At 73.8% G+C, this 55,972-nt stretch carries 50 protein-coding genes (2 of these 50 running past the window's edge); 24 read left to right on the top strand and 26 right to left on the bottom strand.

The annotated features are described in order from the left end of the window. The 3 genes from ACFVU3_RS25060 to ACFVU3_RS25050 form a co-directional block, all read right to left on the bottom strand. Window positions 1–673 carry the 5' portion of a transporter gene (locus tag ACFVU3_RS25060; RefSeq protein ID WP_390069465.1) on the bottom strand. The gene continues 953 nt to the left of window position 1, outside the view, so only the first 673 of its 1,626 coding nucleotides appear in the window; its start codon is at window positions 671–673; its stop codon lies off the left edge, out of view. Further along, window positions 670–1,521, bottom strand: coding sequence for an ABC transporter ATP-binding protein (locus tag ACFVU3_RS25055; protein ID WP_390069463.1), 852 nt, complete (start codon window positions 1,519–1,521; stop codon window positions 670–672). Before ACFVU3_RS25055 ends, ACFVU3_RS25060 begins: the two co-directional genes overlap by 4 nt. Before the next feature lie 85 nt (window positions 1,522–1,606). Continuing rightward, window positions 1,607–2,287 carry a bifunctional DNA primase/polymerase gene (locus tag ACFVU3_RS25050; protein ID WP_390069461.1) on the bottom strand — a complete coding sequence of 227 codons (681 nt, stop codon included), beginning with the start codon at window positions 2,285–2,287 and terminating at the stop codon, window positions 1,607–1,609. Between the two features lie 292 nt (window positions 2,288–2,579). On the opposite strand from ACFVU3_RS25050, the gene ACFVU3_RS25045 reads away from it, so the two are divergent. Together ACFVU3_RS25045 and ACFVU3_RS25040 are read left to right on the top strand one after the other, a co-directional pair. Continuing rightward, window positions 2,580–3,962 (top strand): transcriptional regulator, encoded by a 1,383-nt coding sequence (locus tag ACFVU3_RS25045; protein ID WP_390069459.1) that lies wholly within the window; start codon window positions 2,580–2,582, stop codon window positions 3,960–3,962. Between the two features lie 139 nt (window positions 3,963–4,101). Continuing rightward, entirely contained in the window at window positions 4,102–5,568 is a 1,467-nt protein-coding gene (locus ACFVU3_RS25040) for a hypothetical protein (protein WP_390069457.1), read from the top strand. Between the two features lie 18 nt (window positions 5,569–5,586). On the opposite strand, the gene ACFVU3_RS25035 is transcribed toward ACFVU3_RS25040, so the two are convergent. Next, window positions 5,587–6,870 (bottom strand): ABC transporter substrate-binding protein, encoded by a 1,284-nt coding sequence (locus ACFVU3_RS25035; RefSeq protein ID WP_390069455.1) that lies wholly within the window; start codon window positions 6,868–6,870, stop codon window positions 5,587–5,589. A gap of 143 nt (window positions 6,871–7,013) precedes the next feature. Here ACFVU3_RS25035 and ACFVU3_RS25030 point away from each other — a divergent pair, with 143 nt between their 5' ends. Both ACFVU3_RS25030 and purU read left to right on the top strand, forming a co-directional pair. After that, the gene (locus tag ACFVU3_RS25030) at window positions 7,014–7,517 is read left to right on the top strand and encodes a hypothetical protein (RefSeq protein ID WP_390069454.1); all 504 of its coding nucleotides are present in this window, start codon (window positions 7,014–7,016) and stop codon (window positions 7,515–7,517) included. 73 nt (window positions 7,518–7,590) lie between these two features. Beyond that, window positions 7,591–8,442, top strand: coding sequence for a formyltetrahydrofolate deformylase (gene purU / locus ACFVU3_RS25025; RefSeq protein ID WP_390069452.1), 852 nt, complete (start codon window positions 7,591–7,593; stop codon window positions 8,440–8,442). 113 nt (window positions 8,443–8,555) lie between these two features. Here purU and ACFVU3_RS25020 read toward each other — a convergent pair whose 3' ends face one another. Both ACFVU3_RS25020 and ACFVU3_RS25015 read right to left on the bottom strand, forming a co-directional pair. After that, entirely contained in the window at window positions 8,556–9,776 is a 1,221-nt protein-coding gene (locus tag ACFVU3_RS25020; protein WP_390069450.1) for a maleylpyruvate isomerase N-terminal domain-containing protein, read from the bottom strand. Then, complete coding sequence (locus ACFVU3_RS25015; protein ID WP_390069449.1) at window positions 9,773–10,351, bottom strand: sigma-70 family RNA polymerase sigma factor; 579 nt, start codon at window positions 10,349–10,351, stop codon at window positions 9,773–9,775. The genes ACFVU3_RS25020 and ACFVU3_RS25015 overlap by 4 nt, the downstream gene beginning before the upstream one ends. 204 nt (window positions 10,352–10,555) lie before the next feature. On the opposite strand from ACFVU3_RS25015, the gene ACFVU3_RS25010 reads away from it, so the two are divergent. Then, the gene (locus ACFVU3_RS25010) at window positions 10,556–11,005 is read left to right on the top strand and encodes an STAS domain-containing protein (protein WP_390069447.1); all 450 of its coding nucleotides are present in this window, start codon (window positions 10,556–10,558) and stop codon (window positions 11,003–11,005) included. Here the strand turns inward: ACFVU3_RS25010 and ACFVU3_RS25005 are convergent. Further along, window positions 10,944–12,503, bottom strand: coding sequence for a class I adenylate-forming enzyme family protein (locus tag ACFVU3_RS25005; protein ID WP_390069445.1), 1,560 nt, complete (start codon window positions 12,501–12,503; stop codon window positions 10,944–10,946). The two genes, ACFVU3_RS25010 and ACFVU3_RS25005, sit on opposite strands and share 62 nt — an antisense overlap. 131 nt (window positions 12,504–12,634) lie before the next feature. Between ACFVU3_RS25005 and ACFVU3_RS25000 the strand changes: the two genes are divergently transcribed. The 4 genes from ACFVU3_RS25000 to ACFVU3_RS24985 all read left to right on the top strand — a co-directional run bounded on the left by ACFVU3_RS25000 (window position 12,635) and on the right by ACFVU3_RS24985 (window position 16,663). Continuing rightward, the gene (locus ACFVU3_RS25000) at window positions 12,635–13,825 is read left to right on the top strand and encodes an amidohydrolase family protein (RefSeq protein ID WP_390069444.1); all 1,191 of its coding nucleotides are present in this window, start codon (window positions 12,635–12,637) and stop codon (window positions 13,823–13,825) included. Continuing rightward, on the top strand, window positions 13,825–14,958 hold the full coding sequence (locus ACFVU3_RS24995) for an acyl-CoA dehydrogenase family protein (RefSeq protein WP_390069442.1): 1,134 nt from the start codon (window positions 13,825–13,827) through the stop codon (window positions 14,956–14,958). Before ACFVU3_RS25000 ends, ACFVU3_RS24995 begins: the two co-directional genes overlap by 1 nt. 8 nt (window positions 14,959–14,966) lie before the next feature. After that, window positions 14,967–15,833 (top strand): acyl-CoA dehydrogenase family protein, encoded by an 867-nt coding sequence (locus tag ACFVU3_RS24990; protein ID WP_390069440.1) that lies wholly within the window; start codon window positions 14,967–14,969, stop codon window positions 15,831–15,833. Window positions 15,834–16,207: 374 nt separating this feature from the next. Further along, window positions 16,208–16,663 (top strand): ATP-binding protein, encoded by a 456-nt coding sequence (locus tag ACFVU3_RS24985; RefSeq protein ID WP_390069439.1) that lies wholly within the window; start codon window positions 16,208–16,210, stop codon window positions 16,661–16,663. A 203-nt stretch (window positions 16,664–16,866) separates the two neighbouring features. On the opposite strand, the gene ACFVU3_RS24980 is transcribed toward ACFVU3_RS24985, so the two are convergent. Beyond that, window positions 16,867–17,793 carry a cyclase family protein gene (locus tag ACFVU3_RS24980; RefSeq protein ID WP_390069529.1) on the bottom strand — a complete coding sequence of 309 codons (927 nt, stop codon included), beginning with the start codon at window positions 17,791–17,793 and terminating at the stop codon, window positions 16,867–16,869. Window positions 17,794–17,877: 84 nt separating this feature from the next. Here ACFVU3_RS24980 and ACFVU3_RS24975 point away from each other — a divergent pair, with 84 nt between their 5' ends. Genes ACFVU3_RS24975 through ACFVU3_RS24965 form a run of 3 tightly spaced genes read left to right on the top strand, consistent with a single transcriptional unit; the run spans window position 17,878 to window position 21,143 of the window. Continuing rightward, window positions 17,878–18,792, top strand: a complete 915-nt coding sequence (locus tag ACFVU3_RS24975; protein ID WP_390069437.1) for an SDR family oxidoreductase — start codon at window positions 17,878–17,880, stop codon at window positions 18,790–18,792. 32 nt (window positions 18,793–18,824) lie between these two features. Then, window positions 18,825–19,874, top strand: coding sequence for a Zn-dependent alcohol dehydrogenase (locus tag ACFVU3_RS24970; RefSeq protein WP_390069436.1), 1,050 nt, complete (start codon window positions 18,825–18,827; stop codon window positions 19,872–19,874). 57 nt (window positions 19,875–19,931) lie between these two features. After that, a complete protein-coding gene (locus ACFVU3_RS24965; RefSeq protein ID WP_390069434.1) occupies window positions 19,932–21,143 on the top strand; it encodes an MFS transporter in 1,212 nt (403 codons plus the stop codon). Here ACFVU3_RS24965 and ACFVU3_RS24960 read toward each other — a convergent pair. Next, window positions 21,104–22,093, bottom strand: coding sequence for a GlxA family transcriptional regulator (locus ACFVU3_RS24960; RefSeq protein ID WP_390069527.1), 990 nt, complete (start codon window positions 22,091–22,093; stop codon window positions 21,104–21,106). The two genes, ACFVU3_RS24965 and ACFVU3_RS24960, sit on opposite strands and share 40 nt — an antisense overlap. Before the next feature lie 61 nt (window positions 22,094–22,154). On the opposite strand from ACFVU3_RS24960, the gene ACFVU3_RS24955 reads away from it, so the two are divergent. The 3 genes from ACFVU3_RS24955 to ACFVU3_RS24945 all read left to right on the top strand — a co-directional run bounded on the left by ACFVU3_RS24955 (window position 22,155) and on the right by ACFVU3_RS24945 (window position 25,285). After that, window positions 22,155–23,411 carry an MFS transporter gene (locus ACFVU3_RS24955; RefSeq protein ID WP_390069526.1) on the top strand — a complete coding sequence of 419 codons (1,257 nt, stop codon included), beginning with the start codon at window positions 22,155–22,157 and terminating at the stop codon, window positions 23,409–23,411. A gap of 142 nt (window positions 23,412–23,553) precedes the next feature. Next, window positions 23,554–24,846, top strand: coding sequence for an MFS transporter (locus ACFVU3_RS24950; protein WP_390069432.1), 1,293 nt, complete (start codon window positions 23,554–23,556; stop codon window positions 24,844–24,846). Further along, entirely contained in the window at window positions 24,839–25,285 is a 447-nt protein-coding gene (locus ACFVU3_RS24945; RefSeq protein WP_390069430.1) for a hypothetical protein, read from the top strand. Before ACFVU3_RS24950 ends, ACFVU3_RS24945 begins: the two co-directional genes overlap by 8 nt. On the opposite strand, the gene ACFVU3_RS24940 is transcribed toward ACFVU3_RS24945, so the two are convergent. The 5 genes from ACFVU3_RS24940 to ACFVU3_RS24920 form a co-directional block, all read right to left on the bottom strand. Continuing rightward, window positions 25,272–25,877, bottom strand: coding sequence for a flavin reductase family protein (locus ACFVU3_RS24940; protein WP_390069429.1), 606 nt, complete (start codon window positions 25,875–25,877; stop codon window positions 25,272–25,274). The two genes, ACFVU3_RS24945 and ACFVU3_RS24940, sit on opposite strands and share 14 nt — an antisense overlap. 121 nt (window positions 25,878–25,998) lie before the next feature. After that, the gene (locus ACFVU3_RS24935) at window positions 25,999–29,370 is read right to left on the bottom strand and encodes a hypothetical protein (protein WP_390069427.1); all 3,372 of its coding nucleotides are present in this window, start codon (window positions 29,368–29,370) and stop codon (window positions 25,999–26,001) included. Window positions 29,371–29,460: 90 nt separating this feature from the next. Further along, entirely contained in the window at window positions 29,461–30,246 is a 786-nt protein-coding gene (locus ACFVU3_RS24930; RefSeq protein ID WP_390069426.1) for an enoyl-CoA hydratase/isomerase family protein, read from the bottom strand. A gap of 9 nt (window positions 30,247–30,255) precedes the next feature. Beyond that, window positions 30,256–32,478, bottom strand: coding sequence for an acetate--CoA ligase family protein (locus ACFVU3_RS24925; protein WP_390069425.1), 2,223 nt, complete (start codon window positions 32,476–32,478; stop codon window positions 30,256–30,258). A 190-nt stretch (window positions 32,479–32,668) separates the two neighbouring features. Further along, window positions 32,669–33,865 (bottom strand): flavin-containing monooxygenase, encoded by a 1,197-nt coding sequence (locus tag ACFVU3_RS24920; RefSeq protein ID WP_390069423.1) that lies wholly within the window; start codon window positions 33,863–33,865, stop codon window positions 32,669–32,671. Between the two features lie 157 nt (window positions 33,866–34,022). On the opposite strand from ACFVU3_RS24920, the gene ACFVU3_RS24915 reads away from it, so the two are divergent. Together ACFVU3_RS24915 and ACFVU3_RS24910 are read left to right on the top strand one after the other, a co-directional pair. Further along, window positions 34,023–34,472, top strand: a complete 450-nt coding sequence (locus ACFVU3_RS24915) for a DoxX family membrane protein (protein ID WP_390069421.1) — start codon at window positions 34,023–34,025, stop codon at window positions 34,470–34,472. Beyond that, window positions 34,472–34,897, top strand: a complete 426-nt coding sequence (locus ACFVU3_RS24910) for a Zn-ribbon domain-containing OB-fold protein (protein ID WP_390069419.1) — start codon at window positions 34,472–34,474, stop codon at window positions 34,895–34,897. Before ACFVU3_RS24915 ends, ACFVU3_RS24910 begins: the two co-directional genes overlap by 1 nt. Window positions 34,898–34,957: 60 nt before the next feature. Here the strand turns inward: ACFVU3_RS24910 and ACFVU3_RS24905 are convergent, their stop codons facing one another. Continuing rightward, window positions 34,958–36,994: a protein kinase gene (locus tag ACFVU3_RS24905; RefSeq protein WP_390069417.1), complete on the bottom strand. Its 2,037-nt coding sequence runs from the start codon at window positions 36,992–36,994 to the stop codon at window positions 34,958–34,960. A 143-nt stretch (window positions 36,995–37,137) separates the two neighbouring features. Here ACFVU3_RS24905 and ACFVU3_RS24900 point away from each other — a divergent pair, with 143 nt between their 5' ends. After that, a complete protein-coding gene (locus tag ACFVU3_RS24900) occupies window positions 37,138–37,488 on the top strand; it encodes a hypothetical protein (protein WP_390069415.1) in 351 nt (116 codons plus the stop codon). Here the strand turns inward: ACFVU3_RS24900 and ACFVU3_RS24895 are convergent. Both ACFVU3_RS24895 and ACFVU3_RS24890 read right to left on the bottom strand, forming a co-directional pair. Further along, the gene (locus tag ACFVU3_RS24895; protein ID WP_390069413.1) at window positions 37,485–37,670 is read right to left on the bottom strand and encodes a DUF397 domain-containing protein; all 186 of its coding nucleotides are present in this window, start codon (window positions 37,668–37,670) and stop codon (window positions 37,485–37,487) included. The two genes, ACFVU3_RS24900 and ACFVU3_RS24895, sit on opposite strands and share 4 nt — an antisense overlap. Beyond that, entirely contained in the window at window positions 37,667–38,530 is an 864-nt protein-coding gene (locus ACFVU3_RS24890; RefSeq protein ID WP_390069411.1) for a Scr1 family TA system antitoxin-like transcriptional regulator, read from the bottom strand. Before ACFVU3_RS24890 ends, ACFVU3_RS24895 begins: the two co-directional genes overlap by 4 nt. A 103-nt stretch (window positions 38,531–38,633) precedes the next feature. Between ACFVU3_RS24890 and ACFVU3_RS24885 the strand changes: the two genes are divergently transcribed. Next, the gene (locus tag ACFVU3_RS24885) at window positions 38,634–39,056 is read left to right on the top strand and encodes an ATP-binding protein (protein ID WP_390069410.1); all 423 of its coding nucleotides are present in this window, start codon (window positions 38,634–38,636) and stop codon (window positions 39,054–39,056) included. Here ACFVU3_RS24885 and ACFVU3_RS24880 read toward each other — a convergent pair. The 6 genes from ACFVU3_RS24880 to ACFVU3_RS24855 form a co-directional block, all read right to left on the bottom strand. Next, the gene (locus tag ACFVU3_RS24880; RefSeq protein ID WP_390069408.1) at window positions 39,050–41,275 is read right to left on the bottom strand and encodes an FG-GAP repeat domain-containing protein; all 2,226 of its coding nucleotides are present in this window, start codon (window positions 41,273–41,275) and stop codon (window positions 39,050–39,052) included. The two genes, ACFVU3_RS24885 and ACFVU3_RS24880, sit on opposite strands and share 7 nt — an antisense overlap. A gap of 22 nt (window positions 41,276–41,297) precedes the next feature. Then, window positions 41,298–43,532 carry an FG-GAP repeat domain-containing protein gene (locus tag ACFVU3_RS24875; protein WP_390069407.1) on the bottom strand — a complete coding sequence of 745 codons (2,235 nt, stop codon included), beginning with the start codon at window positions 43,530–43,532 and terminating at the stop codon, window positions 41,298–41,300. A gap of 119 nt (window positions 43,533–43,651) precedes the next feature. Next, window positions 43,652–45,907 (bottom strand): hypothetical protein, encoded by a 2,256-nt coding sequence (locus ACFVU3_RS24870; RefSeq protein ID WP_390069405.1) that lies wholly within the window; start codon window positions 45,905–45,907, stop codon window positions 43,652–43,654. Window positions 45,908–46,007: 100 nt separating this feature from the next. After that, the gene (locus tag ACFVU3_RS24865; protein WP_390069404.1) at window positions 46,008–48,239 is read right to left on the bottom strand and encodes an FG-GAP repeat domain-containing protein; all 2,232 of its coding nucleotides are present in this window, start codon (window positions 48,237–48,239) and stop codon (window positions 46,008–46,010) included. 185 nt (window positions 48,240–48,424) lie between these two features. Continuing rightward, window positions 48,425–48,934: a DUF664 domain-containing protein gene (locus tag ACFVU3_RS24860; RefSeq protein WP_390069403.1), complete on the bottom strand. Its 510-nt coding sequence runs from the start codon at window positions 48,932–48,934 to the stop codon at window positions 48,425–48,427. Continuing rightward, window positions 48,934–49,344 carry a DUF1992 domain-containing protein gene (locus tag ACFVU3_RS24855; protein WP_390069401.1) on the bottom strand — a complete coding sequence of 137 codons (411 nt, stop codon included), beginning with the start codon at window positions 49,342–49,344 and terminating at the stop codon, window positions 48,934–48,936. The genes ACFVU3_RS24860 and ACFVU3_RS24855 overlap by 1 nt, the downstream gene beginning before the upstream one ends. 139 nt (window positions 49,345–49,483) lie before the next feature. Here ACFVU3_RS24855 and ACFVU3_RS24850 point away from each other — a divergent pair, with 139 nt between their 5' ends. After that, entirely contained in the window at window positions 49,484–50,356 is an 873-nt protein-coding gene (locus ACFVU3_RS24850) for a M23 family metallopeptidase (RefSeq protein ID WP_390069399.1), read from the top strand. A gap of 102 nt (window positions 50,357–50,458) precedes the next feature. On the opposite strand, the gene ACFVU3_RS24845 is transcribed toward ACFVU3_RS24850, so the two are convergent. Beyond that, the gene (locus tag ACFVU3_RS24845) at window positions 50,459–50,662 is read right to left on the bottom strand and encodes a cold-shock protein (RefSeq protein WP_043442843.1); all 204 of its coding nucleotides are present in this window, start codon (window positions 50,660–50,662) and stop codon (window positions 50,459–50,461) included. A 283-nt stretch (window positions 50,663–50,945) separates the two neighbouring features. Here ACFVU3_RS24845 and ACFVU3_RS24840 point away from each other — a divergent pair, with 283 nt between their 5' ends. The 3 genes from ACFVU3_RS24840 to ACFVU3_RS24830 all read left to right on the top strand — a co-directional run bounded on the left by ACFVU3_RS24840 (window position 50,946) and on the right by ACFVU3_RS24830 (window position 53,888). Next, on the top strand, window positions 50,946–51,812 hold the full coding sequence (locus tag ACFVU3_RS24840; protein WP_390069397.1) for a menaquinone biosynthetic enzyme MqnA/MqnD family protein: 867 nt from the start codon (window positions 50,946–50,948) through the stop codon (window positions 51,810–51,812). A gap of 254 nt (window positions 51,813–52,066) precedes the next feature. Next, entirely contained in the window at window positions 52,067–53,281 is a 1,215-nt protein-coding gene (gene mqnC, locus ACFVU3_RS24835; protein ID WP_390069396.1) for a cyclic dehypoxanthinyl futalosine synthase, read from the top strand. Window positions 53,282–53,288: 7 nt separating this feature from the next. Beyond that, window positions 53,289–53,888 carry a hypothetical protein gene (locus ACFVU3_RS24830; protein WP_390069394.1) on the top strand — a complete coding sequence of 200 codons (600 nt, stop codon included), beginning with the start codon at window positions 53,289–53,291 and terminating at the stop codon, window positions 53,886–53,888. A 13-nt stretch (window positions 53,889–53,901) separates the two neighbouring features. Here ACFVU3_RS24830 and ACFVU3_RS24825 read toward each other — a convergent pair whose 3' ends face one another. Both ACFVU3_RS24825 and ACFVU3_RS24820 read right to left on the bottom strand, forming a co-directional pair. Next, window positions 53,902–54,732, bottom strand: coding sequence for a hypothetical protein (locus tag ACFVU3_RS24825; protein WP_390069393.1), 831 nt, complete (start codon window positions 54,730–54,732; stop codon window positions 53,902–53,904). 8 nt (window positions 54,733–54,740) lie between these two features. After that, a complete protein-coding gene (locus ACFVU3_RS24820) occupies window positions 54,741–55,250 on the bottom strand; it encodes a SigE family RNA polymerase sigma factor (protein ID WP_390069391.1) in 510 nt (169 codons plus the stop codon). A gap of 170 nt (window positions 55,251–55,420) precedes the next feature. Between ACFVU3_RS24820 and ACFVU3_RS24815 the strand changes: the two genes are divergently transcribed. Next, window positions 55,421–55,972, top strand: the 5' portion of a protein-coding gene (locus ACFVU3_RS24815; RefSeq protein WP_390069389.1) for a demethylmenaquinone methyltransferase. It continues 144 nt past the right edge of the window; the window shows 552 of its 696 coding nt (coding positions 1–552); it begins with the start codon at window positions 55,421–55,423; its stop codon lies off the right edge, out of view.

Here is a 55,972-nt window from a genome sequence, read left to right as displayed (position 1 = left end):
GCCAGCCCACCACCGACGCGACCGTGTCGAGCACCGAGAGGTCCTTCGCGCGGCCCAGCGCCTGGGCGCCGAAGTTGACGGCCTGGATGCCCAGGGCGATCACCAGACCGCTCAGCAGCGCCATGTCCCGCCCCTTGCGGGAGGACAGCAGCCGCACGTTCGCCGTCGCGATGGCCCGCGACAGCGCCACGCACACCAGCAGCACCAGCGGCACCGCCACCACCGCGGACACCCACGCCGCGGTGCCGTGCGCCACGGCGACGACGGCCCCGACCGCCAGACAGAGCGTGAAGAGCGGGCCGATGCCCACGAGGGAGGCCACGAGCAGCGCCCGCACCAGCGGCTGCGGCCGCAGCGGCAGCATCACCAGGCGCGAGGGGTCCAGCGTCTCGTCCCCGCTCGGCAGGAACAGCGGCATCACCGCCCAGCCGAGCGCGAAGATCCCGACCGTGATCACCGAGACCGCCCCGGCCGCCGCGTTCCCCCGCAGCAGCAGGAATCCCAGCACCATGAAGGCGGCGATCGCCAGCACCACCACCAGGGACGCCACGAACGCGGCCGTGCGCCCGCCCGACTGCCGCAGCCCGTTCCGCATCAGCGACAGCTTCAGCCGTACGAAGATCGGGGTGAGCGGCACCGGAGCCGCGGCGGCCCCCGCCGTCCGCGCCGTCATCGCGTCTCGCCCTTGCCGCCCAGCCAGTCCAGCGAATCGCCCGCGGCGGCCCGGCCGTTCGCGCCGACCAGCTCCAGGAACGCCTCCTGGAGGGTGGCCGCGGAGCCCTTCACCTCCGCCAGCGGCCCCTGCGCCCGGATCCGGCCCCCGGCCATCACCGCGACCCAGTCGCACAGCGACTCCACCAGTTCCATCACGTGGCTGGAGAAGACGACGGTGGCGCCGGAGGCCGTGTACCGCTCCAGGACGCCCCGGATGGTCTGCGCCGACACCGGGTCGACGCCCTCGAAGGGCTCGTCGAGGAAGAGCACGTCGGGGTTGTGCAGCAGCGCCGCCGCCAGACCGATCTTCTTCCGCATGCCGGTCGAGTAGTCGACGACCAGCTTGTGCTGCGAACCGGCCAGGTCGAGCACGTCGAGGAGCTGGGTGGCGCGCTTGTCGACCTCCGCACCGGGCAGCCCCCGCAGCCGCCCGCTGTAGGCCAGGAGTTCACGGCCCGAGAGCCGCTCGAAGAGACGCAGCCCCTCCGGCAGGATCCCGATCCGCTCCTTCACGCGGGCCACCGACTCGGGGTCCTGCCACACGTCGTGGCCGGCCACCCGGATCCGGCCGGAGTCCGGCCGCAGCAGGCCGGTGATCATGGAGAGGGTGGTGGTCTTGCCCGCCCCGTTGGGCCCGACCAGTCCGATGAACTTCCCCGCCGGCAGCACCAGATCGATCCCGCTCACCGCGATCTGCTGCCCGAACCGCTTCCACACCCCCTCCACCTGCACCGCGGGCGCCGCCCCGGAAGAATCCGGTGCGGCGCCCGTCGGTTCGAACGCTCCGTCAAATGCCTGGTCAGGCATGGTCCGTCAACCCTTCGGTCGTCCCCGTACGGCGCTGCGCGCGCCGTCCGGCCACCCTACGGGGCGGCCCGCGGGAACGACCGGGTCAGGGACGGCGGGCCCGTGATTCGGCCGCCTCGCGCCCGCACGCGTACGCGAGCGCGCTGATCAGCTCCTCCGCGTCCGGGAGCCAGCGGTTGGCCGGCGTGGGCCGCCGGGCCCACTGCACCGCGCCCCGGCCGCCGATCCGGGTGGGCGGGGCCGCCACGTAATGGCCCTCCCCGCGTGTGGTGAGGTCGAGCGAGGCCGGGGCCCAGCCGAGCTTGCGGATCAGGTCGGGGACCTTGGCGGAGGCGCCGGGCAGCACGAAGAAGAACATCCGGCGGTCCGGGGTGCAGGTCACCGGCCCCAGCGTCAGCTCCATGCGCTCCATGCGGGCGAGCGCGAGGAAACCGGCCGCCTCGGGGACCTCGATCGCGTCGAAGGTGCGGCCGGTGGGGAGGAGGATCGACGACTTCGGCTGCTTCGACCACATGCGCCGGGCGCCGACCGCGCTCCCGGTCGCCAGCGTCGCCCAGTCGGGCTTCACGGCGTGGCCGCCCGGCAGCGGGCAGTCGGCGGTGCCGCAGGAGCAGCGCTCCCGGCCGTCGACGGCTTCCAGCCAGGTCCCCGGGAACACGTCCCAGTGCCGCTCTTCCGCATACCGCACGGCGCTGTCGAGCAGCTGCTCGCCTCGCTGCTGGGGGATCTGTGCGGCTTCCGTCGTGACTCCGATGGTCTCATCCACGGTGAAGACAACTGCGCCCGTCACCTGGGGTTACGGGCGGGGCGGCGCCGGGAGTGAGGCATCGATCCTGCATGCGGGGCGCATGGGTGCACGCGCGGGGGCGCGCGGGGGACCGGGGAGCGGGGGAGGGGTACGGAAAGGGCGGGACGGACGCGGGCCGGGGGGTGGGGCAGGGTGCCGCACACCGTCGGCCGACGTGTCCGGTTTCGCGTGTTCACATCGGCATTGACCGGATATTCGCAGGGCAGTGATCATTCCGTGTCCGTACCTGTCCCGTCTGGGGGTTCCACTCATGGCAGCCAGGCCACTCGTGCCGCGACAGCCCAACGAACGGCTCCAGGCGCTCATCCAGGAGGCCGCGTGTTCCAACGCCGGTCTCGCCCGCAGGGTCAACATGGTCGGCGCGGAGCGCGGCCTCGACCTGCGGTACGACAAGACCTCGGTGGCGCGCTGGCTGCGAGGGCAGCAGCCGCGCGGCCGGGCGCCCGGCGTCATCGCCGAGGCCATCGGCCGCAAGCTGGGGCGCACGGTGACGATCGACGAGGTGGGGATGGCCAACGGCCGGAACCTCGCGGCGGGCGTCGGCCTCCAGTTCGCGCCGACGGTGCTCGGCGCGATCGAGCAGGTCTGCGAGCTGTACCGGAGCGACGTGGGCCGCCGGGACTTCCTGACCGGTTCCGCGGTCGCCGCCTCGGCGCTCGTGGAACCGAGCCGGGACTGGCTGATCACCGGCGCGGACGCGCAGGTGGCGCGCGCGGCCGGCGCCCGGGTCGGCCGCTCGGACGTGGCGGCGGTACGGGAGATGACGGCGGCGCTCGTCGACCTGGACCGGCGCTTCGGCAGCGGGCACGTCCGCCCGGTGGTGGTCCACTACCTCGACAGCGTGGTCGCCGGGATGCTGTCGGGCTCGTACCGGGAGGCGGTCGGCCGGGAGCTGTTCGGCGCGGTGGCCCGACTGACCGAGCTGGCCGGGTACATGGCCGTGGACACGGGCGAACCGGGCCTGGCCCAGCGGTACTACATCCAGGCGCTGCGGCTCGCGCAGGCGGCCGGGGACCGGGCGTACGGCGGCTACGTGCTGGCCGCGTCGATGAGCCACCTGGCGGCGGAGCTCGGGAACCCCCGGGAGATCGCCCAGTTGGCGCGGGCCGCCCAGGAGGGGACCCGGGGCGGGGTGCCGCCGCGGGCCGAGGCGATGTTCCTGGCGGCGGAGGCACGCGGGCACGCGCTGATGGGCGACGTCCGGGCCTTCGAGTCGACGGCGGGGCGCGCCGTGCGCGCGCTGGAGCTGGCCGATCCGGAGTCCGGTGACGACCCGGTGTGGATCGCCCACTTCGACCGGTCGTACCTCGCGGACGAACTGGCGCACTGCCACCGGGACCTGGGGCGCGCCGAGGCGGCGGTCCGGTCGGCGGAGGAGGCGCTGGCCGGGCACCCGGAGGGGCGGGCGCGGCGGCGGGCGATCGGGCTCGCGCTGCTGGCGTCCGCGCGGGTGCAGCAGCGGGAGATCGAGGAGGCGTGCCGCGCGGGCACGCGCGCGCTCGAACTGCTCGGCACCCTGCGGTCGTCGCGCGGCGCCGAGTACCTGGAGGATCTGAGGGACCGCCTGGAGCCGTTCGCGGGCGAGGCGGTGGTCCGGGAGTTCGAGGCCCGTCTGGAGGTGCACGCGGCGTAGCTCCTCCCCGGGCGGACGGTCCGCGGGCCGGACCCGTTCCGTACGAAGGGTGTTACCGGGCTCACACGTGTGTGCGGAGCCATGGGCGCACCCGGTAGCGTGACCCGACGATTCCGTAGGTCCATCAGTAGGAGTCCCGGTGACGCAGAACGGACAGGGTCCGGAGCAGGGGGGCGCGCAGGCGTGGGGCGGTGCCTGGGGGCCCGCGGGCGCCCAGCCCCAGCCGGGCGGGCAGCCGCTGCCTCCGGCGCAGCCACTGCCCCCCGAGGCGCCGGCCGCCGGTGATCTCCAGGCCACCCAGTACATAGCCCCGGTGCCGCCGCAGCCGCAGGGCGCCCCCGGGGGGATGCCGCCGGCCGGTCCGCCGGCCGGGTACGGCTACCCGCCGCCGGTCGCCGCGCACGGCGACCTGCAGGCGACCCAGCACATCGCGCCCGTGCCGGGCGGTGTGCCGCCGGTGGGTCCGCCCGCCGGGTACGGCTACCCGCCGCCGGCCGCGGCTCCGGCCGCCGACCTGCAGGCCACCCAGCACATCGCGCCCGTGCCGCCGCAGGCCGGTCCCGGGGGCGGGGCGCAGACGCAGTTCCTGGGGACCGGCAGGCTGCCGCAGCCGCCCGCCCCGGCCGGTGCCTCCGACGCGACCCAGTACATGGCGCCCGTGCCGGGTGGTCCCGTGCCGGGTGGTCCCGTGCCGGGTGGTCCCGTGCCGGGTGGTCCCGTGCCCGGGGGCCCCGGTCCGTCGCAGCCGCCCGCGGAGTTCGACAGCCTCTTCCGGGACGCGGCGCCGGCGCAGCCCGCGCCTCCGGCGTACCAGCAGCCCGCCCCGGCCCCGTACCAGCAGCATCCGCCGCAGCACCAGGCGCCGCCGCAGCAGCAGTACGGCTACCAGGGCGGTGGCGGCTACCAGGCGCCCGGCGGCCACCAGGAGGCGTACTACTACGACGACGAGCCGGAGCCCTCGCGGCGGAAGTCGCCGGTCGCGCTGATCGCGGCCGTGGTGGTGGGCTGCGCGGTCGTCGGCCTCGGTGTGGGCGCGCTGCTCAGCGGCGGCGACGAGAAGGAGCCCACGACGGGGCAGAGCGCCGCCCCGAGCTCGCAGGCCCCGGCGACGGGCGACGGTGCCTCCGAGGCGCCGGAGAAGAAGGACGACCCGGCCGAGCCGCAGGCGAAGGAGCTGGACAAGCTCCTCGCGACGAGCAACGACAGCCGGGACACGGTGATCAGCTCGGTCGAGGCGATCAAGCAGTGCAAGAACCTCGACAAGGCCGCCGCCGACCTGCGCGGCGCGGCCGAGCAGCGCCGGAGCCTGGTGACCAAGCTCCAGACGATCGGCGTGGACAAGCTGCCCGACAACCAGGCGCTGACGGCGGCGCTCACGCGCGCGTGGCAGGCGTCGGCCGCGGCCGACGACCACTACGCGGGCTGGGCGGACCAGATGAAGGCCAAGAACGCCTGCAAGGGCGGCAAGGCCAAGAACACCAACCGGCTCAAGGCGGCCAGCGACAAGAGCGCCGAGGCGACCAAGGCCAAGAAGGAGGCGGCCGGGCTGTGGAACCCGACCGCCGAGAAGTACGGACTGTCGAAGCGGTCCGCCACCCAGCTGTAGGCGGCGGACCGGGGCGGGTCAGCCGCGGTTGGTGACGGTCGGGCCGACGTCGACGAAGCCGGGCTTCTGGGCGACGAGCCGGCCCTTCCGCACCACCTGGAACGTGACCTCGTGGTTGACGATCCGGGGGAAGTCCGGGGCGCCGAGCAGGTCCTCGTACATCCAGCGCAGCTTCGGGGTGAGGCCGCCGGTGTCCACCTGGGCGCCGCGGTCGAGGGCCTCGGTGATGCGGGAGGCGGTGATCGTGTCCCTGTCGAGGGACTCGACGACCTCCTTGAGGACGGTGTAGGCGATCCAGGTCGTCTGGACGCCGGTGTCGGTCGGGTCGACGCGGTTGTCGGCGAAGGCGTGCTCCTTGATGACCTTCCGCATCGGCTCCCAGCTCCTGTCCTCCGCCTCCGGGTACCAGCCGGTGACGTAGGCGCCCTCGAAGGGGCTGCGGGCGCCGCCGGTGCGGTCGATGACGGGCTGGCCGACGCTGCCGAGGACGGAGGAGATCCGGACGGATCCCCTGTCGTCGTCGGAGGTCTCCTGGGCGCCCCCCGCCCCCCGCGGCAGGCGGCGGAAGGAGTCGAAGAAGGTCTGGGTCCGCTCGCCGAGCACGGCGGCGACACAGCCGTCCTCCGTGCCCGCCTTGTCCCGGGCGCGGGTGGCCTGGGCGGTGTACTCGGTGGCGTCCTCGACGGCCGGGATGTCGACGGCGCCGCGCTTGCTCGCCTTCTTCAGCCCGGCGTCGAGGAGCCGGGGCAGCCGGTCGCCGGCGAGGGTGTCGGGGCGGACCAGGGAGACCTGGTCGCAGGACTCGGCCAGCTGCATGCCGTGCCCGGCGACGAGCGCGGCGAGACCGCCGTTGACGGGGTACGACAGGTGGCTGGTGAACTCGTCCTCGGTGAGGCCGTAGCCGCCGATGTACGGGATGCCGGCCGCTTCGAGGGGGGCCATGAAGGCGCGCCCGTTCTGGCTGTACGAGCCCACGACGGCGACCGCGTTCTCACGGACCGCGCGGCGGGCGCACGCGGCGGCGCCGGCCGGGGTGTTCTGTTCGTTGCAGGTGAGGACGCGCAGTTCGTGCCCGTCGATGCCGCCCTGGGAGTTCACCCAGCGCGCGTACGTCTGGGCCATGGCGGGCATGCCGGGCATGTTGGTCGCACGGGTCTGGTCGGGTGCCCAGGTCATCACCGTGACGGGCTCCCTGGAGCCCCCCGTGGCACCAGGGAGCACGCCACACCCGGTGAGGAGCGACGCGCCGGCCGCCGCGGCGGTGACGGACGCGAGAAGTGAGGACAGTCGCCTACCGGTCATGGGCATGCACCATTCCGGCTCACGGGTAACGCGGGAGTGTGCACCGTTCAACGGTGGGTGACATGGAGGTGAATTACGGGGGTCGGGGCCCCTAAGAGGAGGGTGTGAGTCCGGTTGTCGGTGGCGAACCGTACGATCGAGCGATGTCCAGTTCCGTCCCCGGTCCGGTTAACTCTTCCCGTCGCGGCCGTCGCTCCTCCACCATGGGCGGCATGCCGCTCAACGACATGCCGTGGTGGCGCTGGCGCACCAATGTGCGCTCGGCGCTGCACATGCTCTCCGACCCCGGGTTCCACCGGTCCGTCTGGCTCGCGGGCCAGGACGGGTACGGGGACGTCACCGACGCCGTCTACCGGCTCGTCGAGGACACCTGGCTCGACAGCTGGTCCGCCGAGCGCTACGTCGGCGCGATCTTCCGGGACTCCGCCGAGGCCCAGCTCGTCGACGTCGCCGTCCTGCGGGTCCTGCGGATCCTCCACCAGGTCGGCCCCGACGCGCCCTTCTCCGCCTACCAGGAGCACCCCGGCTGGCCCGAGGCCGTCCAGGCGGCCCGCGAGGCCCACGTACGGCTCGCGACCGCCGACGGGGACGACCCGGACGCGCCGCCGCGCTCCCTGGACGTCCTGCGGATCCTCACCCGCGCCTGAGACCGGGCGGGGGGCGGGTCCGGTGGACGGACGGAGGTACGGACCGGGCGGCGCGTTGTGGCACGCTGTCCGGATGACCGACCAGTACGTCCTCACCATCTCGTGCCCGGACAAGCAGGGCATCGTGCACGCCGTGTCGAGCTACCTCTTCATCACCGGATGCAACATCGAGGACAGTCAGCAGTTCGGAGACCGCGACACGGGTCTCTTCTTCATGCGGGTCCACTTCTCGGCCGAGCAGCCGGTGACCGTGGAGAAACTGCGGGCGAGCTTCGCGGCGGTGGGCGACTCCTTCCAGATGGACTGGCAGATCCACCTCGCCGACGAGCGCATGCGGGTCGTGCTCATGGTCTCGAAGTTCGGCCACTGCCTGAACGACCTGCTCTTCCGGTCCTCGATCGGGGCGCTGCCCGTCGAGATCGTCGCCGTCGTCTCCAACCACACCGACTTCGCCGAACTGGTCGCCTCCTACGACCTGCCGTTCCGGCACATCCCCGTCACGAAGGACACCAAGCCGGCCGCCGAGGCCGAGCTGCTGGCCCTCGTCGAGGAGGAGAACGTCGAGCTCGTCGTCCTCGCCCGCTACATGCAGGTGCTCTCCGACGACCTCTGCAAGCGGCTCTCCGGGCGGATCATCAACATCCACCACTCCTTCCTGCCGAGCTTCAAGGGCGCCAAGCCGTACCACCAGGCGCACGCGCGCGGCGTGAAGCTCATCGGGGCGACGGCGCACTACGTCACGGCGGACCTCGACGAGGGGCCGATCATCGAGCAGGAGGTCGAGCGCGTCGGGCACGAGGTCACGCCCGACCAGCTCGTCGCGGTGGGGCGGGACGTGGAGTGCCAGGCGCTGGCGCGGGCCGTCAAGTGGCACGCCGAGCGCCGCATCCTCCTCAACGGCCGCCGCACCGTCATCTTCGCCTGACCCCCGCCCCGCGGCCCGCGCCGCGCGGCTCCGCCGCATCGTTGTGGAGGCGCGGCGGAGGGCGCCGCCCCGCACCCCCGCGGCCCGCGCCGCCGCGGCCCGTGGGGTGGGGCCTACAGGCGGCTCAGGGAGGCGGCGGCGGAGAGGACGTCCTGGATGGCCTCCCGGTCGCCGTCCTGGCCGGCGGCCGCCTCCTGGGGCGAGATGTGGCCCGCCACGAGCTGGCAGAACTCGACGCCGTCCATGGCGACCTGCGCGACCGTGTGGTCGGGGGAGCCGAGCGCGGCGGGCGAGTCCAGCGCGATGTACCAGTGGCCGCCGCCCGCGCCCTCGACCTCCAGGTGGAGCGAGCGGCCGGGCGCGCCGGCGGCGACGAGGTGGCGGGGCGGCGCCGCGAGGCCGGTGCGGCGGCGGTGGGCCACCGCGGCCGGCAGGAGCCGCGCGGCCAGGTCGATCATGCCGTGCAGGTGCGCGCCGCTCGGCGGGTCGTAGGGGTAGGCCACCGCGTTGGCGATGTCGTCGGCGTGGACCCAGCACTCGAAGGCCCGCTCCAGGAGCGCGTCCTTCAGGGGGAGCGCGAAGTCGCCGTAGGTGACCGTCAGGTCGGACACCCCGCGGCCCGCGAAGGACACGGTCCGGACGAGCGCGTGGCTCTGGTCCCGCCAGGGCGCCCGCAGCGCCCGGTTCGGCGGCCGGTCCAGCGCCTCCCAGAAGGCTTCCGTCCGCTCGGTCGGCGACAGTTCGGGCACGTCGGGGCCGAGCGGGTCGTCCAGGCCGAGCGCGCCGGACACCAGGCCGTCCACGGCGAGGAGGTGGCCGATGACCCCGGCGACGGTCGACTTCCGCCGCACCAGCCGGTCGTCCTCGTACCACTTGAGCCGGACCGGCGCGTGCCACTCCGACTCGCCGATGTCCCGCAGCAGGGCGTCCAGCCGGGCGGTCTCGGCGTCGTAGGGGGTGGCCCAGGAGGGCACAGGGATGCGGGCCGGGCGGCGGCCCAGGCAGTTCTCCAGGACGCGGGACCGCAGCAGCGGGTCGAGGTCCAGGTCCCGGTCCTCGTGCAGCAGCGTCACCGCGTCCCGCAGCCGCAGGGCCTCGTCCGCGCACGGCGCGCACGCGGTGAGGTGGTCCTCCACGGCGCGGGTCTCCGCGGCCGAACACGCCGACAGCGCCCAGGCCCCGAGCAGGGACTTGAGCACCGTGTGGGAGAGCTCCAGGGGCGCCGCCGGGTCGGGCGGCTCCGTCAGGTCCGCGTGGTCGTCGGCGGACTGCCGCGGGCCCGGTATCCAGGGGGCGCGTGCGAGGCCGTCGTCCTCGCCGTTCGCCCCGGTCACAGCGCCCGTCCGTAGCCGCCCGGCGGTCCGTCGAGCGGGCGGGTGTTGGCCGTGGAGAGGAGCTGGAGGCCGAGCCGGAGCCGGCGCCGGGCCTCCTCGTGGCTGATGGAGAGGTCGGCGGCGGTCTGGCGGTAGTCCCGCCGCTGGAAGTACGCCAGTTCGAGCGCCTTGCGGAGCGGGGCCGGCATGGAGGTGACGATGTAGTCGGCGCGGGCCGCGACCGAGGCCCTGCGGACCTTGGCCTCCAGCTCCTCGGCGGAGCCGACGCCGGTCTCCGCGTACGCCGTCGCCTCGGTCTGCCGGAGCCGGTGCACGGCCTGGCGCTGGGTGAGCCGGGCGACCCAGGAGCGCAGGTTGCCCTGCCGGGGGTCGTACGCGTCGGGGTTCTCCCAGATGTAGCCGAAGACCTCGCGGGTGACCTGGTCGGCCGCCTGGTCGTCGTCGAGGACCCGGTGGGCGAGGCTGTGGACGAGGGAGGCGAAGCGGTCGTACAGCTCGCCGAGGGCGGCGGCCTCGCCGCGTGCGAGCCGCTGCTGCATCCTGCGGTCCCAGCGCGGTGGTGTGTCGTTCGCCATCCGAGCCCTCCACCTTCCGCTTCGTGTCCGTGCCTCGCCCGCCGTCGGTCCCTGTCCTGTCCGTCACCCCAAACTAGTGCGACCGGCCGACGACGCACGCCTGTTTGCCGCAAGTGCGGCCTTCACGCAGGAGCGGATGGTAAGGAAAGCGTCATACCCGGCTCCGAGGGTTTCGGCCAGGCCCCCCGGGGCAGGCGCCCGTCCGTGACGACGATCGAGGCCGACCAGGACGACCGCGGTGGATGGACGGTGCTGCGCCTGCGCGGCGAGCTGGACCTGATGACCTCTCCCCGGATACGGCGGAGGGTGCACGACGCCGTCGCCGCGGGGCGGCACGACCTCGTCGTCGACCTGTCCGGAGTGGTGTTCTGCGACTCCAGCGGCATCGGCGTGCTGGTGGCGGCCCGCCGGCTGCTGCGCTCCTGCGGCGGGCGGCTGCGGCTGGTCCTCCCCGAGGCGGAGGCCGGGCAGGGCCATGTGACCCGGGTCTTCTCCGCGCTGGGCGTGACGCGCCTCTTCGAGGTGTACGAGGACCTGCCGGCGGCGCTGGCGGGCGAGGCGCCCGCCAGCGTGCGGATCCCGGAGCCGCGGTTCAGGCCGGCGCCGCTGCCTCCGCTTCCCCCGCCGGCCCCGCTGCCCCGAACCGCTCCCTGAGCTTGTACTTGAGGACCTTCCGCAGCGTCTCGTTGCGCGGCAGGGCGTCGACCACCTCCAGCTGTTCCGGCAGCTTGTGGACGGAGAGCCCGGCCGCGCGCAGGAAGGCGGTGAGGTCCGGCAGGGTCAGCGGAGGGGCGCCCTCGGGCTGCTCGACGACGGCGCAGACGCGTTCGCCGCGTTCGGCGTCGGGGAGACCGATGACGGCGACGTCGCCGACGGCCGGGTGCTCGTGGAGGAGGTCCTCGATCTCCTTGGCCGAGATGTTCTCGCCCTTGCGGATGATGATGTCCTTCACCCGGCCGGTGAGGACGAGGTGGCCGCCGGGGGTGAGGTGGCCGACGTCGCCGGTGATGAGGAAGCCGTCCTCGTCGAAGGCGGCGGCGGTCTGCGCGGGGTCGAGGTAGCCGCGGCAGACGGCCTCGCCGCGGAGCCGTATCTCGCCGGCGGGGGTGATCCGGATCTCCATGGCGGCGGGCGGCCGGCCCTCGGTGGTGGCGAGGTTCTCGGTGGTGTCCTCGGGGTCGCCCATGGTGATCATGGGGACCTCGGTCATGCCGTAGCCGTGGGTGAGCTGGCAGCCCAGTTCCTTGCGGACCGCGTGGTAGACCTCGGGCGGCTTGGGGGCGCCGCCGCCGGCGAGCAGCCGCAGGGTGGGGATGACGGGTTCGCCGGGGTTCTTGCGCTGTTCGGCGAGGAACATCGAGTAGAAGGCGGTGGAGCCGCCGGCGACGGTGACCCCGTGCCTGCGGTACTCGTCCAGGGACGCGGGCAGCGCGAACTGTTCGAGCATCACGGCGGGGAAGCCGTAGAGGAGCAGCATCACCGTGTAGTCGGGGCCGGCGATGTGCGCGTAGGGGAAGGCCATGGAGCCGACGTCGCCGGCGGTGAGGCGCAGCGCGTGGGCGAGGCAGGCGCCGCCGGCGAGCAGGGAGCGGTCGGTGTGGAGGACGCCCTTGGGGTCGGAGGTGGTGCCGGAGGTCCAGTAGATCCAGCGGACGTCGGTGCCGGAGGAGGGCGGCGGGGGGAGGTCGGCCGGGTCGCCGTCGGGGAGATCCTCGGGGGCGTACGCCGGGAAGATCCCGCGCGCGCCGAGCCGGCGGGCCATCGCGGTGTGGTCGTGGCCGCGCCAGACGCCGGGCACGGCGAAGTACTCGGCCCGGGACTCGCGGAGCGCGAAGCCGACCTCCTTGTCCCGGTAGAAGGGGATGACGGGGGTCTGGACGGCGCCGAGGCGGGCGAGGGCGAAGGAGAGCACGGCGGTCTCGATGCGGGTGGGCAGCTGCCAGGCGACGACGGTGCCGGCCCGGACGCCCATGCCGTACAGCCCGGCGGCGCAGCGTTCGGCGCGGGCGCGCAGGTCGCCGAAGGTGAGGACGCGGTCGTCCTGGAGGAGGACGGGCCGGTCGGGGGTGAGCCCGGCGCGGCGCTCGACGAGCTCCCAGAGGGTGCGGGACTCGCCCAGCGCCAGGGCCTGTGCGGTTTCGGTCGCGGTCACCGGAGTCTCCATTCCTGACGGCTCGTCAGTTCGTGCGGAGAGCGTAAGGGGACGGTCCTTGTCGGTCCAGACCCTCGGGGTTAGCCTTGCCTCATCGAGATCTGACGATCCATCAGATACCTGGAGGGCTCATGACCGAACTGCCCCGCATCATCAGCGTCGACGACCACGTGATCGAGCCCGCCCACCTGTTCGACACCTGGCTGCCCGCGAAGTACCGCGACCGGGGGCCCAGGGCGCTCACCGCCGGCATCGGGGAGCTCGCCTACGTCGGGGGGAAGTACCAGATCACGATGGACCCGGACGGCCCGCCCACCGACTGGTGGATCTACGAGGACCTGAGGTTCCCGTACAAGCGGAACATCGCCGCCGTCGGATTCGACCGGGACGAGATGACCCTGGAGGGGATCACCCGCGAGGAGATGCGGCGCGGCTGCTGGGACCCGAAGGCACGCCTCGCCGACATGGACCTCAACCACGTCGAGGCGAGCCTCTGCTTCCCCACCTTCCCGCGCTTCTGCGGGCAGACCTTCGCCGAGGCGCACGACAAGGAGGTCGCCCTCGCGTGCGTGCGCGCCTACAACGACTGGATGGTCGAGGAGTGGTGCGGCGACAGCGGCGGCCGGCTGATCCCGCTCTGCATCATCCCGCTCTGGGACATCGACCTCGCCGTCGCCGAGATCCGGCGCAACGCGGCCCGCGGCGTCAAGGCCGTCACCTTCTCCGAGATCCCCACCCACCTCGGCCTGCCGTCCATCCACTCCGGCCACTGGGACCCCTTCTTCGCCGTCTGCCAGGAGACCGGGACGGTGGTGAACATGCACATCGGCTCCAGCAGCCAGATGCCGGCCGCCTCGCCCGACGCGCCGCCCGCCGTCCAGGCCAGCCTCAGCTTCAACAACGCGATGGCCTCGATGATGGACTTCCTCTTCTCCGGGGTCCTCGTGAAGTTCCCCCGGCTCAAGCTCGCCTACAGCGAGGGCCAGATGGGGTGGATCCCGTACGCCCTGGAGCGCGCCGACGACGTGTGGGAGGAGCACCGCGCGTGGGGCGGGGTCCGCGACCTGATCCCCGAGCCGCCGTCCACCTACTACTACCGGCAGATCTTCTGCTGCTTCTTCCGCGACAAGCACGGCATCGCCTCCCTCGACGTGGTGGGCCGGGACAACGCCACCTTCGAGACCGACTACCCGCACGTCGACTCGACCTTCCCGCACACCAAGGAGGTCGCCCTCGACCACGTCCGGGGCCTCGACGACGAGACGGTCTACAAGCTGATGCGCGGCAACGCCATCCGCATGCTCGACCTGGGCATCGTCTGATGGACCTCTCCTACACGGACGAGGAGGAGGGGTTCCGGGCCGGACTGCGGGCGTGGCTCGCCGCCGAGCTGCCCCGGCTGCCGGACCGGCCCGACCCGCTCGACTGGCCGGGCCGCAGGGCGTACGACTGCGGCTGGCAGCGACGGCTCCACGACGCCGGTTACGGCCACGTCCACTGGGACGCCTCGCCGACCCAGCGGCTGATCTTCCTGGAGGAGACCGAGCGGGCCGGCGCCCCCTACGTCGGCGCCAACTTCGTCGGCCTCCTCCACGCCGGTCCCACCATCGCCGCCGAGGGCACGGCGGAGCAGCGGGACCGCTGGCTGGAGCCCGTCCTGCGCGGCGACGAGGTCTGGTGCCAGGGCTTCAGCGAGCCCGGCGCCGGCTCCGACCTGGCGTCGCTGCGGACCCGGGCGGTCCGGGACGGGGACGCGTACGTCGTCACCGGGCAGAAGATCTGGACCTCGCACGCCGAGGTCGCCGACTGGTGCGAACTCCTCGTGCGGACCGACCCGGAGGCGCCCCGGCACCGGGGGATCAGCTGGCTCGCGCTGCCCATGGACGCGCCCGGGGTGACGGTACGGCCGCTGCGGACCCTCGCCGGGTCCACCGAGTTCGCCGAGCTCTTCCTCGACGAGGTGCGGGTGCCGGTCTCCCACCGCGTCGGCGAGGAGAACGACGGCTGGCGGGTCACCATGGTCACCCTCTCCTTCGAACGCGGTACCGCCTTCGTCGGCGAGGTCGTCGCCTGCCGCCGCCTCCTCGGCGAACTCGCCCGTACGGCACGGGAGAACGGCCGCTGGGACGACCCGGCGCTCCGCCGCAGGCTCGGCACGCTCGCCGCCGGGTTCCAGGCCCTGTGGCGGCTCACCCAGCGGAACGTCAGCGAGGCCCAGGCCACCGGTGGCGTCCCCGGCACCGGCGGCTCCGTCTTCAAGCTGCACTACTCGCACGCCCGCCAGGAGCTCTACGACGCCGCCGCCGAGGTCCTCGGCCCCGACGCCCTCGACCTCGACCGGGAGTGGAACCTCGACCGGCTCTCCTCCCTCTCGTACACGATCGCCGCCGGCACCAGCCAGATCCAGCGCAACATCGTCGCCGAGCGGATCCTCGGCCTGCCGAAGGGACGGTGAGCCCGACCGTGGACTTCCGACTGAGCCAGGACCAGAGGGACCTCGCCCGCGGTGTGCGGGAGCTGCTCGCGGGCCGCTTCGGACGGGACGCGCTGCGGGCCGCGGTGGACGGCGGCGGGGCGCTCGACCGGGGCCTGTGGAAGGAGCTGGGCGACGCCGGGTTCTTCGCGCTGCGGCTGCCGGAGGCCGAGGGCGGGGTGGGGCTCGGCCTGCCGGAGGCGGTGCTCGTCTTCGAGGAGGCGGGACGGGCGCTGCTGCCGGGCCCCCTGGTGGCGACGCACCTCGCCGCGGGGGTCGTGGAGGGGGCCGCCGAGGGCCGTACGGTGGTGACCGGGGTCTCGCCCGAGGGGCTGGTTCCCTGGCTGGACGCCTCCGACGTGGTGACCGGCCCGGCCGGGGGCGCCGTGCCCGTGCGGTCGGTCGATCCGCTGACCCCGCTCCACCGGGTGCCGGGCGCGCGGGGTCCGCTCACGGCCGAGGCGGTGCTGCTCACCGCCGCCGAGCAGGTCGGCTCCGCCGGCTGGTGCACCGGGGCCGCCGTGGCGTACGCGAAGGAGCGGGAGCAGTTCGGGCAGGTCATCGGCGGCTTCCAGGCGGTGAAGCACCTGTGCGCGGGGATGCTGGTGCGGACCGAGCTGGCGCGGGCCGCCGTGCACGCGGCCGCCGTCACCGCCGATCCGGTGGAGATCGCCGGGGCCAAGCTGCTCGCCGACGACGCGGCCGTCGCGAACGCCCGGGACTGCCTCCAGGTGCACGGCGGGATGGGCTTCACCTGGGAGGCGGACGTCCATCTGCACCTGAAGCGGGCGTGGGTGCGGGCCGCGCTCGTGCTGCCGGCGGACCGGGCGGCGGAGGAGGTGGCGGCGGCGCTCTGAGGCGGCCGCCGCGCCCGGGGGGCCGGGTGCCGGGGAGGACACGCTCCGACACCATCCGCGCTCCGAACTGGTGACGGAGCGTGTTCGAATCCGGGGGGAATGTCGATATCGGGTTGTGTCCTTCGGGGGGTCGTCACGGGCCGGAGTCGGCCGTCCGCTCCGGTACTCTCCGTGGGATGCGAGTGCTTGTGAGGCCGGGTCGCGCCCCGCGTTCGACTCCCCGCCGCGTGCGTCGCACAGTATGGACCACGCGTACTCCTTCGCGCTGGAATATGCCCGAAGCGCTTGTTGCGGTGACTGTACGTCAACCATGCTGTCCCACAAGGGAATCACGTTCCGTAAAGGTGTGTCCGCCGGTTCGGATGGTGTGAACGGTGCAGGTGCTTCAGGTTCAGTTGGAGGTCGGGCCGGACCCGGCGGAGGTGGGGCGTGCGCGCAGGTGGGCCCGGAGACGTCTGGCCGGTTCCGGGATAGGGGACGACGAGCCGCTGGCGGAGACGCTGGTGCTGCTCATCTCCGAGCTGGTGACCAACGCGGTGGTGCACACCGGCTGTCCGGCCGTGCTGCGCATGCTCTTCGCCGCGGAGGGCGGGGTGCGGGTCGAGGTCGCCGACAGCAGCGAGCTGCCGCCCCGGCCGCGGCACGCCGCCGGGGAGGACACCAACGGGCGCGGCCTGGAGCTGGTCGACGGCCTCGCCGACCGGTGGGGCTGGCAGCCCGAGGGGGCCGGCAAGAGCATCTGGTGCGAGGTGGACCGCACCCCCGGGGGGCCCGCGCCGCTGCCCGCTCCAGGAGGGGGCGTCAGTTCACCCGGTCGGGTGCCCTGTTGACGGTTCGTTCCGTTTTGCCCACTCTGGAGTGAGCGATTCGTGGCGAGGGGAGCCGAGGGCCGTGTGCCCTCGGCATGTGCGGGTCGTGGCCGGGTGGCGGCGGTCCGTGCCGTGCTCGGGGCGCGTGCGAGCGCGCCGCCACCCATGAGCCCCCATGAGCCCCCCGCGGGCCGGCATGAGCCCCCGCGGGCCGGGCGGTCCGGTCAGAAGAGCGCGACCGGCGCGACCGGGGTCCCCGTGCCGCCGACGAACGGCTCCGGCATCGCGGAGAGCAGGAAGGCGTACCGGCCCTCTTGTGCACAGGCTGTGGACAACTCTTCGAGGTTCCAGTTCTGGCCCTGGAGCATCCCCATCTCGACCAGGTCGAGCGCGTGCACGCCCAGCCACAGGTCCTCGATCTCCGGCGGGAAGATCTCGAAGGTGAGGGTGTCGTTGGCGACGGCCGCGACGTCCCGCGCGTGGAACCACTCGGGCGTACGGATCGAGAGCCCGGGCGACGGGAACGCGTACCCGTGCCTGTCCCCGGCCAGGTACAGCTGGATCTGCCCGGTGCGGACGAGGACGACGTCGCCGGCCCGGACCGTGACCCGCCCGAACTCCGCCGCCTCGTCCAGGTCCTCCGGGGTCACCGCGTGGTCGCCCGGCAGCCGGTCCACGCCCTTCGCCGCCGCCACGTCGAGCAGGACCCCGCGTCCGACGACGTGCCGGGCCGTGTGGATGCCGCTGAAGGCGGCCCGGCCGTGCGGGGTGATGGTGCCGGCGGGGCGCCCGTTGTAGATCCGGCCCGAGTGCGAGGCGTGCGTGAGGGCGTCCCAGTGGGTGGCCGCCTGGAGGCCCAGGGTCACGGCGTCGTCGCTGGTGGCGACCGTGCCCGGGCCGAAGAGCTCCTGGTTGACCTGGACCATGACGTGGAGCGGGTTGACCCGGCCGGGGATCATGCCGGTCTGGACGCCGTCCTGCCGAAGTTCCAGGGCGAGGGGGACGCGGCGGCCGGTGCGGACCGTGGCGGCCGCCTCCCGCACCGCCTCGTCGGAGATCAGGTTGAGCGTCCCGATCTCGTCGTCCTGGCCCCAGCGGCCCCAGTTGTTCACGCGCTTGGCGATCTCGTGGAAAGCGGCGGGGAGGGACATCGGGGCCTCCGGGGTCTTGTTTTCCGGCATCTGACGACCCATAGAATCTAACGGACCGTCAGAAACTGCGGGAAGGGGCCGGAGATGGGGAACTTCTTGGCGGGCAAGGTCGTCGCCGTGACCGGAGCGGGGCGCGGCATCGGCCGCGCGGTCGCCCTCGCGTGCGCCGCCGAGGGGGCGAAGGTCGTCGTCAACGACTACGGCGTCTCCATCGAGGGCGGCGAGCCGGCCGGCGAGGTCGCCGTCGGCGTGGTCAAGGAGATCGAGGCCGCGGGCGGCACCGCCGTCGCCGTCGCCGACGACATCTCCACCATGGCGGGCGGGCAGCGGCTCGTCGACGTGGCCGTGGCGGAGTACGGGCGGATCGACGGGGTGGTGTGCGTGGCGGGCATCCTGCGCGAGCGGATGCTCTTCAACATGACCGAGGAGGAGTGGGACCCGGTCGTCGCCACCCACCTCAAGGGCACCTTCACCGTCTTCCGGGCGGCGGCCGCGGCCATGCGGAAGCAGGGCTCCGGGTCGCTGATCGGCTTCACCAGCGGAAACCACCAGGGCTCCGTCGCCCAGGCCAACTACTCCGCCGCGAAGGGCGGGATCATCTCGCTCGTCCGCAGCGCGGCCCTCGGGCTGCACAAGTACGGCGTCACCGCCAACGCGGTCGCACCGGTCGCCCGGACCCGGATGTCCGCCAACGTGCCGATGGAGCTCAAGGAGATCGGCGAGCCCGAGGACGTCGCCGCGCTCGTCGTCTACCTGCTCTCCGACCGGGCCCGCGAGGAGCGGATCACCGGGCAGGTGTACACCGTCGCCGGCCCCAAGATCGCGGTCTGGGCGCAGCCCCGGGAGCTGCGGGCCGGCTACGCGGAGGGCGGCGGATGGACGCCGGAGCGCATCGCGGACTTCCTGCCGGGGACGGTGGGGGTCGACCCGATGCCGATGCTGGCCCGCCTGGAGGAGATGGCCCGGGCCGCCGCGGCGGGAGACCGTCCGAACCAGTAGGTCCACGGCACTCAGGAGAGGGAGGGATCGTCGTGCGGGGTGTGGTGTTCGACGGGAAGAGCGTCGAGGTCGTCACGGACCTGGAGGTGCGGGACCCCGGTCCCGGTGAGGTGCTGGTGGGGATCCGGGCGGCCGGGCTCTGCCACAGCGATCTGTCGGTCGTCGACGGGACCATCCCGTTCCCGCCGCCGGTCGTGCTCGGCCACGAGGGCGCCGGGGTCGTCGAGGCGGTCGGGGAAGGGGTGACGCACGTGGCCGCCGGCGACCACGTGGCGCTGTCCACGCTCGCCAACTGCGGCGCCTGCCCCGACTGCGACACCGGCCGGCCGACCATGTGCCGCAAGGCGATCGGGATGCCGGGGCGGCCGTTCTCCCGGCAGGGCAGGCCGCTCTTCCAGTTCGCGTCGAACTCCTCCTTCGCCGAGCGGACGGTCGTGAAGGCCGTGCAGGCCGTGAAGATCCCGGAGGACGTGCCCTTCACCTCCGCCGCCCTGCTCGGCTGCGGCGTCCTCACCGGCGTCGGGGCCGTGCTCAACCGGGCGAAGGTGGCGCGGGGCGAGACCGTCGTCGTCATCGGCGCCGGCGGGATCGGGCTCAACGTCGTCCAGGGCGCCCGGATCGCGGGCGCGTCCACCGTCGTCGCCGTCGACACCAACCCGGCGAAGGAGGAGCTCGCCCGCCGCTTCGGCGCCACGCACTTCCTCGGCTCCGCCGACGGCGTCCGCGCGGTGCTGCCGACCGGCGCCGACCACGTCTTCGAGTGCGTCGGGCACACCGGCCTCGTCCGCACCGCGATCGACCTCCTCGACCGGCACGGGCAGGCGGTGCTGCTCGGCATGACCGCGCCGAAGGCGGAGGCGAGCTTCCCGCCGGCCGCGATGTTCCTCGACAAGGCGATCCTCGGCTGCCGGTACGGCTCCTCCCGCCCCCAGAAGGACATCCCGCTCTACGCCGAGCTGTACCGCGCCGGCGCCCTCCTCCTCGACGAACTCGTCACCGCCGCCTACCCGGTGGAGGAGTTCGGCCGCGCCCGCGAGGAGGCGGAGGCGGGGAAGGTCGCCCGGGGGGTCCTCGTCTTCTGAGCCGGATCCCCGATTTCCTGGTGCGGCCGCCCGGCGCGGAAAAGTACGGTCACCCGCATGTCGTACCGCGAGCTCCTCACCCGCCCCGTCCTCACCTGGTGCGCCGTCACCGCCGCCGCCCGGACACCCGTGGCGATGGCGCCGCTGGCGCTGGTGTTCCTGGTGCGGGAGAGGCCCGGCGGCTACACCCTGGGGGCGGTGCTGGCCGCCGTGTACGTGGTGGGCGAGATCGTCGCCGCGCCCGTCCTCGGCCTGCGGATGCGGGCCGAGCGGGCCCGGCCGCAGATGGCGGGCGGACTGGCCGTGGGGGCGGCCGGGTTCGTGGGGCTCGGGCTCGCGTCCGGCGCGCACCCGGTGGTCCTCGGCGGACTCGCCCTGCTGGCCGGAGCCGGGCCCGTGGCCGTCTCCGCAGGGCTGCGGGCGCTGCTCACCGGCATAGTGCCGGAACGGTCCGTCACCCAGGCGCTGAGCCTGGAGTCCATGCTGACCTTCGGGATCTGGGCCGCCGCGCCCGCGCTGACCACGGGGCTCGCGCTGGGCGTGGGCCCCGCGGTGCCGCTGCTGCTCCAGGGCGGGCTGATGGCGCTCGGGCTCGCCGGGCTGTGGCTGCTGCCCGCCGGATGGGCGGCGGAGGCGCAGCCGAAGGACCGGGCGGTCCGGCGGGCGCTGCTCGCCGCGTGGCCGGTGTACGTGCTGGGGGCCGCCTCGCTGACGCTGCTCGCGCTCGCCGAGCTGATCCTGCCCGCCCTCCTCGAACAGCGCGGGATCGCCGTCGGCTGGGCCGGCCCGCTGCTCGCCGGCTTCTCGATCGCCTCGGTCGCCGGATCCTTCCTGTACGGGCTCCGCTCCGACTGGCCCGGGCCGCTCGCGGCGCAATCGCTCCTGCTCGTCCTCGGGGTGACCGCCGGGGTGGCGGTGGTGGCGGTGGTGCCGGGCGCCCTCGCCATCGGCGCCGCGCTGGTCGTGGCGGGACTGCTCCAGGCGCCGGCCATGCTGACCCGGAACCTGGCGCTGCGGCGGGCGCTGCCGCCGTCCGCGCTGGCCGCCGGCTACTCGATGATGTACGCGGCCGTCGGCGCCGGCTACGCGGCGAGCGGCACCCTCGCGGGCGGGCTGCTGAGGGTGGTGGCCCCGTCGACGGCGATCCTGTGGGGGGTGGGGCTGACGCTGCTGCTGGTGGTGGTCGCGGGCCTCGGCGAGCGGAGCCTCGTACGGGAGGGGCCCGGGGATCAGGAGGCGGCGGAGCCCGCGCGGAAGGTGCGCCGGTAGGCGGTCGGGGTGACGCCGATCGCGGCCGTCAGATGGACCCGCAGCGACTGGGCCGTGCCGAAGCCGCAGTCCTGGGCCACCCGGTCCACGGGGAGGTCGCTGGTCTCCAGGAGGTGCCGGGCCCGCTCGACGCGCTGCTGGGTGAGCCACTGGCCGGGGCTGATGCCGACCTCGTCGCGGAAGCGGCGGGTGAAGGTGCGGACGCTCATCGCCTCCCGCTCGGCCAGGTCCCGCAGCTGGATCGGCTCGTGGAGGTGGGCCAGCGCCCACGCGCGGGCGGCGGTCGTGGTGTGGGCGCCGGTGTCGGGGACGGGACGGGCGATGTACTGGGCCTGGCCGCCGTCCCGGTGCGGCGGGACCACCGTGCGGCGGGCCACGTCGTTGGCGACCGCGGTGCCGTGGTCGCGGCGCACGATGTGCAGGCACAGGTCGAGGCCGGCGGCGACGCCCGCCGAGGTGAGCACGTCGCCGTCGTCGACGAAGAGGACGTCCGCGTCGACCCGCACGGTCGGGAAGAGCCGCTGGAAGTGGTCGGCCGACGCCCAGTGGGTGGTGGCCGGCCGTCCGTCGAGCCAGCCGGCGGCGGCCAGCACGTACCCGCCCGTGCAGATCGCGACGAGCCGCGTGCCGGGCCGGACGTGCGCGAGGGCGGCGGCCAGCTCCTCGGTGAGCCGGCCCTCCTCGTGGACCGGGCCCAGCTCGTACGAGGCGGGGACGACGACCGTGTCGGCCGTGGCCAGCGCCTCCGGGCCGTGCTCCACGTGGACGGCGAAGTCCGCGTCGGTCGGCACCGGCCCCGCGGTCACCGCGCACGTCACGATCTCGTAGAGCGGCCGCCCCGCGGGGTCCTTGGCGCGGCCGAAGATCCGGTGCGGAATGCCCAGCTCGAAGGGGAGCAGCCCCGGCAGGGCAAGGACGACGACGCGGTGCGGCGGTCGCGGCACGGGCACTCCCACGCTCTCTCCCTCGGAAAAATCAGTGGTGGTCCAGACCACTCGGTGGTACGACTGGCTGTCCGTGACGGACAACACGTACAAGTCTGAGGCCGACGCGCTGATTCCCCTGCCGGTCGAGCCGCCCGCACTCTGGAACCGTAACTTCCGGCTCTTCTTCACGGCCAGGTCGGCCGCCGTCCTCGGCGAGGGGATGGTCCCCGTCGCCTTCGCCGCCGGACTCCTCGGCGCCGGCCGGCCCGGCTCCTCCGTCGGCTACGCGCTCGGTCTGTGGACCGCCGCCTTCGCGGTCTTCGTCCTCTTCGGCGGCGTCCTCGCCGACCGCTTCACCGCCCGCCGCATGATGATCACCGCCGATCTGCTGCGGCTGCCCGGGGCCGCGCTCCTCGCCGTCGCCTTCGCGGTCGGCAGCCCGCCGCTGTGGGCCGTGTACACGCTCTCCGTCGTCGCCGGCATCGGCGCCGCGCTCTTCCAGCCGGGCGTCGCCTCCACCATCCCGCGCATCGCCCCCGACGTGCAGCGCGCCAACGCCGTCCTGCGGGTGGCGGAGGCGCTGATGACGATGGCGGGGCCGGCGCTCGCGGGCCTCCTCGTCGCCGTCTGGAACGCCGGCGCGGCCTTCGCCGCCAACGCCGCCACCTTCGCCGTCAGCGCCGTCTGCTTCCTGCTGATGCGGATCCCGCCGGCCCCGGCCGGGGGACGCGAGCGCGGCTCCTTCGGCGCCGAACTGGCCCTCGGGTGGCGCGAGTTCCGCTCGCGGAGCTGGCTGTGGGGGGTCATCTCCATCTGGACGGTGTACGGGCTGACCGTCGCCGGACCGATGGTGCCGCTCACCGCGAGCCTGGTCACCGGCGATCACGGCTCGGCCGTGTACGGCGTGCTCATGGCCGTCAACGGCGCCGGCAGCGCCCTCGGCGGACTGCTCGCCCTCCGCATCCGCCCCCGCCGCCCCCTCGCCTCCGGCGCCGTCGCCCTCCTCGGCCTCCCGGTGAACCTGGCGCTCCTCGGCCTCGGCGCGCCGGTCCCCGTGCTGGCCGCCGGGCAGTTCGTGGCGGGCACGGCCTTCGCGTTCTGGCTCGTCATGTGGTCCACGGCGGTCCAGACGCACGTCCCGCAGGAGGCCCTGAACCGGATGCACGCCTACGACGTGGCCGGATCCCTGCTGATGATGGGCGTCGGGCGGGCCCTGTCCGGGCCGGTCGCCGGGGTGGTGGGCACGGAGGCTGTGCTGCTCGCGGGGGCGGGGATCGCGGTCCTGGTGGTGGCGGCGCTGCTGGCGGTGCGGCCGATCAGGGAGCTGCCGCGGGTGTCGTAGGCGACGGGGGCGGGGCGGTTCGCGTCCTGCGCCCGGACCGGTGGGCCGATCCGCCGGCCCGGACCATGGGTGGCCCGATCCATTGGAAACGTGGCAGTCGGGCCAATGGTGGGTGCGGGATCCGGCCAGCATGCTCGGTGGCATGGCCCAGACAACGGAGCACCGCTCCACCGCCCCCGTCCCCACCCGCACCCCCCGCTTCCACCGTGCCTGGTCCGTCGCCGCGGTCACCTTCGTCACGATCATCGGCGCCGCGGCCTTCGCCTCCCTGCCGGGCCTGCTCATCGAACCGCTCCACACCGAGTTCGACTGGTCGCGCGGCACCATCGGCTTCGCCGTCTCCGTCAACCTCGCCCTCTACGGCCTCACCGCCCCCTTCGCCGCCGCCCTCATGGACCGCTTCGGCATCCGCAGGGTCGTCGCCGTCGCCCTCTCGGTCATCGCGGCCGGCTCGCTGCTCACCGTCTGGATGACGGCCTCCTGGCAGCTCGTCCTCTCCTGGGGGATCCTCGTCGGCCTCGGCAGCGGCTCGATGGCGCTCGCCTTCGCCGCGACCGTCACCAACCGCTGGTTCACCGCCCGCCGCGGCCTCGTCACCGGCATCCTCACCGCGGCCGGCGCCTCCGGCCAGCTCGTCTTCCTGCCGCTGCTCGCCTGGCTGGTCGACCACCACGGCTGGCGCCCGGCCGCCGTCACCGTCTCCCTCTCCGCGCTCGCCGTCGTCCCGTTCGTGTGGCTGCTGCTGCGCGACCACCCGGCGGACGTCGGACTCGCCCCGTACGGCGGGGAGTACGCCGAGAAGCCCGCCCCGGTGACGGGCGCGGCCCGCCGCGCGGTCACCGTCCTCCTCAAGGCCGCCCGCACCGGCCCCTTCTGGCTCCTCGCCGGCACCTTCGCGATCTGCGGCGCCTCCACGAACGGCCTGGTGAAGACCCACTTCGTGCCCGCCGCCCACGACCACGGCATGCCGGTCACGGCCGCCGCCGGACTCCTCGCCGTCATCGGTGTCTTCGACGTCGTCGGCACCATCGCCTCCGGCTGGTTCACCGACCGCTTCTCCCCGCGCCGGCTGCTCGCCGTCTACTACGCGCTGCGCGGCGTCTCGCTCCTCTTCCTCCCCCTGCTCCTGGCCCCCTCCGTCCACCCGCCGATGATCTTCTTCATCGTCTTCTACGGCCTCGACTGGGTGGCGACCGTCCCGCCCACGATCGCCCTCTGCCGCGAGCACTACGGGGAGGACTCCGCGATCGTCTTCGGCTGGGTCCTCGCCTCCCACCAGGTCGGCGCCGCCGTCGTCGCCTTCGCGGGCGGGGTCGCCCGTGACGTCTTCGGCTCCTACGACGTCGTCTGGTACGCCTCCGGCGCCCTCTGCGCCGCCGCCGCCCTCATGGCCCTCGTCATCCGGCGCCCCCGGCATGATGGGGTCCATGCGTAGCTGGAGGAGCAAGCCGTGGCTGCTGTGGGCGGCGCTGGCGATACCCGCGGCGGCCACGATCGCCGGGATCGGCACGTACACCCGTGTCCTGGGCCCCGACGACCCGCCGAGGCCGTCCCGTTCGGACATGGTGGGGCGGTACGAGGACGGGCGCGGGGGTGCGGTGACGCTGCACGCGGACGGGAGGGCGGAGGTGTCGGGGATCGAGTACCTCACGTACGACCGCCCCGCCGGTGAGGCGGCCGTGAAGCGGTGCGAGGGCGCCGGGACCTGGTCCTTCGAGGAGACCCTGCCGCGCTGGCACCACAAGGTGCGGGTCTTCCACGACTGCGGGTACCTCGAACCCTGGGACGTGGACGGCCCGCCGTCCGCCCCGGAGATGACGTACTGGACGGAGCCCGGCTACCCCCAGGGCCGCCGCGTCCTCACCCGCCGCTGAACCCCCCGAACCGCCCCCGGTGGAACAGCAGCGGCTCGCCGCCCTCCTCCACCGCCCCCAGCGCCTCCACGCGCCCGACCACGATGAGGTGGTCGCCGCCGGTGTGGACGGCGGTGATCGCGCAGTCGATCCAGGCGGGGACGCCGGCCAGCCGGGGCGCGCCGGTGACGGGGGCGGGGGACCACTCGACGCCGGCGAACTTGTCGGCGCCGCTGACGGCGAACGCCCGGCAGAGCGGGCCCTGGTCGGCCCCCAGCACGTTCACGCAGAAGGTGCCGGCGGCGGCGATGCGCGGCCAGGTGGTCGAGGTGCGGGCGACCATGAAGGCCACCAGCGGGGGGTCGAGCGACAGCGAGGCGAAGGACTGGCAGGCGAAGCCGGCCGGGCCGGCCTCGCCGGTGGTGGTGACCAGGGTGACGCCGCTCGCGAAGTGGCCGAGCACGCGCCGGAACTCCCCCGGATCGACGGGCGCCCGCTCGTCCTCGCGCACGGCCCGCAGGGCGGGCCGGGGGAGGGGTTCGACGGCCGTGGGCGCTCCGGCCGCTCTCAGGTGTCGGACGGCGGTGGCCGCCATCCCCGCGTGTCCCATCATGTCCAGCATTGAAACTGACGAAGCGTCAGATGGGAACACCCGGGGAGACGGCGTCACGCGCGATCCGGCCTTCCGGCCGGCCGGCGACGGCTCCCGTCCTTCCGGCCGGCCGGCTGTCCGGCTATCCGGCGACGGCTCCCGTCGCGCGGGTCCAGGCGTACCCGGACAGGTGACCGGTCCGGTGGGCCGTCACCTTCACGGTGATCTTCTGCCCGCGCTGCGCCTTGGTGAGCACGAAGGTGGACCTCGTCGCCCCGCCGATCGCCCGCCCGTTCGCGTACCACTGATACGCGTACGAGGTCGGCGCCGGTGTCCACGTGCCCCGGTTCAGGGTGAGCGTCCGCCCGACCCGGACGGTGCCGGAGAGCGCCGGCGCCTTGGTGGCCTTCGGGGCGACGCCCTTCACGGTCACGGCCGCACCCGTCGACGTCAGCGTCGGATGCCCGGCCTTCCGCGCGACCACCGACACCGACAGCGACTTCCCCTGGAGGGAGGACGGGATCGTGTACGTGGAGGCCGTGGCCCCCGCGACGGCGACCCCGTTCGCCTTCCACTGGTACGCCAGCGAGTCCACCGGCAGCGACCAGGACCCCGGCTTCGCCGTCACCTTCCCGCCCACGACGACCGTCCCGGAGACGGAGGCGGCGGCGGTGTTGCGCAGGGCGGCGACGACGGTGACGGAGGGCTCCTGGTACTCCATGCCGAACGCGAACACGCTGACGCCCAGCGGACCGAGCGGCGCCCTCGTCAGATCCAGGGCCACCGTCATGCTGCGCCGGTCCGGAGCCACGGAGAGCGTGGTGGACTCGGCCCGGAAGGAGCCGCCCGTCACGACGACCTTCGCCGAGGCGGGCAGCGCGGAGCCGGTGACGGTCATCGAGATCTTCCCGCGACCGACGGTGGCGGGACCGACGGACGCGATCGCGCGCGTGTCGGTGCCGCAGACGAGATCGGAGCAGGTGAACTGGGCCTTGACCGGCGTCGACGCCTGCGCGGGCCGCTCCGGCAGGACCATCAGGAGCGTGCTGCGCCGGGCCGTCTTCGTGCTGCCCTCCCGGGTGACCGCGCACCGGTACCGCTCGCCGTCCTCCGTGTACGAGCCGCCGCACAGGTCCACCCGGCCGTCCCACGGGTACAGCACCGGGCGCGGCATGGTCTCGAAGGTGCCGGCCGGGGTCATCGCCACGTCGAACCGGTCGCCCGTGGCGGTCGGCAGGCTCCAGCACAGCGAGGCGCGCTGCTCGGTCAGGGTGCCGGTGAGCGGGCCGAATCCGTAACTGACGTTCACGACCTTCGCGCACTCCGGGGCGGGCCCGGTGGGCGTGCCGACGCGCACGGCGTCGATCCGGTAGGGCACCGGCGTGCCGGCGGTCACCGGCATGTCGAGCAGCATCTGGTAGGTGGTGGAGCCGGTGGCGACGCACCCGTCGGCCCAGTAGCCGCAGACGACCTCGCCCCGGGAGTCCAGGACGACGAACGAGACCGAACCGGTGGCGTCCCGCACGTCCAGGTGCAGGGTGTCCCCCGCGGACGCCGTCCTCACCTGGTGGCACACGGTCGCGCCGGAGGCCGCCGAGCCCGCGGCGGACGGGCCGCCGGCGGCGACCGCCGGGGTGGCGGCGCAGCCGCGCGCGGTGCCCGTGACGTCGCGGCGGGTCAGTCCCGTCTCGGCGGGCACGTCGCGGCCCTGGACCAGGACCGTGTGCGCGAGACCCGGGGTGAGGTCGCAGAGCACGCTGGAGCGGTAGGCGTCGTACGTCTCCAGGGTGCACGCGGTCCGGCCGCGGGTGTCCACGACGACCGCCTCGGCGTGCGCGTTCCGCGTGATCTCGACGAGCTCCAGGGCCGAGTGGGCGGCGGCGGGGATCGTCAGACAGCCGCCGAAGACGCCGTCACCCGTGCGCACGACCGACCGGGGCGGGGCGGTGGCGAAGGTGCCGGCGGCGAACTCGGGGCAGGGGACGGCCGCGTCCGTGCGGTGGACGACGAGACCGTACGCGTCGCCGGCCGCGGTGCCGTCCTCGCCGGCGACGACCAGCCGGAACGGCGCGGTGCCGGTGAGTGCGCAGCCGTTCTCCGGCAGACCGCCGGAGAAGTCGCAGCGCGTGGCGCCGGTCGCGTCGTGGACCGTGATGTCGGCGGTGAGGTCCGAGAGGACGGCGAGGTGCGCGCCCTGGGGCAGGGGCAGGGCGAGGCAGTCGATCTCGCCGGGCGCGGAGAAGGTGCCCCGGACGGTGGTTCCCGGGACGACGCCGCCGGTGCAGCCCTCGGTGGAGGTGCGGCTGAACGCCTGGACGGCCCCGTCGGTGAGGACGGTGTACGCCGTGCCCGCCGTCAGCGTGCAGGGCGCGTCGTAGCTCCGGCAGGCGTAGGTGCCGTCCTGCGCGTACACGTGGACGCCGCTGCGGTTGCCGTCCTCGTCCACGGCCCGCACGTCGTGGAGGCCGGACACGGTGGGAGTGAAGGTCTTGCAGCCGGTCGCCGGGCCCGTCCGGTCCGGCGCGGTGCCGTAGACGGCCGGGGCGACGGTGGTGCAGCCCGCCGGGTCCGACAGACGGCGGACCTTCAGGGTGTACGGGGCGGCGGGGGTGCCGTCCTCCTGGTGGCCGACGACCGCGTGGACGCGGTAGCCGCCGGTGCCCTCGGGCAGGACGCAGCCCTCGGAGCCGTCCTCCTCGGACCGGGTGCAGAGGTGCTTGCCGGTCGTGTCGGAGATCCACGCGAAGGCGTCGCCGTAGGTCTCGCGCTCGATCTTCCGCGTGATCCGCTCGCCCGGCGCGGCGGTGAAGGAGTGGCAGACGACCCCCAGGGGGCCGACGCCCGTGCCGGTCACCGGGGCCGTGTCGTACCCGGTGCCGGGGACGGCGGGGCAGGGGCCCGCGGCACCGCTCATCAGCGGGACGAGGGTGACCCGGGTCAGGGACGGCTGCCAGTCGCCGTTGGTGAGCCGGAGCGTGTACCGGCCGGTGGACAGGTCGCACCAGGCGTCCTTGTACTGCCAGTCCTCGCAGGAGACCCGCTCCTCACCCGCGAACAGGCCCGGGTGGACGTCGTGCCGGCCGTCGACGAGGAGCCGGTGCGTGCCGGGCGTCTCGACGGTGACCGTGAAGCAGGCGGTGGCGCCGGGCTCGATGGTGACCTGCCGGACCGCGTCGCCCGGGTCGCCCAGCGGGGCGAGCGGCAGCGCGGGACACGGCTCGGCGGTGGGCGTCGGGTCGACGGGCGGCGTGGGCTCCGGCGTCGGGTCGACGGGCGGCGTGGGCTCCGGCGTCGGGTCGACGGTCGGCGTCGGTTCCGGCTCCTCGGCCGGCTTCTCGGCCGGTTCCGCGGCCGGGGCATCGGGCGCCGGGGCCGAGGCGGCCGGCAGCGGCCGGTCGGCCGCGTACGCCGCCGGAAGGGCCGGGGCGAGGAGGGCCGTGAGCAGGGCAGGGACCAGGAAGAGGGCTCTTCGGGATCTGCCGGATCGTGCGCCGGGGCGCGCGGGGTGAGACATCGTTATTTCCCCCCCGGGAAATGTGAACGGCATATGCGCTCCATATGCGCGGACACACTTTACGGGCGCCCCCCGACATCCACCGACCCGTCAGCGCCCCTCGTACGACGCCTCCCGCCGCTCCACGAAACTCGCCACCCCCTCCCGCGCGTCGCGGGTGGTCATGTTGAGTTCCTGGGCCGTCGCCTCCGCCGCGAAGGCGGTCGTCCGGTCCACGTCCAGGGAGGCGTTGACCAGCTGCTTGGTGAGGGCGAGCGCGCGGGTCGGACCCTGGGCGAGGCGTTCGGCCCAGGCCCGGGCCGTCTTGGGCAGTTCGTCGGCCGGGACGACCCGGTTGACCAGGCCCATCGCGTACGCCTCCGCCGCCGGCAGCGCGTCGCCGAAGAACATCAGCTCCTTCGCGCGCTGAGGGCCGATCAGCCGCGGAAGCAGATAGGCGCCGCCGCCGTCGGGGACGAGGCCGCGGCGGGCGAAGACCTCCACGAAGCGGGCGGACTCGGCGGCGAGGACCAGGTCGCAGGCGAAGGCGAGGTGCGCGCCGATGCCCGCGGCCGTGCCGTTGACCGCCGCGATCACCGGCTTCTCGCAGTCCAGGACGGCGGAGACGAACCGCTGCGCGCCCCGCCGGATCATGCGGGAGACGTCCCCGGCGACCTTCTCGCCCGTCGCGGGGGCGCCGCGCAGGTCCGCGCCCGCGCAGAAGCCGCGCCCGGTGGCGGTCACCACCACGGCCCGTACGGACGGGTCGGCGGAGGCGTCCGCGAGCAGGGCGATGATCCGTTCCCGCTGGTCCCAGGTGACCGCGTTCATCGCCTCGGGGCGGTTGAGCGTGATCCACGAGACGCCGTTCTCGACGGAGTGGAGTACGTCGGGCACGAAGGGCTCCTATCGGCAGACCGCGAGCGCGTCCAGGGCCACCGCGCCCTGTCCGCGCGGCAGCACCATCAGCGGGTTGATGTCGAGTTCGGCGAGTTCGCCGTCGAGTTCGAGGGCCATCCGCTGGACCCGGAGGACGACCTCGACGAGCGCGTCGACGTCGGCGGGCGGGGCGCCGCGGACGCCGTCGAGGAGGGCCCGGCCGCGCAGCTCGTCGAGCATCGAGCGGGCCTCGCGCTCGCCGAAGGGCGGGACGCGGACGGCGGTGTCGTTCAGGACCTCGACCAGGACCCCGCCGAGGCCGACCGTGACCGTCGGGCCGAACAGGTCGTCGTGGGTGACGCCGACGACCATCTCGACGCCCTTGCCGACCATCTGGCAGACGAGGATGCCGTCGAGGTCGATCTGCTCGTAGCGGGCGATGTCGGTGAGGTCGCGGTACGCGTCCCTGACCTGGCTCGCGGAGGTCAGCCCGACCTTCACCAGGCCGAGTTCCGTCTTGTGGGCGAGCTGGGCGCCGGACGCCTTCATCACGACCGGGTAGCCGACGAGCCCGGCGGCCCGGACGGCGGCCGCCGCGCTCGTCACGAGCTGTTCGCGCGGGACGCGGATGCCGTACGCGCGCAGCAGCTGCTTGGCCGCGTGCTCGCTGAGCCGGCGGCCGGGCCGCATCAGCGCCTGGGCCTTGCGGAAGGACGGCGAGGGGGTGCGGGGGGCCTCGTCGAAGGGGGAGCGGTAGCCGGCGGTGAAGCGGTGGTGGTCGAGGTACGCCTTCACGGCGCCGATGCAGTTGGCGAAGGTGCGGAAGGTGGCGACGCGGGAGGAGCCGAGGAGGGTGGTCCGGTAGGCGTCCTCGGTGCCGACGGGGGAGCCCCACACGACGCACACCAGCTTGTCGGTGGCCTCCGCGGCCTCCACCAGGTCCCGCGCGAGCTTGTCGCTCATGGGAGGGAAGGGACCGGTGATGGGACAGACGAGGACCCCGACCGAGGGGTCCGCGAGGATCGCGTCGATGATCTTCCGGCCGCGCCAGTCGCCGACCGGGTGCCCGCCGTTGTCGACCGGGTTGGCGACGCGGAGGTACTCGGGGATCCACTGGTGCAGCTCGTCCTGCTTGGCCTGCGGGAGCGTGGGCAGGCTCAGTCCGGCGGCCGTCGCCAGGTCGGCGAAGTGGGCTCCCGTGCCGCCGGAGATCGAGTAGACGACGACGCCGTCGGCGAGCGGCTTGCGGGCGCGGGCGAGGAGGGCGGCGGTGTCCTGGAGCTGGTCGAGGCCGTCGACGCGGATCACCCCGAACTGCCGCATCGCCGCGTCCACCACCCGGTCCGCGCCGGTGAGCTTCCCGGTGTGGGAGGCGGCGGTACGGGCGCCGGTCTCGGTCCGGCCGACCTTCACGGCCACCACCGGCACGCCCTCGCGGGCGGCGCGGTCGGCGGCGAGGAGGAAGGACCGGCCGTCCTTGAGGCCCTCCACATAGGCGGCGATGGCGCCGACCTCGGGCAGGGAGGCGAAGTACGAGAGGAAGTCGGCGGTCTCCAGGTCGGCCTCGTTGCCGGTCGGCGCCCAGTGGGAGAGGCGGACGCCCAGTTCCTGGAGGGTGAAGACGGGCCGGCCCTGGTGCCCGGACTGGGTGATGAGGGCGACGGCGGGGCCGTCGAGGTCGTCGCGGAAGCGCTCGAAGGCGTTGAGGTTGGTGTTGGGGCCGAGGAGCCGGACGCCGGTCCGGCGGACGGCCTCGGCCAGCCGCTGCTGCGCCGCGGCGCCGGCGGCGCCGGTCTCGGCGAAGCCGGAGGCGAAGGCGACCGCGAAGCGCACCTTGGCCTCGCCCAGCTCCTCGATGACGGGCAGCGGGTCGGCGACGAGCAGGACGGCGAGGTCGACGGGGTCGGCGAGGTCCTTGACGGACGCCACGCAGTCGATGCCGAAGACGGTGGTGCGGGTCGGGTGGACGGGGACGAGCTCCGCGCCGACCCGTTCGGCCCAGGCGAGCAGCTGCCGCGTGATGCCGGTGTTGGGCCGGCCCTCGGTGTCGGAGGCGCCGACGACGGCGACGGACCGGGGCCGGAAGAAGCGGTCGAGGTCGGGGACCTCGGCGTGCAGCGCCCGGCCGCTGACGTCCCGGTCGCCGGGCGCGGCGGCGTGCCCGTGGACGGCGGTGCGGGGGGATTCCCCGCAGGCTTCCACGCGGGCGCGCAGACCGGTGGTGAAGGTTCCGTGGGTCGATCCAAGCATCGTTGCGCTCCGCCCTTCCGTGCAGGACGCGTCCCGGACAAGTGACCTGACGCCTAGTCAGATTACAGAACTGACGCTCAGTCAGGAATGGGGCGGTGCGGAGGAAGCGCGAAGACCCCGCCGGAAGGGCGGGGTCTGGGGTCGTTCGGGGCGCGCGGCCGGGGCTCCGGCCGCGGCCTGCGGCCACGGCCTACGGCTTCGGTTCGGGCCGCGCCTCCGGCTTCGGTCCCGGCTTCGGTCCCGGCTTCGTCCGCGCGATCCGCCGGGCGATCCGTTCCGCGTCCCTGGAGAGCTCTCTCAGCATCCCGCTGATCGGGTTGGTGAAGCCGGTGAAATAGAGGCCCGGGGCCTGGCGCGGGCTGCGCGGCCCGCGCGTCAGTGGCCGGCCGCGTTCGTCGAGGACGTCGAGGTGGCCGACGAGGGGTTCGAGGGCGCGCCGGTAGCCGGTGGCGGCGATCACCGCGTCGGGGGTGATCCGGGTGCCGTCGGCGAGGACCACCTCGCCCCCCTCCAGGGCCTCGACGGCCGCGACGACCTCGACCTTCCCGGCCCGGACGGCGTCGACCAGGCCCACGTCCTGGACGGCGATGGCGCCCTCGCGGACGCGGCTGGCGAGGCCGGCGGTCGGCCGGGGCAGCCCGTACGCGGTGAGGTCCGGGGCGGCGAACCGGGCGAGGCCCCGGCCGAGCAGGTCCACGAGCCCGACCGGAAGCCGCCGGACGAGGATGCCGCTGCGCTGCGCGGGCCACCCGGCCGTGGTGCGGCGGAGGATGTGGGGGGCGGTCCGGACGGCGATCCGGACGCGGCCGGCGCCGCCCTCGGCGAGGTCGGCGGCGATCTCGGCGCCGGTGTTGCCGATGCCGACGACGAGCACGTCCTTTCCCGCGTACGGCTCCGGGTTCCGGTACTCGCGGGCGTGGACGAGGTCGCCCTCGTAGGTGTCGAGCCCCGGCCAGGCCGGCACGGTCGGGGTGTGGTTGAAGCCGGTGGCGACGACGACGGCGCGGCCGGTCAGCCGCCGTCCGCCGGTCGCGTGCAGCACCCAGGTCCCGGTCCCGTCCCCGGCCGGTTCGATCCGGTGCACCTCGACGCCGGTGACGACGTCCAGCTCGTGCTTCTCGGTGTACGCCTCCAGGTAGCGCACCAGGTCGGCGCGGGCGACCCAGCGGCCGTACGACCGGGGGATCCGCAGCCCCGGGAGGGCGGAGAGGCGACGGGTGGTGTGCAGCCGCAGCCGGTCGTAGTGGCCGCGCCAGGAGGTGCCGACGTCCCCGGACTTCTCCAGGACGACGGCGCGGACGCCGCGGGCGCGCAGGGTGGCGGCGACCGCGAGCCCGCCGGGGCCGGCGCCGATGACGTACACCGGTTCTTGGGGGGTGGTGACCATGAATGCTGAGCGTAATGACGTGTACACGCAGTGGGTCTCGGTCAAGAGGGATTTCGGTTGCGAAACGGTCACGCGCTCCGACCCCTTGCGGAGGGCGGGGGCGCTGCGCTGAACTGACGTACCGTCAGATCAAGGGTGCCGTCGAGGAGGACCCCGCATGCAGACCGTCTGGCTCACCGGCGCCGAATGGCTCGCCGTCCTCCGCATCGGCCTCGGCCTGTGGTGGCTGGAGAGCTGGCGCCACAAGGACAGGAAGGGCTGGTTCGAGCGCGGCACCGGCATCGCCTGGGCCGCCGACGTCGCCGGCAAGCACAGGTGGCCGCAGGTCAAGAAGGGCTTCGACGCCGTCGTCGCCCCCCGCCCCACGCTCATGGCGTACGTCGTCGTCTACGCCGAACTCGCCCTCGGCCTCGGCCTGATCACCGGCTTCCTCACCCCGGTCGCCCTGATCGGCGGCCTCCTCCTCAACCTCCTCTACCTCGTCCTGATGATCCACGACTGGGCCGAGCAGGGGCAGAACGCGATGATGGCGCTGATCTCCCTGGTCGCCCTCTTCGCGATGTCCTGGCAGACCTGGTCCCTCGACTCCGCGATCGGACTCTTCTGATGACGGCCACCCCGGACATCGACGCCTTCACCCGCCCCTACTGGGACGCCGCCGCCGACGGCCGCCTGCTGCTCCGCCGCTGCCGGGCCTGCGCCCGCCCCCACCACTACCCCCGTGAGTTCTGCCCCCACTGCTGGAGCGAGGACGTCGGCTGGGAGCGCGCGAGCGGCCGGGCCACGCTCCACACCTGGTCCGTGGTCCACCGGAACGACCTCCCGCCCTTCGGCGACCGCGTCCCCTACGTGGCGGCCGTCGTCGACCTGGCCGAGGGGCCGCGCATGATGACGGAGGTCGTGGGCGTGGAGGAGGGCGACCTCCGCGTCGACATGCCGCTGGAGGTCGCCTTCCGCGAGGGCCCGGACGGCGTCACGGTCCCGGTCTTCACCGCCCGGTCCGCGACACCGTCCCCCGGCGCTTCGGCCTAGGACCTGGCCGCCGGCCGCGGTGACGGTGGAGCGTCACCGCGGCCGCCCCGCGCCCGGCGCCTACAGGGCGCCGATGTTGCGCCAGTACTGGGGGGACGTGTAACCGCTGTTGCAGGCGTAGACGACCACGGCGCCCGGGTTGGACGTCAGGCACTGGCCGTTGCTCACGCTCCTGATCTCCCGGCCGGCCGACGTGGAGGAGCCGAACTTCCAGGACTGGGTGCTCGCGCCGGTGCAGGCGGCGACGGTGGCGGCGAATCCGCTGCCCCCTTCGAGGCAGAGGCCGGACTTCCGGCTGACCAGCCGGAAGGAGCCGTCCGCGTTGGCCCGGTAGGTCCAGGAGTAGCCGGAGAGCTCCGGCTGGGCGCCGCACGGCCGCGAGTTGATCGTGGTCACCCCGTACGGCTGCTTGTACTCCGCCAGGCAGTTGCCGGTGGTCCCGTTCTCCAGCGCGTACGTCCCCGAGGGCCCCGTGCCCCCGCCGCCGGAGGTGGGCGTCGGCGTCGGCTTCGGCGCGGCCGTGGTGGGACGGGGGGCCGCGGTCGTCGGACGGGTGGTGGTCGTGCCGCCGGAGGACGACCCCCCGGACGAGCCGGTGGACCCGCCCGAGGATCCGCCCGAGGTCGTGGTCGAGCCGCCGGAGGAGCCCCCTGAGGTCGAGCTGCCGCCCCCGCCGGTGGTCGTCGAGCCGCCGCCGGTGCCGCCCCCTCCGCCGGAGACGGCCCCGCCCCCGCCCCCGCCGGCGGGCGGCGGCGGCGCGCCGGGCGCCGGCGGGGTCCCGGGCGGCACGGAGGTCGCCGTCGCGGAGCCGGAGGCGGACGCGGAGGGTTTCGCGGACGGTCGCGCGCCGGGCGGCACGGCCGAGGACGGCGGCTGCGCCGACGGGGAGAGGACGGCGGTCGGGGAGGTGGAGGGCTTGTCCGCCGCGCCCGCCCGCCCGATGTCGTAGGGGACGAGGGACAGCGTCAGCGTCGTGCCGGTGGCGAGGACGACGGGCACGGCCATCACCACGATCCGGTTCCGCCGCTTCTTCTCCTTCTCGCCCGCCGCCTTCCCCGTGAGGGCGTACGCCGGGCCCGAACCGGCCCCCGACTGCGGGGTCAGCGGGGCCGTGGCCACGTCCTGCGAGGGATCGGCCGCCTCCAGCTCCGCCAGCGCCTCGGCGGTCGGCGCCCCGGCCGCGAACGCGGCCCGCTCGGCGATCCGCGCCGCCACCGGCTCCGGCCAGGCGACCCCGTCGGCACGGGCGTCCGCGTGGCCGACGAGCTCGGTCGCGGTCGGCCGGTCCTCGGGGTCCTTGGCCAGGCAGGTCCGCACCAGATCCGCGAGGTCCGGGTCCGACTCCGTGAGCCGCCCGAAGTCGGGCTCGCCGTGCACCACCCGGTAGAGCAGGTCGTGCCCCGAGCCGTCCCCGAACGGCGGCCGCCCGTTCGCCGCGTACAGCACGAGGCTGCCGAGCGCGAACACGTCCGCCGCTCCGGTCAGCACCTTGTCCGCGACGGCCTGCTCGGGCGCCATGTACGCCGGCGTGCCGATGATCATGCCGGTCTTCGTCAGCCGGCTCTGGTCGGCCGCCCGCGCCACCCCGAAGTCGATGAGCGAGAGCCCGTCCGCGGTCAGCATCACGTTGGACGGCTTGAGGTCCCGGTGCACCATCTCGGCCGCGTGCACCGCCCGCAGCCCCGCCGCCGCCTCCCGCAGCAGCCGCCACAGCGCGTCGGCGGGCAGCGGCCCGTTGTTGAGCCGCAGCGCGTCGTTGAGCGTCACGCCCGGTATGAACTCCGTCGCGAACCACGGCGGCTTGGCGAGCCGGTCGCTCGCCAGCAGCTTCGTGCTGGCCCCCGCGGGCAGCCGCGCGAGGTTGTCCAGCTCGTGCCCGAAGTGGCTGAGGAAGTCCTTGTCCTCGGCGAGCGTCGGCAGCACCCGCTTGACGGCCGCGTACGTCCCCGGCACGGCCCCCAGGTAGACGCGCCCCATCCCGCCGGACCCGAGCACGCCGAGCAGGCGGAAGGCACCGATGCGGCGCGGGTCGTCCGCGTCGAGCGGCATCGCGCCACTGCCGGCCAAATTAGAGTCGTTTTCCAATTCCCCCTGCATGGGCCACAGGGTAGCTCAGCGCGATCAACATCTGAATCGGCGTCAAGGCGTTGTTACGGGGCTGTGGTTGAAGTGGCCGGAAGGGGGCGGGGGGTACGGCTGGAGTTCTTCCCTCCGACACCCCGGGGCCGGACCCTGGCCCCATGCGACCTGTCCCCGGCGACATCGTCTACGCGTACCGCAGGCCGAAGCCGCCCTCCCGGCGCCGCTTCAGCCTCCGCCTCGGCCTCCAGCACCCCGTGCTGCGCCTCCGCCCCCTGTCCCTCACCGACGAGCACGGCCACGACTGGATCGAGGTCCTCCCCGTCCCCCACGGCGTCCTGGACACCCGCCTCGACCCGGACGCGGTCGTCCTGATCCCCGTCCTCGACGTGGCGAGCCACAAGGAGACCCTGCCGCCGGAGGCCCTGGCCGTCGTCCTCGACGTCCTGGAAGACGGAAGGCCCCCCTGGCCGACGCTCAGGGAGGCCCTCCGCAACCGGTCCGCGCCCTAGTCCTGCGCGGCGCCCTCCACGAACACGGCCCAGGCCGCCGGGGCGACGGCGAGCTGGGGGCCGTGGGGGACCTTGGAGTCACGGACGTGGACGGCGATGGGGTGAGCGGCGACCTCGATGCAGTTGCCACCCTCGGCGCCGCTGTGGCTGCTCTTGAACCAGACCAGATCGGTGGTGCTCATAGCTCTCCCAGCATCTTCTCGATCAACTCCAGGGACTCGCGGGGCGAGAGTGCCTGCGCCCGGATGATCCCATAGCGCTCGTTGTACTGACGCACGAGTTCGGGGTCGGTGATGAGTCGGGCGTCCCCGTAGCTTTCCGTGTACGTGACCTCTCGGCGCCCCTTGGGTGTGAGGAGAGCGAAGGCGCCGTCGATGGCTGGATGCTCCGTTCGCTCGGTAGGCATCAACTGAAGGTGCACGGTGCGGAGTCGTGCGATGTCCAGGATGCGGCGCAACTGCTCCCTGAACGCGGTTCTTCCCCCCAGCGGGCGACGGAGGATCGCCTCCTCCAGGACGAAGCTGATCGTGACAGGGGGCCACTTCTCAAGGACCACCTGCCGTGCGAGGCGGTCCGCAACTCGCTTCTCGACCGTCTCCTCGTCGTACAGGGGGCGCCGGTTTCTAAACAGAGCGCGTGCGTACGCCTCCGTCTGCAACAAGCCAGGTACGGCCTGCACCTCGTAGTAGTGGAGTGCCACCGCCTCGGCCTCCGCCTTGGCGAAACTGCGGAACCAGTCCGGATGGCGGGTCCGCACCCGCGCCAACGCCTCCCGTACGTCGTCCGCGGCGGCTGCCAACGCCCCGCCCGCCCCCACCGCCTCGTCCGCCCGCAGCAGGAACTCCGGCTGCGGGGTCCGTACGCCCCGCTCCATCGCGGAGACGAGGTCCTCGCTGCAGTGCGTGATCGCGGCGAGCTGCGCCTGGCTCAGGCCCGCGTTCTGCCGCAGCACCTTGATGATCTTCCCCAGCGCCTTGAACAAGTGCGCCGTACCGTCCACTTCGGAGGGCTTCTCCGGCCGCTCCTCGTGCTTCCCCGACATCCGTACCGCCCTCTTGGCGTACCCGTACAGTTACCCAGCGTCGTGGCGTCGCTGCTGGTCAGCGTAGGGCCGGGGGGACAGGCTCGATGCCATGAAGCCGGAAATGACCACCCCAAGAAGTGAGGACGCGCCGGAGTTCGCGCTGCGTCTGAGCCCCACGCCCCGGGGCGCGCGCCTGGCCCGTCTGCTCGCGGCGCACCAGCTGCGCACCTGGGGCGTCGCGGGCCCGGCGGCGGAGGCGGCGGAGCTGGTGGTGGCGGAGCTGGCGAGCAACGCGGTCCGGCACGGGCGCGTCCCGGGGCGGGACTTCGAGCTCCGCATGGCGTACGGCGCGGACCACGTGACGGTCGAGCTCTCCGACGCGCGGGCCGAGCGCCGGCCCGCGCCGGCCGCGGACGCCGGCGAGGGCGGCTACGGACTCCTCCTCGTAGCCACCCTCGCCACCACCTGGGGCGTCAAGCCCCGCCAGGTCGGCAAGACGGTCTGGGCGACCGTCCCGCTGACCGGCGGGCTCCCGCGTCAGTAGAGGTCGTGCGGCCACTCCAGGTAGCGCGTGGACGCCGTCCCGGCCGGGGCGAACGGGGCCGACCACCGGCCCGTGCCGCGGTGGACGAACAGCTGCTCGTCGCTCCGGAGGGCCGCGCCCTTCGCGACCAGGTCGTTGCGGCCGTCGGCGTCGGTGTCACCGACGCCGACGATCTCGTCGTACGCGTTCCAGCCGCCGCCGACCTTGGTGCGGGGCGCGAAGGTGCCGTCGCCCTTGCCGAGGTACAGCCACAGGACGCCGTTCCGGTCACGGGCGACGAGGTCGCCGGCGCCGGCTCCGCCGAGGTCGCCGGTGGCGGAGACCAGGTCGTAGACGCCCCAGCCGCCGCCGACGCGCGTGCGGGCGGCGAAGGGGGCGGCGGCGTTGCCGGTGCCGGGGTAGAGCCACAGGACGCCGGCGGTGTCGGTGGCGAGGAGGTCGGTCCGGCCGTCGCCGGTCACGTCCGAGCCGGCGGTGAGCTTGTCGTAGACGTTCCAGCCGCCGCCGACCCTGGTGCGGGGCGCGAAGGTGCCGTCGCCCTTGCCCGCGTACCACCAGAGCACGCCGGCGCCGTCCCGGGCGACGAGGTCCGGGGCGGCGGTGGAGCCGGTGTTCCCGGTGGCCGTGATCCTGTTGTACGTGTTCCAGCCGCCGCCGATCCGCGTCGGGCTCTCCGGCTCGTCGTACCGCAGGCGCCGCAGCTGCCCCAGGTCGTACGAGGACAGGACGCCGTCCGCCGCACGGTTGAGGACGTCCGGCGAGCCGTTGCCGTCGAAGTCGTGCGGGGCGGTCGGGCGGGTCAGGCCGAAGGAGCCGGTGCGCTCGGCGGCCGGGCCGATGCCGTTGGCGGGCTCGGCCCGCATGGTCCAGGTGTACGCGCCCGCGTGGGCCGGGTACCCGGGGGCGAGGAGGCCGTCCCACTCCGCGCGGAAACCGGTGGAACCGGAGTCCGTCGCCCGGGCCCTGACGAGGGCGGAGCGGCCCGTGGCCGTGTGGGTCACCTCCAGGCTGACGCGCGCGTTGGGCCGGCTGAGCGTCCAGGAGGCGGACAGCTTCCCGCCCGCCCCGTCGAGGTCGACCGTGCCGGTCGCCGGCGGGGTCTCCTCCAGGACCGTGAGGACGGTCGGGACGGCGGTGGCGGCCACCTGCGACACGGCCGGCGCGGCCCCGTCCGCGCCCGGGGCGATCCGGTACACGCCCTCGCCCCCGTCCAGCGTGCCGCCGGTGACGAGCAGCGACCCGTCGGCGGCCGGCACGACGGAGGCGGCGTGCGCGAGGGGGAGGACGGTCCGGTCGCCGAGGTCCGTCAGCGGGACGGAGACCGGACGGTCGAGCTCGCCGGCGGTCCAGCGCGTGGCGGCGCCCGGCTCGGCGTACACGAGCCGGTCGGCCATGAGGTCCACGGTCACCCGCCGCGTGCTGTCGAGGCCGGGGAGGTCGGCGCGCGTGACCGCGGAGGTGCCCCGCACGGCCACGGCCAGGCGGGTCCCGCGGCTGCCCGCCGGCTCCACCCAGGCGACGTGCGTGCGCGACACGCTCATGGAGAGGCCGCCGGACGAGCCCAGCGTGTCGTACGTCTCCACCACCGACGCCGAGGCGACGTCGACGACGGCCAGGGCGTACGCCGTCACGCCGTCCCGGGTCACGGAGTACCGGAGGAGGAAGCTGTCCGGGGCGGCCGCGTACGTGTCGACCATCCGGGCGTCCTGGGGGAGACCGGTCACCACGCGGTCCACCGTCCCGCCCCGGGCGTCCTTGCCGAGCACGCGCACGTCCCCGGGGCCCACGACGACGAGCGAGGCGCCCTGGTGGCGCAGCGCCAGGTACGTGCCGGCCGCCGGGACGTCGTAGGCGGCCACCTCCGAGCCCGAGGCCATGTCGATCACGGTGCGCGTGGTGTCGTCGTTCCGGACGACGAGGTCCGTGCCGGGGACCGCCGAGTGGCGCCCCGTCAGCGGGGTCGTGCTCCCGTCGTACCGGACCCACGTGAACGCGTGCCCGGTGCCGTCCGGGCGCGCGCTCAGGAAACCGGTCGGGCCGCCGGTGGCCGCGGTCGAGCCGGCCGGAAGGGAGAACGCCTCCTGCCGCGCGGCGGCCGCGCCGACGGCCGCCGTCCCGGCCGCGACGGCCGGAACGGCCGGGCCGCCGGCCGTCACCGCGAGCGCGACGGCGACGGCCGCTCCGAGGAGACGGGGGGTGGTGTGTCCGAGGTACCGCACGAGGGGGGCTGTCCTTTCCGGATCAGAAGACGAGGGCGCGGGTGCCCGTCCGGGACTCGTACGAGGGGATGCCGAGCGTCCTGACGCCGCCGAACGGGGCCTTCCAGTCGCCCGTGCCCTTGTAGACGTGGAGCCAGGGGTCCCGCTGCGTGCCGCTCTCGGCGATCAGGTCGGCGCGGCCGTCCCGGTCCGCGTCGCCGATGTTGACGATCTGGGAGTAGGCGCCCCAGCCGCCGCCGACCCTCGTCCGGGGCGCGAAGGTGCCGTCGCCCTTGCCGAGGTAGAGCCAGAGGACGCCCGCCCTGTCGCGGGCCAGGAGGTCGCCGGCCGCCGCGCCGCCGACGTTCCCGGGGGCGGTGAGGAGGTCGTAGGTGTTCCAGCCGCCGCCGACGCGCGTGCGCGGCGCGAACGGCTTGGCGCCGTCGCCGGTGGCCTTGTACAGCCACAGGACACCGGACGTGTCGGTGGCGAGGAGGTCGGGGCGGCCGTCGCCGGTGAGGTCGGAGCCCGCCGCGAGCTTGTCGTACACGCCCCAGCCGCCGCCGATCCGGACGGGCTTCGCGAGGGAGTGGCCCGTGCCGGAGTACAGCCACAGGACGCCGGCCTTGTCGCGGGCGACGACGTCGGAGTACGGGGTCGCGTCCAGGTTCCCGGCGGAGAGCAGGCGGTCGTAGACGTACCAGCCGCCGCCCCGCTCGGTCCGCTCCCACTCGCGCGTCGGGTCGGCGACGAACTGGCGGACGTCGTAGGAGGCGAGGCGGCCCTGGGAGTCCCGGAAGAGCAGGTCGGGGGAGCCGCTGTCGGAGTAGTCGTGCGCGGCGACGCCGCTGTCGACCTGGAGGGAGCCGGTCCGCACGACCGTGCCGCCGATGCCGCTCATCGACGAGACGGTCATCTTCCACGTGTAGGCGCCGTTGTACGCGGCCGGCCCGTTGTAGGGGACCGCGTCGGTGGAGAACGTCCCGTCCCAGCCGAAGGACGCCTCGGTGGCGGTGCCCTTGAGCGTCCTGCCCTGGGACCAGCTCCTGCCCGACTTCGTGTGGGTCACCTGGAGGTTCACCCGCACGTCGCTGCGGCCGTACGTCCACCGCAGCGTGGCCTTGGAGTCCGCACGGCGGAAGTCGGCGGTGGCCGGGACCTGTTCGGTCAGGACGGTGGTCGGCGTGGTCGCGCCGTTGGTCGCCAGGACGGTCGCCGCGGGCCGGCCGTCCGGGCCGGCCGCGATCCGGTACACGCCCGCGCCCTGCTCCGGGGTGGTGCCCTGGGTCAGCAGCCCGTCCCCGGCGGCGCGCAGGCGGTCCACGTCTCCGACGAGACCGTCCACCGTGGTCCCGTCCGTCAGCGAGACGGCCGAGACGGCGGTCCTCCCCGGCACCGCGTACACGAGCCAGTCCTTCAGCAGGCCGGTCGTCACGGCGGTGCCGCGGGGCGTCAGCGTCACGTGCCGCGTCACCTCCTGGCCGCCGCGGGGGGCCGTCACGAGGGTCACGGCGCCGTCGGCGCCCGACTCGGACCAGGCCAGGCGCGTGGCCGAGACCGCGATGTCGGAGTTGGGGTAGAAACCGGGCACGGCCCGGTCCTCGACGACCTTCGCGGTCGCCAGGTCGACGACGGCCAGGCGCTCCTGGACCGCGCCGCCCACCGTGCCCCGGTACTGGACCGCGACGACCCCGGACGCCGAGTACGCGGTCCGCCGGATGCTCGCGTCGGCGGGGAGGCCCGTCACCGCGTGGTGCGTGACCGTGCCCGCGGCGTGGGAGTAGAGGTGCAGGCTCTCGCGGCCTTCCCCGTGGTACTGCCGCATGACGAGGGTGTCGCCGGTGAACTGCAGCAGCCCCGCGCCCGTGCCGACGGCCGACGTGTCGACGGTGACGGGGGCGCCGCCCGCCATGTCCAGGATCTGGTAGACGGTCTTCTCGGGCCGCAGCAGGACCCGGTCGCCGACCGAGGCCGCCCGGGGGGTCTCGCCGAACTCCACGGGCAGGACGGTCGCGGTGCCGTCCGCGGTCCGGTGCCAGCGGAAGGTGCGGTCGCCGTCGACGTTCTCGTAGCTCACGAAGCCGTCCGCCCCGCCCGTCAGCAGCAGGGCGTCGGCGCCGATCACGGGCGTTTCCGCCTGCTGCCCGGTCGCGGCGGCGGTGGCCGTCCGCGGGGCGGCGAGCGCGGGGGCGGTGGCCGCGGCCGTGCCGGCGGTCACCGCGAGGGCGACCGTGACGGCGACGGCGAGGCGCCGGCGGGCGGAGCTGAGGTGCTTCAAGGGGATTCCTCCCGAAGTCTGTGGTCGTGGCGTCGGTGCGCCACAACCACAGGACTCGTGAGGGCCGTTCAGGGTTGTACGGCTGTTCGGGACTCGTGCCTCAGTCCGTCAAGCCTGCTTCAGGACACACTGGTGAACTTGCTGCCCTCGCCCGCGTAGAGCGTGGTGTTCTGACGGCTGAACGGGGACGTGGTGGAGGCCGTGGAGGCGTACACGTAGGTGCCGCCCGCCCCGTACGCGATCAGGTCCGGGCGGCCGTCGTTGGTGACGTCGCCGGCGCCGACGAGCTGGCTGAAAGCGCCCCAGCCCGCCCCGACGCGCACGCGGGTGCCGTAGACGTGCCCCTTGGACGGGTACAGCCACAGGACGCCCGAGGTGTCGCGGGCGACGAGGTCGCCGCCCGCGTCGCCGGCGATGTTCCCGACCGCGGTGAGCTGGTTGTAGACGCCCCAGCCGCCGCCCACCCGGATGCGGGGGCCGTACGGCTTCGCCGGGTCGCCGGTGCCCGCGTAGAACCACAGGGTGCCGGCGGTGTCGGTGGCGAACAGGTCCGCCTTGCCGTCCGCGCCGAGATCCGAGCCGCCCGCCAGCTTGGTGTAACCGCCCCAGCCGCCGCCGACGCGGACACGGCCGGCGAAGGTGCCGTCGCCCCTGCCGGTGTAGGACCAGAGGACGCCCGAGCCGTCGAGGGCGATCAGGTCGCCGGGGGCGCCGCCGCCGATGTTCCCGGCCGCCTCGATCTGCTTGTACGTGTTCCAGCCGGTGCCGATCTTCGTCCGCCTGGCCGGCTTCGCCTGCCCGCCGACCGGCCAGTCGTAGAGGTCGTCCCGCCAGAGCACGCCGGCGGCGTCGCGGGCGAGGAGGTCCGTGGAGCCGTTGTCGTTGAGGTCGTGCGGGTTGGCGGTGCGGGACACGGTCAGGGCCCCGGAGGCCGTGGCCGGGGCGCCGCCGGAGTCGGAGGTGGCGGTGATCCGCCAGGTGTAGGCGCCGTTCGGGGCGCTGATGCCGTCGAGGATCCCGTTCCAGGCGTACGCGTACCGCAGGCCCGTCGCGGGGCGGGGCAGCCGCCAGGTGAGCTTCTTCTGGGTGCGGGTGTGGGTGAGGACGAGGTCCACGTCCGCGTCGGCGGCGGACAGGTCGAACGTCATCGGGACGCTCGTACCGGCCTTCTCCAGGTTCACGGAGCCGGGCACCGAGAAGCCGGTCACCGTCAGGCCCACGACCTTGCCGGTGTCGGCGACGAGCCGAGGCGTGACGGTCCCGTCCCCGCCGAGGGCGAAGAGGCCGTCGGCCGTGCCCGACGTGCCGCGCACCAGGAGACTGCCGTCGGGCGCGTGCGCCACGGACGAGAAGTTCTCCAGGACCTTGTACGGGGCTCCGCCCGCGGCCAGGTTCCGCGCGTACAGCGGCGTCCGGACCGCCGGGTCGCCCCAGGGGTCGCGCTGGGCCGCGTACAGGGCCGTGTCGCCGACGATCCCGGCGAGGACGGCCTTGCCGGGGATGTCGGTGAGCGGGACCTCCTTCGCGAGCCCGCTCAGCGGGGCGGTCCCCCGCGCCCAGATCTCCGACCCGCCGCCCGCGCGGTTCACGATCCACGCCTGGTACTTGGCGGTGAGCGCGGCGGTCACCGACGCGTCCCAGTCGCCGCCGGGGCGGGTCGGCGTCTCCTGGACGATCACGGTGCCGGTGGGCGCGTCGATCAGGGCCTGCTTGGTGTACGGCTCCTGCCCGTCGGCGGTGAGGCGGGTGCCCCGGATGAGGACGAGCGCCACGGCCCGGCCGTTCGCGTCCCGGCCCGCCGCGGCGACCCGGTAGCCGGTCTCGGTGAGATCGTCCATCGTGTTGCCGAAGGTGTCGCTCAGCTTCATCTTGTTCACGACGCCGTTGTCGTTCCGCAGCTGCCACAGCTCGCGGCCCGTGCCGGACGCCGCGGGCCGGCTCTCGTACGCGACGTTGAACGCCAGGCCGACGAGGTCGCCGCTGAGCGTGTGGTTGGAGTACGTGTTGGTCGGCGCGTGGTGCGCGGAGATGGTGCCGTTGTTGTTCGTCACCATCCAGTCCGACCACGACTCGTAGACGTCCGAGACGGTGTTGCCGAAGGCCACGACGGTGCCGTCGGCCTTGTGCCACTCCCGGACCGTCTCGCCGTTCTCGTCCACGCACGCCGTGATGTACCCGAACGCGCCCGTGGACACGATCTCCGCGCCGGCCGGCAGCAGCCCGGGCGCGGCCGGGGCGCAGCGCCCCTCGGCGGTCGCGCCGCTCGGGGCGGCCGTCGCGGCCGGCGCGGTGACGAGCGTGCCGGTCACGGCCGTGACCGTGGCCAGAGTGACGAGGGCGGCGGCGAGCCGGCGCCCGGTGATGCGGTGGTTCACAGAGTCCCCCAGGACTGTGCCGATGAAGACGAAGGGATCCCGTACGGCCACGGGGGCGCCGCGCGGTCCGCGCGGCGCCCCCGCGGGGCGTCGGGGCGCGTCAGGAGACGCTGGTGAACCGGCTGCCCTCGCCGGTGAAGAGCGAGGTGGTCAGCCGGGTGAAGGTGTTGGAGACGGTGCCGTTCGACCGGTACACGTACGTGCCGCCGGCCCCGTACGCGACCAGGTCCGGGCGCCCGTCGCTGTTCACGTCGCCGGCGCCGACGAGCTGGCTGAAGACTCCCCAGCCGCCGCCGACCCGCACGCGGGAGAGGAACTTGCCCCTGCCGTCGCCCTGGTAGAGCCAGAGGACACCGGCCGTGTCACGGGCGACGAGGTCACCGGCGGCCGTGCCGGCGATGTTCCCGACGGCCGCGAGCTGGTTGTAGACGCCCCAGCCGCCGCCGATCTTCACCCGGGCCGCGAAGGGCTTGGCGAGGTCGCCGGTGCCCTTGTAGAACCACAGCACCCCGGCGGTGTCCGCGGCGACCAGGTCGGCACGCCGGTCCCCGTCGAGGTCGGACCCGCCGGCGAGCTGCTTGTAGACGCCCCAGCCGCCGCCGACGCGGACGCGGTCGGCGAAGGTGCCGCGCTCCACGCCCCGGCCGTCGTACGCCCACAGCACACCGGAGCCGTCGAGCGCGACCACGTCGCCGACGAAGCCGCCGCCGATGTTTCCGGCCGCCTCGATCTGCTTGTACGTGTTCCACCCGCCGCCGACGCGGATCCGCTGCCCCGCCTGGACCTTGCCGTCCACCGGCCGGTCCCGCAGGTCCTCCAGCCACAGCACGCCGGAGGCGTCCCGGGCGAGCAGGTCGGTGGAGCCGTTGCCGATGAAGTCGTGGGCGTTGAAGCCGCGCGTGAGCGTCATGAAGGACTGGACGCGCTCGGGCTCACCGGTGCCGTCGAACAGCACGGCCTCGGCGTCCACCGCGTAGGTGCCGTCGGGCGCGTCCGCGCCGTCGATGACGGCGTCCCAGGTGAGGGCGTAGCGGTTGCCGGAGCCGGGAGGGAGGATCCGGTCGTGGTACTGCTTGCCCGTCTCGGCGTGCGTCAGGACGACGTCGACGTACGCCTCGCGGTGGGACAGCGTCCACGCCAGGTCGACCCGTCCGCCGGTCCTGTCGAGCTCCACCGTGCGGGGGACCTCGACCTGCTCGATCCTCAGGTCGACCAGCCTGCCCTCGTCGGCCGCCTTGGTGATCGTCGGCGTGCCGTCCGCCGCGAGCACGATCCGGAAGAGCCCCTTGCCGTCGGCGGCCCGCGCGCCGCGCATGATGACGCTGCCGTCGTCGGTGGTCGTCGCGGCGGTGGCGGAGTCCAGCAGCGCGACGGTCTTGCCGCTGGTCAGGGAGACGGCCCGGGGCGGCGTCTGGGGGTTGCCGTAGATCAGCCACTCGCCGGTGAGGGTGTGGTACCACTCGCCGTCGTGGGCGCCGAGCTGGACCGCCTTGCCCTGGCCCGTCTTCCGGTCGACGGTCTGGACGACGCCGCCGAGGGATTCGTCGAACCGGTACCAGGACAGATGGGAGTCGGAGAGGTCCGGCCCGCTCCAGCCGTAGCCGGAGTCGGAGGCGGGGTAGGTCTCGGTCGCCGTGGCGGTCACCGGGTCGATGACGGCCCGGCCGCCGCTCCGCAGGTCCGCCGGGCCCCGCTCGTACGCGACGGCGACGGCGCCGGAGCCGTCCCTCGCCTTCGAACCGGAGAAGTCGGCGGCCTCGTCGGGAAGGCCCGTGACCTTGCGGGTGGAGGTGGTGGAGCCGTCCTTGGTGACGATGTGCAGCTCGGTCCCGCCGTCGGCCCGCTTCAGCTGCGCGAGCACGCTCGTCCGGCTCAGCGCGGCCACGAAGGTGCCGTTCAGCGCGGCGAGGTCGAGGGTCACGTCCGGGGTGCCGGGGGCGGACAGGTCGCGCAGGGTGAGCCGGCGGAACTCGGCGGACCAGCCGTCGTCGCCGAGGACGAGCACGTCGCCGGGACCGGTCGTCCAGCCGCCGCCCTCGGGCACCTCGACCCGGGTCGCGGCGCCGCCGTCGAACGGCGTCCAGAGCATGTTGTAGCTGCCGTCGTGGGTGAGGGAGTACGTGAGGAAGCCGGAGGCGCCCACGCCGCCGAGATCCATGCCCTCCGGCAGGAGGGGAAGCGCCTCGTCGGCCTGCTGCGCGGCCGGGACGGGACCCGAGGTGGCCGCGAAGGCGGCCGGCGCCATGGCGAGCGTGCCCGCGCCGAGCGCGGTGACGGCCAGGACGGCCGTGGCGGCGGAGGCGAGACGGGTGCCGGTGGAGCGGAACTGCACAGTGAACCCCCAGGGAAAGACCCGGCACGGGGAGTGCCGTGCCGGGTCAGACTCATGATCGGGGTCTGTGGTTGTACGGAAGATCGAGGATCAGTTCGAACGAGGGGTGTCCGCACCCGCGTCCGCACCGCCCGGAGCGCCCGGAGCGCCCGCACCGCCCGGAGCGCCCGCACCGCCCGGAGCGGTCACCCCCTCCGCTCCACCACCCCCCGCGCGTACGCCGCCTGTCCGGCGTGCTGGAGGTCCTCGGCGATCACCGACACCAGGCGCACGCCCAGCGTCACCGGCGGGTCCCAGGCGGTGTCGACGACCCGGTCCAGGTCCGCGTCGGTGACCGGGGCCAGCAGCGAGGCCGTCCGCTCGTGCACGGCGTCGTGGTAGCCGAGCAGCAGCGCGCCCGGCGCCCGTACGGACCCGACCTGCGCGGACGTGTGCCCGTAGCCGGTCGCCGAGGGCGGGAACGGCAGGCCGAAGCGGTCCCGCCAGCCGTCGGAGCGCCACAGCTGCTCCGTACCGAAGGCGCCCGCCAGGTGGTCGTCCTGGATGCGGGTGAGGTGCCAGACGAGCCAGGCGATCGAGTTGGCGTCCGGATCGATCCGGGCGGCCAGGTCCTCCTCGCCGAGACCCTCGACGGCCGCGTGGACGGCCTCCCGGATCCGGCCGAAGGAGTCGAGCAGCAGGCCGGCACTATTCATCACGCCCCCTTGGGGTCGCGCGCCTCCCGCCACCGGGTCAGCTCCGCCTCGACGTCGAAGGGCGTCAGGTTCAGCGGCGGGCCGGCCGGCGGGCGGCGCAGGGCTTCCGCGATCTTGGTGTTGATCTCGCCGAGGATCCGCCGGACCTGGGCCTCCGAGACGGCCTCCAGGACCGCCGCGGCCGCGTCCTCGGCCTCCTTGCGCAGCTGGAGGGCGGGCGGCAGCGCCGACATGCCCTCGCGGTGCATCTTCTGCTTGATCCACCACAGCTCGTCGTAGGGCGCGGCGTCGTTCGGCAGCGGCTTGCCGAAGCCCGCGAGCTTCCGGAAGTCGCCGCGCTCGGACGCCTCCCGGATCTGCTTGTCGACGAACGACTCGAAGCTCACGCCCGGCGGTTTCCGTTCGGTCATGTGTCCAGCGTACGTACCGGGGCCGGTCCGCATGTGGGGAACGCGGTCTACTGCGGCGCCCGGTCTTCCGGCACCCTGTGGTCCGTCACCGCTCGGTCAACGCGCGTATACCCCTGCCGTCCCACGCCACGGAGGACCCATGCGTCACCCCCGTACGTCGCGCCCCACCGCCCGCTCCGCCCCTTCGCGGATCCCCGCCCTCGGCGCCCTGTTCGCGCTCCTCGCGGGGCTGCTCACGGTCCTCGGCACGGCGGGCACCGCCCACGCCGCGCCCCTCTTCAAGGCCCCGTTCCCCTGCGGCCAGAAGTGGACCTACGGCCATCACTCCGCCGAGGTCCGCCAGGCCCTCGACTTCGTCCGCTCCGACGGCGGCGCCACCGCCGGCGCCCCGGTCCTGGCCTCGGCCTCCGGCACCGCCTACCGCTACGCGCAGCCGTCCGGCGCCGGGAACTACATCGTGGTCGACCACGGCGGGGGCTGGAAGACGTACTACTTCCACCTGAACGCCTACTCGGTCGCGAACGGCGCCGCCGTCTCCCAGGGCCAGCAGATCGGCACCACCGGTTCCACCGGCAACAGCTCCGGCGCCCACATCCACTACGAGCAGCTCTACAACGGCGTCGGCCAGTCCATCGTGATCAACGGCGCCTCGCTCGCGCCCTACCCCGGCTCCTACGGATCCAAGCACCTGACCAGCGACAACGGCTGCTCGGGCGGCGGCGGGAAGTACTGGGTGGACACCTTCGCCAACGCCACGGGCTACGCCGGAGCCAACACGAACGACGCCCAGGGCGTGCTGAACGCCGGCACGAACTACGTCTACTGCAAGGTCTGGGGCCAGGAGGTCCGCGACGCCTCCGGCAACTACAACCACTGGTGGCTCCGCACCGACCTGGACACGGTCTACGCGGGGAAGAACGGCCGCGGCGCCCACGTCCCGGCCTACTACCTGTCCCGCTGGGGCAACGACGAGGCCCGCGACAACAACGGGACCGTGATCCCGGACTGCTGACCCCCGGGCACAGGCAGGAGCCCCGCTCCGTACCCGCACCTGCGGGACGGAGCGGGGCTCCTTGGGTACTGCTCTAGAAGATCTCGATCGCCACTACGGCGTTCAGATCGCGGTGACGTTCTCCGCCTGCGGACCCTTCGGGCCCTGGGTGACGTCGAAGCTCACCTGCTGGTTCTCCTCGAGCGAGCGGAAGCCGTTCGCGTTGATCGCGGAGTAGTGGACGAAGACATCCGGGCCGCCGCCTTCCTGGGCGATGAAGCCAAAGCCCTTTTCAGCGTTGAACCACTTGACGGTTCCGGTAGCCATGAGCCCTCCTATGGGCCAAAGGGTCGCCCTGCTCCAGAACCTGCAAACAAGTCTGAAAACTACAAAAGCCTGCGGGTCACATGCTCCGCAGGCTCTGTACTGCAAGGGAAACCAAACTGCAACTTGCGTCGAGCGTAGCACGCAGCGTGCACACAGCGATAGAGGGAAAGATCACGTCACCCGCATGTTTGACAGGGGCCCTCACACGCTGACGCGGCGCGCCGGCGAGCCCCTGATGTCCCCCGGCGATGTCCACCGTACGAGACGGGTCTAGCCTCGCGATGTGGACAATGCGAACGACGAGCACCAGCGCAGCCGGCCCCGCGTCGGGCACATCCAGTTCCTGAACTGTCTGCCCCTCTACTGGGGACTCGCCAGGACCGGAACGCTCCTCGATCTGGAGCTGACCAAGGACACCCCGGAGAAGCTGAGCGAGCGGCTCGTCCGGGGCGATCTCGACATCGGCCCGATCACCCTCGTCGAGTACCTCCGCAACGCCGACCGGCTGGTCGCGCTCCCCGACATCGCCGTCGGCTGCGACGGCCCCGTCATGTCCTGCGTGATCGTCTCCCAGCGGCCCCTGGAGGAGCTGGACGGCGCCCGCGTCGCGCTCGGCTCCACCTCCCGCACCTCCGTGCGCCTCGCCCAGCTGCTGCTCGCCGAGCGGTACGGGGTCGAGCCCGCGTACTACACCTGCCCGCCTGACCTGGGCCTGATGATGCAGGAGGCCGAGGCGGCGGTCCTCATCGGCGACGCCGCGCTGCGCGCCTCCCTGCACGACGCGCCCCGGCTCGGGCTCCAGGTCCACGACCTCGGCCTGATGTGGAAGGAGTGGACGGGACTGCCGTTCGTCTTCGCCGTCTGGGCGGCCCGCAAGGAGTACCTGGAGCGCGAGCCGGAGACCGTCCACGACGTCCACCGGGCCTTCCTCGCCTCCCGCGACCTCTCCCTCGACGAGGTCGCCAAGGTGGCCGAACAGGCCGCCCGCTGGGAGTCGTTCGACGCCGAACTGCTGGAGCGTTACTTCCGTACGCTCGACTTCCGCTTCGGCCCCGAGCAACTCGCCGGAGTACGCGAGTTCGCCCGCCGCACCGGTCCGACGACCGGATTTCCGGCGGACGTGACGGTCGATCTGCTGCCGCCGGAATAGGACGTCTCCGCACCGGGGTAATCACCCCGGGGCAATTCGTGCCCGCAATTCCCTTCCGGTGCCTTCCGGACCCGCGTCGCGCCCCCGCATTCCCGCCACGGGATTCATGCGAGGGAACGTTCATCTGAATTTCACGCCGACGCGGACCCCGACCCGGCCCCGCACCCCCGCTGGCGTACGCTGGATCGGGCCGCCAGCGGCCCAGAAGCACCCCCGAAGCACCCCCGAAGCAACCCTCCGAAAGGGACGAAACGGTGACCGAGAAGGCCGACCTCACGTCGTTGGATGTCACAGCCGTTCTCGACCGTGCCGCCGCGGGCGGCCGGATCACCCCCGAGGAGGCGCTCGGCCTGTACCGCTCGGCGCCCCTGCACGCGCTCGGCGCCGCGGCCGACGCCGTGCGCCGCCGCCGCTACGCCGGTACCGAGCACATCGCGACGTACATCATCGAGCGGAACATCAACTACACCAACGTCTGCGTGACGGCGTGCAAGTTCTGCGCCTTCTACGCCGCCCCGAAGGACACCAAGAAGGGCTGGACCCGCGACCTCGACGACATCCTGCGCCGCTGCGCGGAGACCGTCGAGCTCGGCGGCACCCAGATCATGTTCCAGGGCGGCCACCACCCGGACTTCGGCGTCGAGTACTACGAACAGCACTTCGCCGCCATCAAGAAGGACTTCCCGCAGCTCGTCATCCACTCCCTCGGCGCCTCCGAGGTCGAGCACATGGCGCGCATCTCCGGCGTCTCCGTCGAGGAGGCCATCACCCGCATCCACGCGGCCGGCCTCGACTCCTTCGCCGGCGCCGGCGCGGAGCTCCTCCCGGAGCGCCCCCGCAAGGCCATCGCGCCGCTCAAGGAGTCCGGCGAGCGCTGGCTGGAGATCATGGAGATCGCCCACGGGCTGGGCGTCGAGTCCACCTCCACCATGCTCATGGGCACCGGCGAGACCAACGCCGAGCGGATCGAGCACCTGCGGATGATCCGCGACACCCAGGACCGGACGGGCGGCTTCCGGGCCTTCATCCCGTACACGTACCAGCCCGAGAACAACCACCTCAAGGGCCGTACGCAGGCCACCCTCTTCGAGTACCTGCGCATGATCGCGATCGCCCGGATCTTCCTCGACAACGTCGCCCACATCCAGGGCTCCTGGCTGACCACCGGCAAGGAGGTCGGCCAGCTCTCCCTGCACTACGGCGCCGACGACCTCGGCTCGATCATGCTGGAGGAGAACGTCGTCTCCTCCGCCGGCGCCAAGCACCGCTCCAACCGCCTGGAGATCATCGACCTGATCCGCAAGGCCGGCCGCGTCCCCGCCCAGCGCTCCACCACCTACGAGCACCTCGCCGTCCACGACGACCCGGCGAACGACCCGGTCGACGAGCGCGTCGCCTCCCACATCTCCTCCGTGGCGATCGAGGGCGGCACGGCCCACCCCGAGCTGAAGCTCCTCGACGCGAACTGAGGCCCCCGTGCTGACCCTGCACGTCGCCGAGGCGTCGCCGCGGACCGCCGTCCTCGTCGACGGGCCGCGGATCGCCGCCGTCGGCCCGTACGACGAACTGGCCGAGCGGCACCAGGACGCCCGCCTCCGCCGCTGGCCCGGCATCCTCACCCCCGGCCTGCTCAACCCGTACGCCCCCGAGCTCCTGGAGCGGACCTACCACCCGGACCCGCGCGAGGCCGACGCGTACGGCACCGAGCCGGTCACGGGGGAGCGGGCCGCGGAGATCCTCCGCGCCGACCCCGCCCGGCTCGGCGCCAGCGCGCGGCGCGGGGTCCAGCGGATGCTGGCCCACGGCACCGTCGCCGTCGCCGGAGAACTCCGCTCCCGGGCCGCCGCCGACGCGGTCCGCCGCGCCGGCCTCGCGGTCGGACGGAGGCCCGAGGTGCTCCCCGGACCGCCGTCGCTCTCCCCCGTACCGCTGATCCTGCTGCCGCGCCTGGCGCCCGGCGGACCGGCCCGGTTCGCCGTCTTCGACGTCCCCGGCACGGCGGAACTCGTCCGCCGCGGCGCCTCGACCTGCGTCGCCACCGTCGTCGACGGGCGCCTGGTCTACCGCGCCCGCTGACGGCCGGGCGGGATCACCCGCCCACGACGGGCGGCGCCGCCTTCGTCTCCACCGGCCGCGCGTCCGCGTCCTCCACCAGGGCGAGGAAGCGCGGGTCCCCGGCGACGTCGAGCAGCTGGCGCGGTGTCACCGGAGCCGACACGGCATCGGGCTCGACGGAGAGCCGAACACGGCTCTTGCCGTACAGGAACGTCACGTACGAGCCGATCGTGTCCGGCCCGTTCACCGGCATCGCCGACAGCTGGGCCTCCCGGTCACCGTCGAAGGCGACGGTCTCGCACACCCCCCGGTCCTCCGGAAGGTTCTCCGGGCACGGCGCGAGCGGCTCGTCGGACGGCCGCACCGATACGGTCGCGCGGAAGGTCTCGCCGCCCGCCGCGATCCGGTAGACGGCCACCTCGTCCTTGACCGGCCGGATCTCGGTGACCTCCGGCGGCAGCAGCTCGTCGAGGAGCGCCGCGACGCGCTGCTGGTGCTGCGCGCGCCGCTCCCGCTCGGCCGCCGACAGGCCGTCGGGGTTGTCGGGCGGAGTCACGCCCGGCGTCGCCTCCACGACCACCGGCGGATAGCTGGTCCGCGGCGCCGGCGGCGACGACGACGCCCCGGGCGACGCCGGCACCGCGCCCGGCATCGCCGGCACGGGCTCGCCCCCCGGCAGCAGCGTGAGCCCCAGGGCCCCCGCGGTGACCGCGCCGAAGGCGGTCGTCACGACGGCGAACCGGGCCCGGGCCCGCCGCCTGCGCCCCTGGCGCACCGCGAGCGGCGCGAGGTCCGGCAGCGGCGGAAGCCCCTCGGCCGTGCGGTCCATGGCGTCGCGGAGCAGAACGGTCTCTTCGATGTCCACGGCGGACCTCAGCTTTCTGGGATCGAGAGCCCGGCACCGGCCAGGCGTACGCGGAGTCGGGCGAGGGAACGCGAGCACTGGCTCTTGACGGTGGCCTCGCTGCACCGGAGCAGCGACGCCACGGATGCCACGCTCTGGTCGTCCCAGTAGCGCAGCACGACCATCGCCCGCGCCCTCGGCGGCAGCTCGGCGAGCGCCGCGAGCAGCGTGACGCGCAGGTCGGTCTGGTCGGTGGCGGGCTCCGGCACCGTGCCGCCGCTCCGGGTGAGCGCGAGCAGGTCCCGCAGCCTGCGCCGCCGCTCCGCCAGGAAGGTGCGCGTCAGCACCGTCTTGGCGTAGGCGTGCGGATGGTCGGCGGCGCCCGCCCTCCGCCAGTGCTGGTACAGCTTGGCCAGCGTGGTCTGGGTCAGGTCCCGCGCCGTCTCCGCGTCCCCGCAGAGCAGGTACGCCGTCCGGTACAGCCGCTGCTGGGCGGAGCGCGCGAACTCCTCGAAGCCGGCCTCCGATCCCACGTCCACCGCCACACCCCCTCCCGCGGCCGATCCGGGTCTCACTTCGGTCGACACTGCCATCGCACTCCTGCTCTCCTCGCCGTCGTCTGCTGTGTTCGACCGTCCTTGAGCACACCCGGGCCCGAAAGGTTGAAGCGGTACGGGAAGAGTTTCGGGCGGCTGCTTGAATGGGTTCCGTGACCCGAGCCAACCTGGACAAACAGCCGCACGAAGTCGCCTCCATGTTCGACGGCGTGGCGGCCAACTACGACCTCACCAACGACGTGCTCTCGCTCGGCCAGGACCGGAGATGGCGCAAGGAGGTCGCCAAGGCGGTCGACGCGCGCCCCGCGCAGAAGATCCTCGACCTCGCCGCCGGCACCGCCACCTCCTCGCAGCCCTTCGCGAGGGCGGGCGCGTACGTCGTCCCGTGCGACTTCTCGCTCGGCATGCTCCGGGTCGGCAAGCAGCGCCACCCGTGGATGCCGTTCACCGCGGGCGACGGCACGAAGCTGCCCTTCAAGGACGACGTCTTCGACGCGGTCACCATCTCCTTCGGGCTGCGGAACATCCAGGACACCGAGCAGGCGCTGCGCGAGCTGTACCGGGTGACGAAGCCGGGCGGCCGGGTCGTCATCTCCGAGTTCTCGCACCCGACGTGGGCGCCGTTCCGCACGGTGTACGAGGAGTACCTGATGCGCGCGCTGCCCCCGGTGGCCCGAGCCGTCTCCTCCAACCCCGACGCGTAC

Source organism: Streptomyces sp. NPDC058052 (genome assembly GCF_042885515.1).
Lineage (GTDB): Bacteria > Actinomycetota > Actinomycetes > Streptomycetales > Streptomycetaceae > Streptomyces.
Note: the sequence above shows the minus strand (reverse complement) of the source record. Positions and strands in the feature narration are given on the sequence as shown.

Excerpts from the sequence above, each read along its gene's own strand:
- ACFVU3_RS24855 (WP_390069401.1), bottom strand. The coding sequence starts at position 49,344 with ATGACCGAACGGAAACCGCCGGGCGTGAGCTTCGAGTCGTTCGTCGAC.
- ACFVU3_RS24975 (WP_390069437.1), top strand. The coding sequence starts at position 17,878 with ATGGGGAACTTCTTGGCGGGCAAGGTCGTCGCCGTGACCGGAGCGGGG.
- ACFVU3_RS24915 (WP_390069421.1), top strand. The coding sequence starts at position 34,023 with ATGCAGACCGTCTGGCTCACCGGCGCCGAATGGCTCGCCGTCCTCCGC.
- ACFVU3_RS24885 (WP_390069410.1), top strand. The coding sequence starts at position 38,634 with ATGACCACCCCAAGAAGTGAGGACGCGCCGGAGTTCGCGCTGCGTCTG.
- ACFVU3_RS24900 (WP_390069415.1), top strand. The coding sequence starts at position 37,138 with ATGCGACCTGTCCCCGGCGACATCGTCTACGCGTACCGCAGGCCGAAG.
- ACFVU3_RS24935 (WP_390069427.1), bottom strand. The coding sequence starts at position 29,370 with ATGTCTCACCCCGCGCGCCCCGGCGCACGATCCGGCAGATCCCGAAGA.
- ACFVU3_RS25030 (WP_390069454.1), top strand. The coding sequence starts at position 7,014 with ATGTCCAGTTCCGTCCCCGGTCCGGTTAACTCTTCCCGTCGCGGCCGT.
- ACFVU3_RS24860 (WP_390069403.1), bottom strand. The coding sequence starts at position 48,934 with ATGAATAGTGCCGGCCTGCTGCTCGACTCCTTCGGCCGGATCCGGGAG.
- ACFVU3_RS24950 (WP_390069432.1), top strand. The coding sequence starts at position 23,554 with ATGGCCCAGACAACGGAGCACCGCTCCACCGCCCCCGTCCCCACCCGC.
- ACFVU3_RS24910 (WP_390069419.1), top strand. The coding sequence starts at position 34,472 with ATGACGGCCACCCCGGACATCGACGCCTTCACCCGCCCCTACTGGGAC.
- ACFVU3_RS24850 (WP_390069399.1), top strand. The coding sequence starts at position 49,484 with ATGCGTCACCCCCGTACGTCGCGCCCCACCGCCCGCTCCGCCCCTTCG.
- ACFVU3_RS24925 (WP_390069425.1), bottom strand. The coding sequence starts at position 32,478 with ATGCTTGGATCGACCCACGGAACCTTCACCACCGGTCTGCGCGCCCGC.
- ACFVU3_RS24980 (WP_390069529.1), bottom strand. The coding sequence starts at position 17,793 with ATGTCCCTCCCCGCCGCTTTCCACGAGATCGCCAAGCGCGTGAACAAC.
- ACFVU3_RS24965 (WP_390069434.1), top strand. The coding sequence starts at position 19,932 with ATGTCGTACCGCGAGCTCCTCACCCGCCCCGTCCTCACCTGGTGCGCC.
- ACFVU3_RS24995 (WP_390069442.1), top strand. The coding sequence starts at position 13,825 with ATGGACCTCTCCTACACGGACGAGGAGGAGGGGTTCCGGGCCGGACTG.
- ACFVU3_RS25000 (WP_390069444.1), top strand. The coding sequence starts at position 12,635 with ATGACCGAACTGCCCCGCATCATCAGCGTCGACGACCACGTGATCGAG.
- ACFVU3_RS25035 (WP_390069455.1), bottom strand. The coding sequence starts at position 6,870 with ATGACCGGTAGGCGACTGTCCTCACTTCTCGCGTCCGTCACCGCCGCG.
- purU (WP_390069452.1), top strand. The coding sequence starts at position 7,591 with ATGACCGACCAGTACGTCCTCACCATCTCGTGCCCGGACAAGCAGGGC.
- ACFVU3_RS24905 (WP_390069417.1), bottom strand. The coding sequence starts at position 36,994 with ATGCAGGGGGAATTGGAAAACGACTCTAATTTGGCCGGCAGTGGCGCG.
- ACFVU3_RS24890 (WP_390069411.1), bottom strand. The coding sequence starts at position 38,530 with ATGTCGGGGAAGCACGAGGAGCGGCCGGAGAAGCCCTCCGAAGTGGAC.
- ACFVU3_RS24895 (WP_390069413.1), bottom strand. The coding sequence starts at position 37,670 with ATGAGCACCACCGATCTGGTCTGGTTCAAGAGCAGCCACAGCGGCGCC.
- ACFVU3_RS24940 (WP_390069429.1), bottom strand. The coding sequence starts at position 25,877 with ATGATGGGACACGCGGGGATGGCGGCCACCGCCGTCCGACACCTGAGA.
- ACFVU3_RS25045 (WP_390069459.1), top strand. The coding sequence starts at position 2,580 with ATGGCAGCCAGGCCACTCGTGCCGCGACAGCCCAACGAACGGCTCCAG.
- ACFVU3_RS24845 (WP_043442843.1), bottom strand. The coding sequence starts at position 50,662 with ATGGCTACCGGAACCGTCAAGTGGTTCAACGCTGAAAAGGGCTTTGGC.
- ACFVU3_RS24945 (WP_390069430.1), top strand. The coding sequence starts at position 24,839 with ATGCGTAGCTGGAGGAGCAAGCCGTGGCTGCTGTGGGCGGCGCTGGCG.
- ACFVU3_RS25055 (WP_390069463.1), bottom strand. The coding sequence starts at position 1,521 with ATGCCTGACCAGGCATTTGACGGAGCGTTCGAACCGACGGGCGCCGCA.
- ACFVU3_RS24920 (WP_390069423.1), bottom strand. The coding sequence starts at position 33,865 with ATGGTCACCACCCCCCAAGAACCGGTGTACGTCATCGGCGCCGGCCCC.
- ACFVU3_RS25015 (WP_390069449.1), bottom strand. The coding sequence starts at position 10,351 with ATGGCGAACGACACACCACCGCGCTGGGACCGCAGGATGCAGCAGCGG.